Here is a 56850-nt window from a genome sequence, read left to right as displayed (position 1 = left end):
AGGAACCACGATGCTGGCATCCGAGATGATCCGGCGCGGCGCGGTGTATCACGGCCCGAGGACGGCGGTGATGTTCGGCGATCAGCGCATGACGTTCACTGAAGTCGATCTGCTGTCGAACCGGATCGCCAACGTTTTCATCGACACGTTCAGGCTCGAGGTCGGCAGCCGCGTCGGGATGCTGCTGAACAATTCGATCTACACGCTGCCGATCGACTTCGGCTTCGTCAAATCGCGGCTGTCGCGGGTGCCGCTGAATTCCCGTCTGTCGCTGGTCGAACAGCAGCAGATGCTGGAAGGCGCCGGCGTCGACATCCTGATCCACGGTACCGATCTCACCGAGCGGGCGCGCGAGCTGGCGCAAGTAATGCAGGGCCTGAAGCTGATCAGCATCGGCAGTGCGGATGCCGACGATCTGCTGCAGCTCGCTCACGCGCGGCCGGATACGCCCCCGGCGCGGCGCTGTGAGCCCGACGACATTGTCATCACCATCTTCACCTCCGGTACCACTGGCAAGCTCAAGGCGGTCGAGCACACCCAGGCGAGCTGGGCGGCGATGGCCACCAACGTGCTGATCAATATGGAGGTCGGCGAGGGCGACGTGATGCTGCACGCCGCCTCGATGATCCACGCATCGGGCTGTTTCATCGTGCCGTATTGGCTGCGCGGCGGCGTCGCCGCGGTGCTGCCGGGCTTCACGCCGGCGAGCTATCTCGACGCGGTCGAGCGCTGGAAGCCGACCGCGCTCAATCTGGTGCCGACCATGATCGGCATGCTGCTCGATCATCCGGGCATCGAGCAGGCGGACTTCTCCAGTGTGAAGAGCATCATCTACGGTGCCTCGCCGATGCCGCGACCGGTGATGCAGCGCGCGCTGATGCTGTGGGGGCCTCGTTTCGCGCAATACTACGGCCAATCCGAAGCGCCGATCTTCATCACCCATCTGACCAAACAGGATCACGTCGGGCCGAACGCCGAGCAGCGGCTCGGCTCCTGCGGCCGGCCGTCGATTGATTGCGAGGTAAAACTGGTCAACGAAGCGGGCGAGGAGGTCGCGCCCGGCGAGGCCGGCGAGATCGCGCTGCGCACGCCGTTCGCGATGAAGGGCTATTACAACGCGCCAGAACTGAACGCGCAGATGTTCCTGCCGGACGGTTGGTTGCGCACCCGCGACGTCGGACGGTTCGACGAGGACGGCTATCTGTATCTGGTCGACCGTACCTCGGACATGATCGTGTCCGGCGGCTACAATGTCTATCCGCGCGAGGTCGAGGACGCGCTGGCCGCGCATCCGGCGGTCCGCGAAGTGGTGGTGGTCGGTCTGCCGGACGATAAATGGGGTGAGAGCGTCGCGGCTTTCGTCGCATTGCGTGCCGGAGCCAGCGCTGAGGAAGCCGAACTGATCGCCTTCGCGCGCGACAAGGTGGCGAGCTACAAGGTGCCGAAGCAGGTGCGCTTCATCGAAGAGGTGCCGAAGAGTCCGGTCGGCAAGCTGCTCCGCCGCGCGGTGCGCGATCCGTTCTGGCAGGGGCGCGAGCGCAAGATTTGATTGATTAACAAAGTCTGAACACCGAGGCCTGCGGCTTTACCGGATATTATCGGCGGACGTGGTTCGATTCCCGTATCGATGTTCCCGGTCGGAAAGAGCTCCTCCTTGACCGCTCCGGCGATCCATTCGGCCGAGACCGCCGGCGCGCGCAGCTTCGTGCTGCCGCTGCTGGTTGGCACCGGCGTGTTGGTGTATCTGCTGCTGGCCGGTGACAGCCTACTCCAGGATTCCGACAGCTACTGGCAGATCGAAACCGGGCGCTGGATCCTGGCGCACGGCACTGTGCCGACGGTCGACAGCTTCTCGTTCACCAGGGCTGGCGAGCCCTGGCAATCGAGCTCGTGGTTGGCGCAGGTGGTTTTTGCGCTGGCGATGAAGGCCGGCTGGGCTGGACCGGTGATCGTCACCGCGCTTGCGGTCGCGGCGGCGCTGGCGCTGTTCACCGCCTATCTCGAACGCTACGCCTCAGCGCTGGTGACGTCGGCGCTCGCACTCGCCGCGATGGTGCTGATCATGCCGCATGTGCTGGCGCGGCCGCATATGCTGGCGCTACCGGTGATGGTGGCGTGGTTCATTGGCCTGATCGATGCCGCCGACCGGAACGCCGCGCCGCCCTGGGCGCTACTGCTGGTAATGGCGCTGTGGGCCAATCTGCACGGCGGCTTCGTGTTTGGACTGATGCTGATCGGCGCGGTGGGAGTGGAAGCGCTGCGCCAAGCCGAACCGCAACGGCGATTGTCGCTGGCGCTGCGCTGGGCTGCGTTCGGCATCGCCGCCGTCGCCGCCTGCTGCGCTACGCCGTACGGCTGGGGCACGCCGCTGGCGGCCACCAAGATCCTCAGCCTCGGCGAAGTGCTGTCGACGCTCGGCGAGTGGGCACCATCGAATTTCTCGAAGTTCGGCACGTTCGAGGCCAGCCTGCTGGCGCTGCTCGGCATCGCCCTTTCGCGCGGGCTGACGGTGCCGTGGCCGCGGCTGCTCTTGGTGCTCGGTCTGGTGCACATGGCACTGGCGCATGTCCGCAGCATCGAACACTACGCGCTGCTGGTCCCGATGATCCTGGCGCGGCCATGGGCGCTGCAGCTTGGGCTTGGGCGCAAGTCAGCCGAAGCAAAGCCTGATCTCGCCCCCCCGGCCTGGGCCGGGGTCGTCGCCGTGATCGCAATCATCGCCGCCACGATCGCCGCGGCGCCGCGGCTGCATTATCGCTTCGACGAGCCTCAGGTGCCGGAGCGGGCACTGGCCGCCGTGCAGGCACACGGCGCCAAGCGGATTCTCAACGCTTACATCTTCGGCGGCTATCTGATCTCACGCCACGTGCCGGTGTTCATCGACGGCCGCGCCGAGCTCTACGGCGAGGCGCGGGTGATGGATATGATGCGCGCCACCGCGGGGCGGGATCCCGCCGCGCTCGACCGCATGCTGACCGGCTACGGTATCGATGCGACGATGCTGCCGCCGAGCGCTGCCGCCGTTCGCGAGATGGACCAACGCCCGGGCTGGCGCCGCCTCTATGCCGACGATATCGCCGTGGTGCACGTGCGCGATTAGCTCAGTCATTGCCCGCGAAGCAATCCAGTTTCGAGTCCAGAGCTGGATTGCTTCGTCGCTTCGCTCCTCGCAATGACGAGTGGGTAGGTCGAGGCCTTATAGATTACTCTCCGTGATCGCGCTGTACACTAGGGTACGGAGTTCGCGGCGGATCGGATAGACGCTGGAGGGGATGAGCTGGGTCATGAAGATCGTGATCAGCTCTTCGGCCGGATCGATCCAGAACGCGGTCGAGGCCGCGCCGCCCCAATAGAATTCGCCGGCCGAGCCCGGCAACAGCGTCAGCGCCGGGTTCATGTTGACGGCGAAGCCGAGCCCGAAGCCGATGCCGGCATTGGTGGCTTCGGAGAACATCGACAGCGACATCTGGGTGAGGTCGCGGTTGCCGGGCAAATGATTGCTGGTCATCAGCTTCAGCGTCTTCGGCCCGAGCAGGCGGACGCCGTCGAGTTCGCCGCCATTCAGAAGCGCGCGGCAGAAGGTGAGATAATCGGCGGTGGTCGACACCAGCCCGCCGCCGCCGGAGATCAGCGCTGGCGGGCTCAGGAAGCTCGAGGTCTGCGGATCGTCCGACAGCGTCATGCCGCCTTTGCCGTCGGCGGTGTAGCAGGCGGCGAGCCGCTGCGCTTTCGCGGGCGGCACGTAGAAGTCGGTGTCGGTCATGCCGAGCGGATCGAGAATGCGCTGCTTGACGAATTGCTCGAACGGCATGCCGCTGATCTTCTGCACGATGTAGCCGACGATGTCGGTCGACACCGAGTAATTCCACGCCTCTCCGGGCGAGAATTCCAGCGGGATCTGCGCCAGATCGGCGATCCAGGAATCCAGCGTGCCTGCCTTTTCGAACGCGCCGATGCCCTTGTCGCGATAGGCGGCGTCGACATTGGTGCGGTTCTGGAAGCCGTAAGTCAGGCCGGAGGTGTGGCGCAGCAGGTCGACCACCTGCATCGGCCGCGCCGGCGGCTTGGTCAGGAAATAGGGCGGAATGCCGGCCTGGAACACGCCGAGACCCGCCCATTGCGGAATGTACTTCGCCACAGGGTCGTCGAGCTGGACCCGGCCTTCCTCGAACAGCATCATCAGCGCCACCGAGGTGATTGGCTTGGTCATCGAATAGATGCGGAAGATGGTGTCGTCGCGCACCGCGACCTTGCGTTCGACATCGGCGAAGCCGAGCGACGAGTGGTAGACAATCTGGCCGCGACGAAACACCAGCGTTTGGGTGCCGGGCAGCTTGCCGGGATCGAGATAGAGCCGCTGCAGATGATCGTCGATGCGGCGCAGCGCGGTCTCCGACATCCCGGCACTGGTGGCCGAACCGATCGCCGGCGGTGCGGATTGGGCTGGTGCGGTCTGGCTGGGCATCGCTTCGCTCCTGAACTTTCGCGGATCGTCCGGTTGACGGTCCCGGATTCGTGTCGTCTCGCTCGGGCGCCTGTGATATCGGAAAATCGCAAGGTGTTCTATCGGCGTGGCGCGGAGATGTGGTCGTTTCGCCTCTCGCGCATAGCGGACTTCCGCGTCCGCGCTTACCATGGCGGGAAGCATGGTGTACCGTCGCCGCCTCTCCAACGACATCTGAGCGGGACATGCCTCAATTCGACGAGACCGACCTCACCGAGGCGGTCGTCAAGAGCTTCGACGAAACCCCCGATCCGCGCATGAAGCTGCTGATGCGCGAGCTGGTGCGCTCGCTGCACGATTATGTCCGCCGCACCGGCTTGACCTTCGAGGAATGGGAGAAGGCGATCGATTTTCTCACTCGGACCGGGCAGAAATGCACGGCGAGCCGCCAGGAATTCATCCTGCTGTCGGACGTGCTCGGGGTGTCGATGCTGGTCGATGCCGTCAATCACCGCGACCGCGCAGGCGCGACGCAAACCACTGTGCTCGGGCCGTTCTATGTCGGAGAGCACAAGCAGGTGCCGTCCGGCGCCGATATTTCCGAAGGGGTCGACGGCGAGCAGATGTATGTCGAGGCCCGTGTCACCGATCTCGACGGGGCGCCGATTGCGCAGGCGGCGGTCGACGTCTGGCACGCCGACGACGACGGCTTCTACGATTCCCAGAAGCCGGGCTATGCCGATCGCGGGCCGTCGCTGCGGGCACGGTTCACCACCGACGCCGACGGCCGGTTTTCGTTCCACACCATATTGCCGTGCAGCTATCCGATCCCGATCGACGGTCCGGTCGGCGACCTGATCCTGGCGGCGCGGCGCCACCCGATGCGGCCGGCGCATGTCCATTTCCTGATCAGCGCCCCTGGCTTCGAGCCGCTGGTCACCCATGTTTTCATCGAAGGTGATAAATATCTCGAATCCGATGTGGTATTCGGGGTCAAGGACGAGCTGATCTCGAACGTGGAATTGCGCGAGGATTCGGTGTTGCCCGATGGCCGTGCGGCGTCGGGGCCGTGGCATTTGATGACCTACGAATTCCGGCTGAAGCCGGGCCAAGGCGCCGCGCCGCGGCCGATGATGGCGGCCAGCACGGCGTGATCGTGATGGGAGTGGATGGTGACTGGGGACACGCGCAGATTCGGCTCCGGAGGGCCGAACCTCGCGCCGATCGGGCAGGGCACTTGGTATATCGACCGGGGTGACCGCGCGACGGCGATCGCCGCGCTGCGGCGCGGCTTGGATCTCGGCTTGACGCATATCGACACCGCCGAGATGTATGGCGACGCCGAGCCGCTGGTCGCCGAGGCGATCGCCGGCCGCCGCGACGAGGTGTTCCTGGTTTCGAAGGTGCTGCCGAGCAACGCCTCACGCCGGGGCACCATCGCTGCCTGCGAGCGGTCGCTGGCGCGGCTCGGCACCGACCGGCTCGACTGCTATCTGCTGCATTGGCGCGGCCACTATCAGCTCGGCGAGACCGTCGCGGCGTTTGAAGAGCTGGTCGCCGCCGGTAAGATCCTGTCCTGGGGCGTCAGCAATTTCGACACGGGCGATTTGCGCGAACTGCACCGGATCGCCGGCGACGGCAGGATCGCCTGTAATCAGGTGCTGTATCACCTGCATGAACGTGCGATCGAGCACGCGGTGATCCCCTGGTGCGAGGCGCACGGCGTCGCGGTGACCGCCTATTCGCCGTTCGGGCACAACGAGTTTCCGTCGCCGCGCAGCGAAGCCGGGCGGCTGCTGCAACAGATCGCCGATCATCATGGCGCGACGCCCCGCCAGGTCGCGCTCGCGTTCCTGACCCGGCGGCGCTCGGTGTTTGCGATCCCGAAAGCCGGCAACCCGGTTCACGCCGCCGACAATGCGGCGGCGACGGCACTGCGGCTCGGCGACGATGAGATCGCCGCGATCGACCAGGCCTGTCCGCTGGGGCCGGAGCCGGCCAGCCTGCCGATGCTGTGAGATGCGGCGGCGGGGCGAGCCGCCGCATGACCGAGCCGCGATTTCCGCACTTGTGCCGGCGCGGCGAACATCGTTTTGTCGGATTGTTAGTTGATGGGACTGCGTCGTTCGGAGGCGTCCCGTTCGCTCGCATTCCACAGCATTCTTTTTCGAAACGGCTCGGACCTTGACCGTCACTTCGCCAAGCAACGACGCCGTGCGCCGGCTCACCCATCGTCACGCTGATCATCCGCTGCGCGGCATCGCGCTGATCATCGGCTCGACGGTGTTTCTGGCCTGTTCCGATACGCTGGCGAAGTATCTCGGCCGGACTCTGCCGCCGGTCGAGATCGGCTGGATCCGGTTTCTGGTGTTCCTGCTGATCATGATTCCGGTGGCGCTCGCCTCCAAGGAATCGCCGCTGCGCTCGGTGCGTCCGAAATTGCAGGTGCTGCGGGCGCTGGCCCTGGTGGCGTCGTCGGTACTGTTCATCACCGGCCTGCAGTTTCTCCCGATCGCCGAGGCTTCCGCGACCTCGTTCGTGGCGCCTCTGTTCGTCACCGCGCTGTCGATCCCGCTGCTCAGCGAGCACGTCGGCATCCGGCGCTGGGTGGCGACGCTGGTCGGCCTGATCGGTGTGCTGATCGTGATCCGGCCGGGCTCGGCCGCGTTCAATCCGGCGGTCGTGCTGCCGATCCTGTCGGCGCTGGGCTGGGCGCTGACGCTGACTCTCACCCGGATGATCAGCGGCGCCGATCGCGCCATCGTCACGATGTCGTTTTCCGCGCTGGTCGGCTTCATCGCTTTGAGTATGGCGGTGCCGTTCGTGTGGGTGACGCCGAGCTGGCACGACATCGGCATCGGCCTGCTGGTCGGGCTGGCCTCGACGATGGGGCAGTGGGTGGTGGTGCTGGCCTATCGCTATGCCGATGCCTCGGTGCTGGCGCCGTTCACCTACAGCCAACTGGTCTGGGTGACGGTGCTCGGTCTCGGCGTGTTCGGCGAGGTGCCGGACCTGTGGACCTTCGTGGGTGCCGCGGTGATCATCGGCAGCGGCATCTACACGGCGCATCGCGAGCGGCTGCGCCGGAAGCAGGTCGCAATGCCGGCGGAGCCATATCCCAGCCCGTGAGTGGATGCCGCGCGATCGTGATGCGTTCGACTTCTCATTGGTGTTGATGGTTTAATGCACGCATTAGTATTCACTGGATGCTGATTATCAGGCTGGATTTCGACGATCGGTCGTCGCGCGGCCGGTAATTATGTGGCCGCCTTAATCAATGCGAAAAGCCACGGCGTCAGACTGCGAGGCGACAGCAGTTCTGAAAGACGCATGACCCAATATCTCTCCGCACTCGATGCCCACGGTTGGTGGATGGTGGCTCTGGCCGCGGTATTGTGTTTGCTCGGCGCCGTCGCGACCTGTCGTGCGCTACGTCGCATCCGGACTGCCGACAGACGCGGCCACCGGAGCTGGATCGTGGCGACCGGTTGTTCCGTTGCGGCGATCGCCGCAGGCGCCACCGTGATGCTGTTGTTGCTCGCCGCTGCGGAGATGTCGGCGATGCGCACTCTCGCGCTGGCGTTGATGGCGGCTGCTGTCGCAGCAATGGCGGCGCTCGCGTCGATTGCGATGTGGCTGAATTCGATCGCCCGCCGCAGCCATCACCTGACGCTGGCCGAGCGCGACATCATCGTCGATGCGCTGGTGAGTGACGATTCGCTCGGCCTCAATCTGTTCGGTGCCAGCGGCCGGTTGCAGCTCTGGAACGAAGCGTTTCTCGACCTCTACGCGATTCCGCCCGGCCAGTTGGCGGCCGGGCAGAAACTCAAGGACGTTCGCCGCATCCTTCGCGCGGCTGGCAACGAGGTGCTGGAACCAAGTCAGATCGACGAATTGAAGATCGTTGCGATGAGCGGCGGCCCAGCCCGCACCGTTGTCGAGTTGCGTGGCGGCCGGCACATCAGGATGAGCCTGCAGGCGCTGCCCAACGGCGGCTGGCTGTCCAGACACGAGGACGTCAGCGACCGCCAGCAAGCCGAGCAGCGCTTCGCCTATCTGGCGCTGCACGATATCGCCACCGGCCTGCCGAACCGTGCCGCGTTCAACGAGCGCATCGTTGAGAATCTCGGTGTCGCACGCAGCAGCGGCGCCAGCTTCGCGGTGATCAAGCTCGGCATCGACCGCTTCAAGGAAATCAACGACGTATTCGGACAGACCACCGGCGACGCGGTGCTGGCGGAGATGGCCCGCCGCCTTGCCGAGGTCTGCCATTGGGGTTTCCTGGCGCGTCCGGGCGGCGATGAATTCTCGATCGTTACCCCGCCCGATGTCGCGGAGGAGGCGATCCCGGAAGTCTGCCGGCAGGTGCAGCAACTGTGCGATATCGAGTTCGACATCGACGGTCATCGCATCCGCATCGGCGCGACCGCCGGCGTCAGCGTCTATCCGCGCGACGGCGACGACGCCGATCAGCTCGTCGCTCATGCCGACGTCGCGCTCTACCGCGCCAAGACCGAGCAGCGTGGCACGGTGCGCCTGTTCGAGCCGGCGATGGATCTGCAGATCCGCGAGAAGCGCGCGCTCCAGCGCGAACTCGCAGTCGCGCTGGAGCGGCGGCAGTTCGAAATCCACTATCAGCCGCAGGCCGACACCTCCGGCGAGATCGTCGGCTTCGAGGCACTGTTGCGCTGGCGCCATCCGGAGCGCGGCATGGTGTCGCCGGCGCTGTTCGTGCCGCTGGCGGAAGAAACTGGGCAGATCGGTCCGATCGACGAATGGGTGCTGCGCAGCGTCTGCGCCGAGGCGGCTTCATGGGCGAAGCCGCTGGCCATCGCTGTCAACTTCTCGCCACTCGATTTTCGCCGTTTCGACGTGCCGGCGCTGATTCTGCAGATCCTGCTGGAAACCGGGCTGGAGGCGTCGCGCCTCGAGATCGAGATCACCGAAGGCGTGCTGATCGACGATTTCGCCGGGGCGATCGCGATCCTGCGCAAGATCAAGAATCTCGGCGTGCGCATTGCGATGGACGATTTCGGCGCCGGCTATTCGTCTCTGTCGTATCTGCAGTCGTTTCCGTTCGACAAGATCAAGATCGATCAGGCCTTCACCCGTAAGCTCGAGACCAACCCGGAATCGGCAGCGATCGTCGAGGCGATCCTCAGCCTGGCGCGCACGCTGAAACTGCCGGTGATCGCCGAAGGCGTCGAGACCGAGAAGCAGCTCGCCTTCCTGGCACGCGCCGGCTGCGACGAGGTGCAGGGCTATCTGATCGGCAGGCCGCAACCGATTGCGCATTACCGCGACCTGATCGACGGCAAATCCGCGCGTCCGGCGGAGCTGGCGAAGGCTGGTTGATGCTGCGTCGCAGCAGGATTCTCGGAATTTCCGCCAAGTGGTAGAAGATCGTGCTCGCTGCACTGCGCACACGCGCAATTGTGCGAGGACGCCTTGCTACGCTCGCGCCGGTGATTTTATATGCCGTTCCCGCATATGGCGGTGGTCCTCATCCGGGCCGCTCGCGCCGAGGCGACGGCCTTGCGCAGTGGCGCCGATCCCGAACTTACTCACCACCAACCACCCGCGATTAAGCAAGAGGTTCCGATGGTCAACCGCATGCAGTTCTACATCGATGGCGCCTGGGTCGATCCCGTCGTCAAGAAGTCGACGCCGGTCGTCAATCCCGCCACCGAAGAGGCTATGTATGAGGTTGCGCTCGGCTCCAAGGCCGACGTCGACAAGGCCGTTGCCGCCGCCAAGCGCGCGTTCGAGACGTTCTCGGTGACCAGCCGCGAGGAGCGCGTCGCGCTGCTCGAGAAGATCATCGCGGTCTACAAGAGCCGGATGAAGGAGATCGGCGCTGCGGTCTCCGACGAGATGGGCGCACCGCTGCCGATGGCGGAAAAGATGCAGGCTGGCGCAGGCCTCGGTCACATCATGTCGACCCTCGACGTGCTGAAGAATTATCAGTTCGAGGAGCCGATGGGCTCGGCGATGATCGTGCGCGAGCCGATCGGTGTGATCGGCATGATCACGCCGTGGAATTGGCCGCTCAATCAGATCGCCTGCAAGGTCGCGCCGGCGATCGCGGCCGGCTGCACCATGGTGCTGAAGCCGAGCGAATTCACGCCGAGCTCGGCGCTGATCTTCGCCGAGATCCTGCACGAAGCGGGCGTGCCGAAGGGTGTGTTCAACCTCGTCAACGGCCTCGGCCCCGAGGTCGGCGCGGCGATGAGCGAGCATCCGGACATCGACATGATCTCGTTCACCGGCTCGACCCGCGCCGGCATCGACGTCGCCCAGCGCGCCGCCCCGACGGTCAAGCGCGTCAGCCAGGAGCTCGGCGGCAAGTCGCCGAACGTGATCCTGGAAGACGCCGACCTGACCAAGGCGGTGACTGGTGGCGTGATGCACATGTTCAATAATTCCGGCCAGTCGTGCAACGCGCCGAGCCGGATGATCGTGCCGCTGTCGAAGATGAAGGAGGTCGCGACGATCGCCAAGGGCGTCGCCGAGAAGACCAAGGCGGGCGATCCGCGCGCCGAAGGCACCACCATCGGTCCGGTGGTCAACCGCACTCAGTGGGACAAGATCCAGGCGCTGATCAACAAGGGCATCGAAGAGGGCGCCACCCTGGTCGCCGGCGGCCCGGGCTTGCCGGAAGGCGTCAACAAGGGCTTCTACGTTCGCCCGACGGTGTTCGCCGACGTCACCAAGAACATGACCATCGCGCGCGAGGAAATCTTCGGGCCGGTGCTGGTGATAATGGGCGCCAAGGACGAGGACGAGGCGGTCGAGCTCGCCAACGACACGCCCTACGGCCTGGCCGGTTACGTCTCGGCCGGGTCGGTCGACCGCGCCCGCGCGGTCGGTCGCAAGATCCGCGCCGGCAACGTCAACCTGCAGGGCGTGCCGAACGAACGCACCGCGCCGTTCGGCGGCTACAAGCAGTCGGGCAACGGCCGCGAATGGGGCAAGTTCGGCTTCGAAGAATATCTCGAGGTCAAGGCGATCGCTGGCTTCAACGCCGCATAACGTCGGACAAGTCCTTTCCCTAACAACTTCAGCGCCGGAACGGTCGTTCGTTCCGGCGCTTTGTATTTGTACGCCATAGCAAGCTGGACAGGCGCGGTCGCGCCGGTAGTCGACCGAGTAGGCGCTGCGTTACGCGGCAGCTAGAAACGTCGCGTCAGTCGCGTGAATCGGAGGCGCGGGCCGATGCGTTTCTTGGCCGCTCGCAGCAGAGGCTCTTCATGTCCTCGTTGGTCACCAATGAGCATCGAAAGCAGTTTCTCTCGATCGCATTCGGAGGAATCGCTGTCTTTGTCGCGCTCTGCGTCGCGGCAATGATTGCGTGACTCGCCGATCGAGGGTCAATCTGCGTTTTCCCAGGCTTGTTTCCATGTTCGCAATTGCATCGGTTCGGTGAGCGAACCCGGCGTCGCGAACCGATGGATCGATTTGTCGTGTTTCGCTTAATGGCCGATTCAGTTTAGCGGTAACGACCAAAATCGGGTTCTGCCGCCGTTTAGAAATTCCCGCCATGGTCCCGGTCGATCGTGTGAGCGAATTCGGGAACGACGCGGCGGGCTTCGATATGATGATCGATTATCTTCACAGCCGCATCGCCGCCGCACGCCGCGTGATGTCGTCCACTGCTGGATTGATCGGTTCCGATTACACGACCGAAGAGCAGGCGTGGGAAATGCTGGAAGGGCTTTTCAGCCCGTTCGCACATGCCCTGACTGCGACGGCGATCGCGATCACCGCGTGGTACAATTGGTATTCGTACGATTCTCTGGCTTCATTTGCCGCAGTTGCTGTCGTCGGGCCGACATTGTTGCTGCGTCTGTTTCTGGCCCGCCGCTTTCGCATGCGTGGACCGGATGCGCGGGTCTCGAACTGGATTCGCCTGTTCGCGATCATGAGCTTCGTCGCGGCGCTCGGCTGGGGCTCAAGTCTGTCGATCCTGATCTTCACCACCCAAGGGTTGCCCTTGTTCGCGGTCTTTGCGCTGATCTGTGCGCCGGTTCAGGGCGCCAGCGCGCGCGCTTATGCGATGCCATCCGTCGTCATCCTCCATATCAGCATTGTTCTGGGGCTGGTCGGCATCGCGACGACGGCGTTCGGGATCGCTATCGCCATCCCGTTCTGCGCGCTCTATTTATGGTACCAGATCAGCTTCGTCATGGAGCTCGTCGCGCTGCGTCGGAAAATGCTGAAAAACGACTACGATCGGCGTCGATTGCTGACCCAGGTGACCCACTACAATGCGAATCTCGCATCGCTGAACACCCAGCTTTCGGCATTCGCACTCACCGACGGTCTCACCGGCGTCGGTAACCGGCGTGATTTCGACAACAAGCTGGAGCGCTGCCTGAAGTGCCAGGCCAGCGGCGGTGCAGCGCTGGCCCTGCTTCTGATCGATGTCGATCACTTCAAACGGTTCAACGACACTTATGGGCATTTGATCGGCGACCAATGCCTGAAACTGGTGGCGAACACGATCAGAAGCGTCGCCAGCAGGAGTGACGATTTTGTCGCGCGTTATGGCGGGGAAGAATTCGCCGCGATCTTGCCGGTGATGGATGCGGCTACTGCACTGGTGATGGCGGAACGCATCCGGCGCGCGGTCGAAATGATGGATCTCGCCGATCTGCCGAAATTGGACGAGCGGCCGACGGTGAGTATCGGCGTCGGCGTCGCCTTTTCCGGAACGCCGACGCTGCCGCATACGTTGATCGAAGCCGCCGACAATGCTCTGTATTTGGCCAAGCAGAGCGGCCGCAACTGCGTCAAACACGGCGTTGCCACCCGCCCGACGCTGCGCCATATGGCCTAACGTCGCTCCAGCCTGAGCCGCATGCCGATTGACAGAGAAATGCGGCAGTTCGTAACTGGCCGAAACGGGCACAGGACGACAGAATGGCCGATGGATTGCGCAAAGGACTGACTGCTTACGGCGACGCCGGATTCTCGCTGTTTCTCCGCAAGGCCTTCATCAAGGCGATGGGCTATTCCGACGACGCGCTCGACCGTCCGATCGTCGGCATCACCAACACCCACAGCGACTATAACCCCTGCCACGGCAACGCGCCGCAGATCATCGAGGCGGTGAAGCGCGGCGTGATGCTGGCCGGCGCGATGCCGATGGTGTTTCCGACCATCTCGATCGCCGAGAGTTTCGCACATCCAACCTCGATGTATCTGCGCAACCTGATGGCGATGGACACCGAGGAGATGATCCGCGCCCAGCCGATGGACGCGGTGGTGGTGATCGGCGGCTGCGACAAGACGCTGCCGGCGCAGGTGATGGCAGCGGTGTCGGCCGATCTGCCGACGGTGGTGATCCCGGTCGGACCGATGGTGGTGGGGCATCACAAGGGCGAGGTGCTGGGGGCCTGCACCGACTGCCGGCGGTTATGGGGCAAGTATCGCGCCGGTGAGATCGACGATGTCGAGATCGAGGCGGTCAACGGTCGGCTGGCGCCGTCGGTCGGCACCTGCATGGTGATGGGCACGGCCTCGACGATGGCCTGCATGATCGAGGCGATGGGTCTGTCCCTGCCGATGAGCGCGACGATTCCGGCGCCGCATGCCGAGCGGTTTCGCTCCGCCGAGGCCTCCGGCCGCGTCGCCGCCGCGATGGCCAAGGCCAAGGGGCCGCGACCGAGCGAAATCCTGACGCCGGCCGCGTTCCGCAATGCCCAGGTGGTGCTGCAGGCGATCGGAGGTTCGACCAACGGGCTGATCCATCTCACCGCGATCGCCGGCCGCGTGCCGCACCGCATCGATCTCGACTCGTTCGATGCGATCGGTCGCAAGGTGCCGGTGCTGGTCGATCTGAAGCCATCCGGCGCGCACTACATGGAGCATTTTCATCACGCCGGCGGTGTGCCGAAGCTGATGGCGCAGCTCGGGGATTTGATCGAGCTCGACGCCAGCACCGTGACCGGGGCGGCGCTGCGTGAGGTCGTGGCGCAGGCGGAGGATGTGCCGGGGCAGGATGTAATCCGGTCGCGCGACAATCCGATCCGCGGCGAGGGCGGGCTCGCGGTGCTACACGGCAACCTGGCGCCGCGCGGCGCGCTGATCAAACACGCCGCCGCGTCGCCCGGCCTGCTGCAGCACACCGGCCGCGCGGTGGTGTTCGAGACGCTTGAGGACATGGCGCGGCGGATCGACGATCCCGATCTCTACGTTGCCGCGGAAGACGTGCTGGTGCTGCGCAATGCCGGGCCGAAAGGGGCGCCGGGCATGCCCGAAGCCGGCTATCTGCCGATCCCGCTGAAGTTGGCGCGGGCAGGGGTGAAGGACATGGTGCGGATTTCCGACGCGCGGATGAGCGGCACCGCGTTCGGCACCATCGTGCTGCACATCACGCCGGAGAGCGCCGAGGGCGGGCCGCTGGCGCTGGTGCAGACCGGCGACCGCATCGCGCTCGATGTCGCGGCGCGCCGGATCGATCTATTGGTCGACGACGCCGAACTCGAGCGCCGCCGTGCAGCCTTGCCGGCGACCGCCGCGACGCGGCCGGAGCGCGGCTACGCACAACTGTTTCACGATGCGGTGCTGCAGGCGGACGATGGCTGCGACTTCGACTTCCTCACCGCGGCGGGGCGCCGCGCGTAGTCAATCACATCAGGTTGGCTTCGAGATCTTCCAGCATCTGGAGGGTTTCGAGATCGCCATTGTCTTCGAGCAGTTCGCGCAGCGTCGGCAGGTAATTGTGCAGGATGCGCAGGTCGTCGAGTCCCTGCTTGTCGCGCAGCTCAGTGCGCTTCTGGGCGAAGTATGCCCAGAACGGATTCTTCGCAGCATCGACATGGCGTTGCAGCCGCTGCATCACCCGTTCGGAGCGACCCTCCCAGTCGCAGTGTTGGAAGCTGACATAACGATCGAAGGAAGCTGACATTCCGGGCCTCAAAACGTGGGAACCCAGGCTGGAAGCAATCGGTATGCCATGGTCCGCGAGTCGGGTGAGGCTGCGCTGAAGCGCCGCGGGGCTTGGACGTTCGGCGAGGGGAGGGGTACGTAGTATTCCGGAGAGCGGCGGCGGAAGCGCCGATTTTCCCGGTACGATGGCCCAGCGGCAGGTTCCATTTTCTCTTAACCAATTGATCTGGTAAGAGAATCAATCTGGCCATCAGCGCTAACCAAGCGTTAACCATAGCGGCGCATGGTTCCATTTCAGGCCGCTTAAACTGCATTTAACTAAAACCCGCCTTAATCGCGCTCCTCTGTTCTGCCACATCTGTATGCGGTATCTTGGGTCGCCGCAGACCGATGGGGAAAAGTCGGGAAGCGAGCGAAATGACAGTCGGCACGGGACGGCGAAGGTCGTCCAACCAACGTGGGGCCCGCTACATGGGGTTTCGGAAATCGCTCGGCGCGATCGGAATCGCGCTGCCGGTGATCGGTTGCGTCTGGACGGTCTATGCCAACACCGTCGGCGCCAGCATCTATCCGACCGTCGGCTCGTGGCGTGACGATCAGAGCACTCGTTCGTCGATCGAGCGCACCTCGTTCTCCGCCCGGTTCGAACCGCTCGCCGCCGCCGCCGAGGCTGCGCCGCAGCTCATGGCGTCGCTGGCGCTGAAATCCGCTTTCAAACGCCAGGAAGAGAAGGGCGTTCAGGTCGCCTCCGCTGATCCGGCTGACGTTCCGGTCACCGCCAGCGTCGAGGCCTCCGAGCCCGCCAAGACCGGTCATCGCTATTACGCTTTGCTCGATCCTTCCTATTCGTTCGGATTCCAGCCCGACAGGTTCAAACAGCCGGTGCAAAATACGCCGGTGGCCGCCCAGACCGAGGACGACGCCAAGGTTGGCGTCGCGCCGCCGCCGTCTCCGGTGAAGGAAGCGATGAACGTGCCGCTGCCTCCGCAGCGCACCAAGTCGGTCGCCGCCGTCACGCCGCGCAATCCGTCGCGCAATCCCTACAGCCACGAAGCTCTGGTCGCCCGCGCCAAATCGGCGATCCTGATGGCGGCGCAGAACCACAAGTCGAGCTTCTTCGAAAAGCTGTTCGGCAAGGTCGACAGCCCGGCGCTGGCCTACGCTTCGGCCGACACCAGCGACCTCGACGTCGGTCAGGTTCGCGACAGTGCCTTCAATCCCTCGGACGAGGACCGCTACACCGCGGTTTACGACATCAGCGCCAAGGTCGTGTACATGCCGGACGGCTCCAAGCTCGAGGCGCATTCCGGTCTCGGCGCCCGGATGGACGACCCGCGCCACGTCAACGTCAAGATGCAGGGCGCGACCCCGCCGCACATCTACGACCTGAAGATGCGCGAGAAGCTGTTCCACGGCGTTGCCGCGATCCGTCTCAACCCGGTCGGTGGCGAGGACGTGATTTACGGCCGCACCGGTCTGCTCGCCCACACGTACATGCTCGGGCCGCGCGGCGACTCCAACGGCTGTGTGTCGTTCAAGGACTACAACGCCTTCCTGCAGGCGTTCAAACGCGGCCAGGTCAAGCGTCTCGTCGTCGTCGGCAGCATGACCTGATCGAGGCTTTCTAAGCGAACGCGGATGCGGGGCCTTCCGTGTCCCGCGTCGCTGATGCCTCCTCTCCACAATCCGTGAACAGCGCCGGCGGAACCGTTTGGCCGGGCTCGTACTTGGTCGATCAAACGGAGATCGACCATGACCTCACGCCTGTCCGCCGCCGTGTTCGCTTTCACTGTCGCCGCTGGCGGCTCCGCTGTCGCCCAGGAGCAGGGCACGGCCGCGCAACGCGAGGCCTGCACGCCCGATGCGTTCCGCCTATGCGGCCAGTTCATCCCCGACGCCTCCCGGATCGAGAGCTGTCTGCGTGAGGCTGGGCCGCGGCTGAGTCCGGCCTGTTACGTTGTATTCAATCCGCCAAAAACCGAGCAGAGGACGTTGCGCACCGTGCGGCGACAGCCGGGTCCGCGCGAGTTCGAACAGACCGACGATGAAGGGCGGATGGGCGGGAGGTTTGATCGCTGGTGACGCTGGTGCTGCGATGATGCCGAAGCTGTTCCGCGAGGCGATGGACGCGCGATATTTCCTGAGAACGAGGAGGGCGAAACTCGTGTCCGCCTTCCTCGTGAGTTGAAGCTGGCACCGAAGGCCAGGTGTCGTCCCGCTCAGCGGCAGACGCGGGTAGTGCGAACCACGCGGCGACCGTAGGGCCCACGAGTCACCACTTTGCGGACGGTGCAGTGCGGACCGCGTCTGATCACCCGCTTGCGGACCACGTAGCGCTGCGCCGAGACGTCTGTCAGCGGGGCGGCGGTCTGCGACGGTGCCGGAGCTGCGACGGCCGGCGTAGCGAGGGCTCCCAGTCCGAGCAGGGTGGCGCCGGCGACTCCCAGGACGAGTTTCTTCAAATCCAGTTCTCCTCTTCGGCGCGCTTCAGTACGGCCGGTGCGGCATAACGGCCGAAGTTGCATTTCGTTGCAGTCGTGTGCAGCGAAGCCGTATGTGCCCGCCGCATCCGCCCCGGCGAGGGCCGGAGCGGACTTCGAATAGGGGGTGGGGCCTCGCGTCGGTTACTTCAGTCCGCCGGTGACGTGCAGCGTTTCGCCGGTGACGTAGGAGGCACCGTTGGAGGCGAGGAAGGCGACGACGGCCGCGATCTCATCGGCTTCGCCGACGCGGCCGAGCGGGGTGATGGCTTCGATCTGCTTGCGCATGTCGCCTTCGTGGAATCCGGCGGTCTTGACGCCTTCGGTGACCACCATGCCTGGATTGACCGCGTTGACGCGGATCTTGCGCGGCGCAAGTTCCTTGGCGTGAATGGCGCTGATCAAATCAACCGAGGCCTTGGTGGCGCCGTAGACCGACGAGCCCGGCATCGCCAGCGTCGAGGCGCCGGAGGAGATGTTGACGATGCTGCCGCCGTCGTTGAACTGCGCCACGGCGGCCTGCGTCACCAGCAACAGGCCGAGCACGTTGATGTCGAACTGGCGGCGGAAGTGCTCGGGCGTGATCGAGCCGAGCGGGGCGAATTCGTAGACGCCGGCATTGTTGACCAGCACGTCGATCTTGCCGAGCGCCTTCACCGTCTCGGCAACGATCTTCTCGGCGTCGGCCGGCTGGGCGAGGTCGCCGTGCACGGCGACGGCCTTGCCGCCGGCGGATTCGATCTGCTTCACAACCTTGTCGGCACCGTCCTTGCTGGAGGCGTAGTTCACCGCGATTGCGGCACCCTCGGCCGCCAGCTTCAGCGCGATCGCGGCGCCGATGCCCTTCGACGCGCCGGTCACCAGCGCCACCTTGCCTTGCAGAGTCTTGGTCATGATCGTTCAGTCCTGATTGGGAGATTATTGTTCAATAGTTCCGAAATATGGGACTATTGAACGAGGTCAAGGGGTAGCCTATATTTTTTCCATGGTGCAGTTCGTTCATCCCGCGCGCGACGACATCACGCTGGCCGGCGTGCTCGCAGCGCTGGCCGATCCGATGCGGCTGCAGATCGTCAGGTCGCTGCTGCAGGAGGGCGACTGTCTGTCGTGCACGGCGGCGGCGCCGTGTCCCGATATCCCGAAGTCGACGCTGTCGAACCATTTTCGCGTGCTGCGCGATGCCGGCCTGATCCAGACCACGAAGAAGGGCGTCGAACATCGCAACGTGGTGCGCGAGGCCGACATCAACGCGCGGTTTCCGGGGTTGCTGAAGGCGATCTTGAAGCACGCAAACGTGGAGGGGCTGCGCTGATCAGCGCAGCAGTGCTTTCCGCAGCATTCGCCCTCGCAATTCGCTCAGCCTCAACTACTCTGGCCAAGCCGGCTCCAGCATCTCCGACCACGGCGCCCGCGCCAATTTACGTGTGACGTTCTGAGCAGACGCGAGAGGCTGCCGGATCCGTGAATCGTCCGGCAGCCTCTCGCGCTTCAATTCAACCCGCAGCAGCGCTTGTACTTCTTGCCCGAGCCGCAGGGGCAGGGATCGTTGCGGCCGACCTTGCGCGCCGGCCGCGGCGGCCCCCATTCGATGTCGCGTGGGGGAGGCTGGTGACCGAGCCGCCATTTGTTCAGCGCGATGATCCAGCGGGAGATATCGGTCGCCGCCGATGCTCCGAAAGCGTCGCGTTCGGCTTGCGGGAGGTCGGCGCCGGTTGCCGAGATGTCGGCCAGCCGCATCAGTCCGTCGAACGCCTCGCTCGTCGCTGGATCGGCCCTCCGCAACGCCTCCCAGGCCTCCGGGCAGAAGTCCAACGCTGCCGCGAAGCCGTCGACCCAGACTTCCCAGACGACGTCGTTGTCGTCCACGATCGGCAGCAGCGGGCGGTAGCGTTCGGGGTGTTCGGACAAGGTGAGCGCGACGGAATTGTAGTGCTCCATGATGAGCGCAAACACCCGGTTGGCGTGCGCCAGATCCGAGAACGGCGAGGTTTTCTCGCCGCCGGCATCGTAGACGACCGGCAGCCACTCGCCGGGTTTGATCAGCTCGGGACAGACCAGCAGCCCGGCGACGAAGCCGTCGAGCTCTTCCAGCAGCATGGCGTCGGGTCCGAGAGCGGACAGCTCGTCTTCGAGCCGCACGAGGCGGCGCGGCGGTTTTGGAGGCACGGCGCTGGTTCCGGTTCCAGTGAGGGACGGTGTCTCCACCATCTGTAGCCGAGGTGGGAGGAAGCGCAATGCAAGGGGGCGGCCGACGGCTTCGAATCTGAGGGGCCCGGAAATCAGATCGGACAATCGTCGCGGCTTCGATCCGGCGCGCTATTGGTTTGCTTTGGCCGCCAGGCGATGAGCATCTATGGCCTGAGCGTCGCAAGGACCGGGCGCAGGTAGTGAAGCAGCTTGGGTGGGTTCTCCGTCATCGGGAAATGCCCGAGTTCGGGCATCTCGGTCACGGTCGCTCCGTCGATCCAGCCGGCGAGGGCGTGAGCGTCCGCGACGGTGGCGGAGAAGTCGTAATGCCCGATCATCAGGTGCACAGGAATGCGGCGCCCGTCGATGCGGCGGGCGACAGTCTCGCCGTCGAACTCGTCTGAATAGAATGCAAGGTCGCCGTCGTAGATGCCGGGCGCACCCTGCGAATAGATCCACGCCGCGCGACGCCGATCGTCCGCGGGGCTCGACGGACTCATCAGCCCCCGGACATAAGCGGCGGAATGCCAGCCGGCATTGACTTTCGCATGGGTGAGAAACGCATTGCGCCGGCCGCGTGGCCGTAGCGGGGCTTCGAGCGCGACGACCGCCTTCACCAGATCCGGTCGCTGGGCGGCGAGCGCCATGGCGATGCCCGCGCCCATCGAACAGCCGATCAGTCCCACGGGCTGAGCAATGACCTGCTCGATAAAGCTGACGCACCAGTCGAGATAGGTCGCCTGGTCGAGCCGATAGATGCCGCCGTCCCAGCCGATGGGGGGCATCGAGCGGCCATGAGACGGCAGATCGAAGCCGATCAGGCGCCAGTCGCGGCCGAGTTCAGAGTCGCACATCACCCCGTGAAACTGCCGGGTGTCGGCACCTGCCGTATGCAGACACAACAGCGGCGAGCCTTGTCCCGCAGCTTCGGTGTAGATGTCGCCCTGCTCGCCGGTGGCCCTGCGCACCCGGTGATAGCGGCCGGTCAGCCGCGTCAGATCGACGTTGCTGCGCAACGGCTCCGCCGAGGTCAGATTGGCAAACACCGCCTCGAGGAAGGCTCTCGCCTGGGCGATCGCCAGTGCTTCGCCGCTCACCGTGAACTGCGCGTTGCGGAGCTGGATCGACGAGAACGAATGAAAAGTCGGCGGCGGGTGAGGGGCCAGAACCTGCCGCCATGCGCTGTCCGGCCCGGACAGCGTGATATCGACGGGCCCATCGGCCACCGCCACGACCGGCGAGCCGTCGCGGCAGAGAATGGCTACCGCGGCGTTATCGATCCAAAACGCGATCGCCATGTCGAGTCCGCGGCCGAACGACTGCACCTCCGGAGCTGCGACCGCCCGCGTCAGCCGGTCGCGCAACTGGTCGATCAGCGTCATGCGTTGGGACCAATCAGCGCTTCGCCGTCAGATAACGGCCGATCTCGACATGATCGGCGGCCGGACCGAGCGCTTTCATCGCTTCGTCCCACAGTGCGGCGACCTGATCGGCCAGCGGCACGGCGACGCCGATCTGATGCGCAAGCTCGTCGGCGGTGCGGATGTCCTTCGCCATCAGCGCCAGTGAGAACCCCGAGGTGTACTTCTCCGGGATGACGAACTGCTTGAGCTTGTTTTCGGTCGAATTGTTGCGGCCGGTGGAGGCGTTCAGCACGTCGACCAGGACCTCGGGCTCGATGCCGAAACGGCCGCCAATGGCGAGCGCTTCCACCGCCGCGGCCAGACCGGCGGCGGAGACGTAGTTGTTGAGCGCCTTGGCGGCGTGGCCGGAGCCGAGCGGGCCGGTGCGGAAGATCGACTTGCCCATCGCCTTCAGGACCGGCTCGGCGCGATCGATGGTGGCGCCGTCGCCGCCGGCCATGATCGCCAAACTGCCGTCGATGGCACGTTTGACGCCGCCCGAAACGGGGGCATCGATGAAGCCGAAGCCGGCGGCGATCAGTTCCTCGCCGAGCGCGCGCGTGCCGATCGGCGCCGACGAACTCATGTCGATCACCACTGCGCCTGGCGCGAGACGAGCTTTGACGCCTTCGATCGCGCTCCGCACGATCTTGCCGTCACCCAGCAGCGTGATCACGGCGGCGGCGCCGGCGACCGCATCTGTCGCCGTCGAGGCCGCAGTGCCGCCCGCCTCGGCGTAGGCGGAGCGCGCTTCGGCCGAGATGTCGAAGCCGACGACGTGATAGCCGGCGCGTGCCAGACAGGCCGACATCGGACGGCCCATGTTGCCGAGGCCGATCACGGCAATGCGTGCGGGCGGAGTGATGGCGGCTGACTGCGACACTGGCGTTCCTCTCGATGGTGTTTTGTTTTTGAAGATCGTGCTGAGCCGTCGTTGCTGCTCAGGTTTCACCGCGGCGGAGCGCGTCGAGCGCGATGGCGGCGGCGTTGTTGATGTGCTGCACGCAGGCCTGTTCGGCACCATGTTCGTTGCCGTTCTCGATCTCGTCCAGGATGGTGCCGATCTCCTGCAGGCTGTGACCGATCCGGTTGGGCTGCGTCATCGAGGTCATCCGCAGTACCGTCACGCGGTTCAGCAGCATCTTGAGAAAGCGCTCGACGAAGACGTTGCCGCAGCCTTCGAGCAGAGCGGCGTAGAACTCGGTCTTGGCGGCGAGGAGTTCGCTGCGATCATCGTTGCCGGCGACCGCGACCATGCGTTCGTACTGCGCTCGCAGGCGGCCGATAATCGCCGGGTCGCGACGCTTGGCGCATTCGCGGCCGGCGAAACCTTCGAGCAACGCGCGCAGGTCGTAGAGCTGGGCGGCTTCGTCGGCGGTGATGGTGCTGACGATCGGGCCGCGGTGCGGGATCGTGGTGACCAGCCCTTCGGCCTCGAGCTGCCTCAGGGCCTCGCGGATCGAGGTTCGCCCGACGCCGGTCTGCTCGCACAATTCGCGCTCGATTAATCGCTGTCCGGGCTTGAACACGCCGCTGCCGATCGCCGAGCGCAGGCGGTTCTCGACCAGCAGGCGAAGGCTGGTGGCTTCACGCGAGACGTTGAGGTTCGAGTCGGTCTTGGGCATGCAGCGATCTGGCTGATTGTCAGACAATCTGTCAAGCAGCTTGACGGATGGTCTGATTTGTGGCGACCTCGACCCCAATCAAAACAGACCTAATGGTCACCGGGAGGAATAAGCCATGTCGAAGATGTCGCCCCGCGCGGGGCTGAACCGTCGTTCGTTGCTCGCCGGCACTGCGTCGCTGCTCGCCAGTCCAATGATCGGAAGCGCGGCGCGCGCCGAGGCCAAGCCGGTCAACATCGGTGTCATCATGCCGCTGTCCGGTGCCAATGCGCAGTTCGGCATCAACTCCCGCAACGGGATCGAGCTCGTCGCTGACGAGATCAACGCCGCCGGCGGCATCAAGGCGCTCGGCGGTGCCAAGATCAATCTGATCGTTGCGGACGCGACCTCGACTCCGACCACGGCCGGTACGGTGGCGCAGCGGCTGATCTCGCAGAACGAAGTCACCGGGATTCTCGGCGCGTTCGCCTCGTCGCTGACCATCGCCATCTCGGAAGTGACGGAGCGGCGCGACATTCCGCTGCTGACGATGTCGTTCGCCGACCAGATCACCGGGCGCGGCTTCAAGAACATCTTCCAGGTCGTCGCCAAGGCGTCGGCGCTCGGTAAGGCGCAGCTCGACTACACGCTGGCGATCGCGCAGGCCGCCGGCACCAAGATCGACAAGATCGCGATCATGTACGAGGACACCGCCTACGGTACGGCTCAGGCGAATGGGCTGCGTGCTGCTGCCAAGGCCGCCAACGTCGAAGTGGCGATGGACGACGCCTATCCGCTCGGCATCACCGACACCACGCCGCTGATCAACAAGCTGCGCGCCTCCGGCGCCCAGGCGGTGTTCCCGGTGTCCTATCTCAACGACAGCCTGCTGATCATCCGCACCATGCGTCAGCAGCGCATCACCATGCCGGCGATCGGCGGCGCAGCCGGCTATGTCATCCCGGATTTCGAGAAGGGTCTTGGCGAATTTGCCGAAGGCGTGCTGTCGATCGCACCGGCGAACTACGATCTGGCGCCGGATCTCACCGAGCGTTTCCGCAAGCGGTTCGGCTACTTCATGGTGCACGAAGCGCTCGAACACGCAGTGGCGCTCGACGTGCTGGTGCAGGCGATCGAGAAGGCCAAGTCGGCCAAGCCAGAGGATGTCGCCGCCGCGCTGCGCGGTGCCAAGTTCACCGGCGGTTGGACCAAGGCGATGACCGGCGGCGCCGTTCAGTTCGACCCGACCGGTCTCAACGTGCTGTCGGTGCCGGTGATGGTGCAGTGGCGCAACAAGGAGCTGGTGACCGTATGGCCCAAGGACGTGGCCAAGGGCACCGCCGAGTGGAAGAGCTGAGCGAAGCCTGACGTGTCCTTCGTTCAAGCCATCATCGACGGCCTGCTGGTCGGCGGCGTCTATGCCGTGATCTCGATCGGGCTGACCCTCGTCTACGGCGTGATGGGCATCGTGAATTTCGCGCAGGCGGAATTCCTGATGATCGGCATGTTCGTGTCGTGGTTCGCCTGGGCCTATCTCGGGCTCGATCCGGTTCTCGCGGCGCCGCTGTCCTTCGCGGTAGCGTTCGCGATCGGCTGGGTCGTGCAAGGGCAACTGATCTCGCGGGTGCTGAAGGCACCATCGGTCGCGCAGATCTTCCTCACGGTCGGGCTTTTGATCGTGCTGGAGAACGGCGCGCTGCTCACCTTCGGCTCCCAGTTCCGCTCGGTGGTGACGAGCTATCAGACGATGTCGCTGTCGCTCGGCGCGCTGTTCATCAGCGTGCCGTATCTGATCGCGTTTGCGATGTCGCTGGCCTGCGGCGTGGCGCTGTGGTGGTTCATGCGCACGAGCTGGTTCGGCCGGGCGATGCGCGCCACCGCGCAGAACCCGATGGCGGCGCAGTTGATGGGGATCGATACAGGTCTGATGTACAAGATGGCGTTCGCGCTCGGCGTCGGGCTCACGGCCTTCGGCGGGGCGGTGATCCTGCCTTATGTCGCCGTGTTCCCCGGCGTCGGCGGGCAGTTCGTCGTGCTGATGTTCACGGTGGTGGTGCTCGGCGGCCTCGGTAGTGTCGCCGGCGCGGTGGTCGGCGGGCTCGCGGTCGGCGTCATTCAGGCGCTGTCGTCGCTGGTGTTTCCGATTCAGCTCCAGAATCTGGTATTGTTCATCGTCTTCATCCTGGTGCTCGCCGTGCGACCGCAGGGCCTCGTCGGAGCACGCCGATGAAACGTTGGCTTGCTCTCGCTATCCTCATCGCAGTGGCGGCTGTGCTGCCGCTACTGCTCAGCCCGACCGGATACTGGATCCGCGTGCTCACCTTCACGCTGCTGTTCGCCGCGATGGCGCAGGCGTGGAATCTGATCGGCGGCCTCGCCAATCAAACATCGCTCGGCCACGCGGCGTTCTTCGGCATCGGCGCCTACACCTCGACCATCCTGCTGCTGAAATTCGGCATCAGCCCGTGGCTCGGCATGTTTGCGGCCGGCGCGCTCGGCGGTCTCGCGGCGCTGGTGATCGCAATCCCGACGCTGCGGCTGCAGGGGCATTACTTTGCCCTCGCGACGCTGGCATTCGGCGAGGTGATGCGGGTGATCGCGAATGTCTGGGCTCCGCTGACTGGCGGCCCCGGCGGGCTGTCGGTGCCGTTCACGCCGCCGAGCTTCGCCGGCTATTCGTTCAAGCAGCTCTTGCCCCACGCCTATATCGCGCTCGTCGCGCTGATCATCGTCACGGCGATCTTCGAGATCATTCGGCGCGGTGCGATGGGCTATCGGCTACGGGCGATCCGTGAGAACCAAGCCGCGGCCGAAGTGATCGGCATCGACACCACTAAGGTGAAGCTGCAGACTGCGGTGATCTCCGGCGTGCTGATGGGGATGCTCGGCACGCTGTACGCCCAGGTCGCCGTATTCTTCGATCCGGACACCGTGTTCAGCGCTGCGGCGATCTCGATCCGCGTCGCGCTGATCGCGATCCTCGGCGGCGTCGGCACCGCTGCCGGTCCGATCCTCGGCGCGCTGTTCATCATTCCGGTGGAGGAATTGATGAACGACCTGTTCTCCGCGGGTGCCGCAGGCCTGTCCCAACTGATCTTCGGCGCGATCCTGATCGCGGTGATCCTGTGGAGGCCGCGCGGCTTCATCACGGTGTGGGACGCGCTGCGCGACCGCTTCGCCCGCGGGGAGACCCGCTGATGACGATTCTCGATGTGCGCGGCCTGTCCAAGCGGTTCGGTGGTCTGCAGGCGTTGTCGGACGTGACGTTCACTGTGCCACGCGGGCAGATCGTCGGTCTGATCGGCCCCAACGGCGCAGGCAAGACGACGTTCTTCAGCACGCTGGTCGGATTGATCCGCCCGGACAGTGGAAGCATCAAGCTCGGCGACACCAGCTTGGTTGGGATGAAGCCGCACAAGGTGGCGGCGCTCGGCATGACCAAGACGTTCCAGAACGTTGCGCTGTTCGCAGAAAGCTCGGTGCTCGACAACGTGCTGACCGCTGGGCTGCTGCGCTATGACGTCGCGACCGCGCGGGAGCAGGCGCTGATCTGCCTCGATCGGGTCGGGCTGAAGTCGGTGGCGCACAAGCTCGCCGGCGATCTGTCGTTTCCGGAGCGTGCGCGAGTCGAGCTGGCGCGGGCGTTGTGTACCGGTCCGAAAGTGCTGCTGCTCGACGAGGTGATGGCGGCGCTCAATCCGGTCGAGATGCAGGAGATCATGGACTTGATCCGCTCGCTGCGCGACGACGGGTTGACGCTGCTCGTGGTCGAACATCACATGCGCGCCATCATGACGATCTGCGATCGCATCCTGGTGCTGAACTTCGGCAAGCTCTTGGCCGATGGCACCGCCCAGCAGGTCGCCAACGATCCGGTGGTGATCGAGGCCTATCTCGGGCGCTCGGCGGAGGCGCACACATGAATGCCGTCACGCCGCTGCTCGAGATCAAAGGGCTCCATGCCGGCTATAACGAGGTCGATGTCCTGCACGGCATCGATCTTGAGATTCGCGACGGCGAGTTCGTCTGCATTATCGGCGCCAACACCGCCGGCAAGAGCACGATCCTGCGCGCGATCTCCCGTCTGGTGCCGCGTGTCTCAGGCACGCTTCGATTCGCCGGGGCCGATCTGACCGGCCGCGCCGCGCACGAGGTGCCGGCACTTGGCATCGCTCATGTGCCGGAGGGACGCCACGTCTTCCCGGACATGAGCGTCGAAGACAATCTGATGCTGGGCGCGTTCACGGCGCGCACCGCCGGCGATCTGCCGCAGCGGATGCAGCGGATCTTCGAACTGTTCCCGCGGCTGCGCGAGCGCCGCGGTCAGCTCGCCGGCACGCTGTCCGGCGGCGAGCAGCAGATGGTGGCGGTCGGCCGCGCGCTGATGCTGCAGCCCAAGCTGCTGCTGCTCGATGAGCCGAGCCACGGGCTGGCGCCGAAGGTAGTCGAAGAGATGCACGACGCCTTCGTCAAGATCCACAGCGGCGGCACGTCGATCCTGTTGGTCGAGCAGAACGTCGGCCTCGCGCTCGATGTGGCGACGCGGGGTTACGTGCTGGAGACCGGGCGGATTACGCTGCAGGGCTCGTCCGCTGAGCTCGGCCAAAATCCCGCCGTTCGCGCTGCCTATCTCGGCATATGATCGAACGCACCAACCTCAACGAATCGAAGCAATTGCAGAGCGAAAGGACGATACCTGTGAGCTATGACCAGAAGATCACCCTTGGCGGCATGTTCGACATCGGGCTCTCGGCCCGCCGCGAAGTCCTCGGCGCGGAGTACGTCGACAAGTCGATGAAGTCGACCAACGACTTCATGATGGCGTTCCAGCACATCACCACCGAATGGTGCTGGGGCTACGCCTGGAATCGTCCGGGGCTCGATCGCAAGACCCGCAGCATGCTGAATCTGGCGATGCTCACCGCGCTCAACCGCGCCCCGGAGATCAAGCTGCATACCCGCGGCGCGATCACCAACGGCGTCAGCGTCGAGGAGATCAAGGAAGTGCTGCTGCACGCCACGGTGTATTGCGGCATTCCGGCCGGCCTCGACGCCTTCAAGGCGGCGAATGAAGTCCTGAAGGAAATGGGCGAGGTGGAGTAGCGACGACGTCGCTACCCCGCCGGGACAAACTGGTGTGAGACGTTCTTTGCGATGGTGTAGCAGCCGAGGCCTTCGGTGCCGCCTTCGCGGCCATAACCACTGTCCTTGACTCCGCCGAACGGCGTTTCGGCAGTCGATGCCACGAAATGGTTGATGGTGAGATTGCCGGTCTCCACGTCGGTCGACAGCCGTTGCACGTTGTCGGCCGACCGGGTGAAGGCGTAGGCGGCGAGGCCGAAGGGCAGGGCGTTGGCCTTGGCGATCGCCTCGTCGAGGTTGCGCACCGGATTGATCAGCGCCAGCGGACCGAACGGCTCTTCGTTCATGGCGAGTGCGTCGTCGGGAATGTCGGCCAGCACTGTCAGCGGATAGTAGTAACCGCGGTTGCCGAGCCGCTGTCCGCCGGCCATCACGCGGGCGCCGCGTGATTTGGCGTCCGCCACCAACCGCTCCATCGCTTCCACCCGGCGCACATTCGCCAGCGGGCCGAGCTGGGTGGCCGGATCGAGACCGCTACCAATTCTGAGCTGCGCGGCGCGCTCCGCAAAGGTCGCGGCGAAGCGCTCGTACAACGATTCATGGACGAAGAACCGCGTCGGTGCGACGCAGACCTGGCCGGCATTGCGCGACTTCGCGACGGCCGAAGCGGCGGCGGTCGCGACCGGATCGACGTCGTCGCAGACGATGACGGGACCGTGGCCGCCGAGCTCCATGATCGCTGGCTTCATCGCCCGTCCGGCCATCGCGGCGAGGTGCTTACCGACAGGAACCGACCCGGTGAAGGTGATCAGCCGGATGGTCGGATGCGGCACCAGATGATCGGAGATCGCCGCAGGATCGCCGTACACGAGATTAAGGACGCCCGGAGGCAAGCCAGCGTCGTGGAAGGCACGCACTAGCTGCAGGGCGCCCGCCGGCGTTTCTTCGGACGCTTTGAGGATGATCGAGCAGCCCGACGCCAGCGCACCGGCAACCTTGCGTGCCGGTGAGCTCATCGGAAAATTCCAGGGCGAGAACGCGGCAACCGGCCCGATCGGCTGACGATACACCGTGTGCTGCAGGCCGGGACCGGCAGGGATCACGCGGCCATACAGGCGCATCCCTTCGGTGGCGTCCCATTCGATGATGTCGCAGCCGCGCAGGATCTCCAGGCGAGATTGGTCGAGCGGCTTGCCTTGCTCCAGCGTCATCGCGACCGCCATCTGATCGACGCGTTCGCGGATCAGCGCGGCGGCGCGCAAGATGATCTGGGCCCGTGCGTTCGGTGGTGTCTTGCGCCACAGCCCGAAGCCGCGCGCCGCTGCGTCGAGCGCATCGTCGAGGTCGGCGGTCGTCGCGTGCGGCACGGTGCCGAGCACGCTTTCGTCCGCCGGATTGATGATCGGCGCCCCGGGCCTGCGAAGCCAATGTCCGCCGACATAGAGCTCGATCTCTGGATAGGTCATTGCCAAGTCCGCTTGCTGTTTGAAGCGCGAGCGATCCTGCCCGCTTGCGTCGCATCCAATCATATGTTCCTATAACAGAACAAGAGTTCTGTCAGACAGAACGATAAGATAATCGCGACAAGATGGGAGGCGGCATGAAGCTGCAGAGGAGGGGGGCGTGCTGAGAGGCTGCGGCGGCGACAGTCGGGGCTCGCGGGATGCCTGCGCGCCGGCCGATCATGCCGCTCGGCGTCTGGCCGAGCCGCGCGTTTGGTTGCTCACGACCGAGGAGGCCGGCGTTGAAGCAATCTGAATCAATCGCCGAGACCTTCAATCATCTCCCGGAGATGTTGGAGCGCGATCCGTCGCTGGTTCATCGCGGACGGATGCTCGACGTCGACTGCCTGCTCGGCTCGGTCGAGCAGGCGTTCCACGTCGCGATCCGTGCCGGCCGTATCACCGACGTTGCGCCGGCACCGGTGCTGATGCGGCCTTGGACCTTCGCGTATCGGGCGACGCCCGAGGCGTGGAGTGCCTATTGGCAGCCGATGCCGGCCGCGGGATGGCACGATTTGCTCGCACTCACCAAGCGTGGCGCCGCGACCCTCGAAGGTGACATCAAGCCGTTCATGATCCACCTGCAGTATTTTAAGGATCTGCTCGCGCTGCCCCGCACAGGAGGCGCGCGATGACCGGCCACATTGAACCGATGGTCGGCCGCTACGTGCACGTCGAGATCGCCGGCACGACGCACCGGATCTATTTCGAGGAGGCGGGCAGCGGCATTCCGCTTGTCTGTCTGCATACCGCCGGCTCGGATGGCCGTCAGTGGCGCCATCTGCTTGCCGACGAGGAGTTCGCGAAGGACTTCCGCATCATCGCATTCGATCTACCGTGGCACGGTAAGTCGAATCCGCCAGCGGATTGGGACGGCACTGAGTATCAGCTCACGACCGCGCGTTACACCGAGACGATCCGCGCGTTCTGCGCTGCGCTCGATCTCGATCGGCCGGTGGTGATGGGCTGCTCGATCGGTGGCCGTATCGTGCTCAATCTGGCGATCGACCACGCCGCTGAGTTCAGGGCGCTGATCGGTCTCGAAGCGGCGGACTTCCAGGCGCCCTGGTACGATACGGGCTGGTTGAATCGCCCCGATGTTCATGGCGGCGAAGTCTGTGCGGCGCTCGTATCCGGCCTGGTCGCACCGCAGAGTCCGCCCGAGACGCGGATGGAAACGCTGTGGGCCTACAAGCAGGGCGGCCCCGGTGTGTTCAAGGGCGACCTGTATTTCTATCGCGTCGACGGCGATCTGCGCGGGCGAACAAAGGCCATCGATACCAGCGTGTGCCCGCTCTATCTGCTGACCGGCGAATACGATTTTTCCTGCTCGCCGGAAGACACGCTGCGCACGGCCGCAGGGATTCCCGGTACTGCGGTCGTGGTGATGGAGAAGCTCGGCCATTTTCCGATGAGCGAGAACCCGGAGCAATTCCGGCGCTACATCGCGCCGGTTCTTCAAGCCATCAAACAACAAAAAGCCATCTAAGGAGGAACCCATGACGACCCGAACATTCAAGAAAGCGCTGTACCTTTCAGCCGCACTGCTGCTGTCGATCCTGCCTGCGAAGGCCGCAGAAACGATCAAGATCGGCGTGCTGAACGATCAGTCCGGCGTGTTCGCCGACAATGGCGGCACCGGTTCGGTCGCCGCCGCCAAGCTCGCGGCCGAAGACTTCGGCGGCGAATTGCTCGGACAGAAGATCGAGGTGATCTCGGCTGACCACCAGAACAAGCCGGATATCGCCGCGGCGACGGCGCGGCGCTGGTTCGACACCGAGGGGGTCGACGTCATCGCCGATGGCGCAGCATCGTCGGCCGGCTTCGCCATTCTCGAGGTGGCGCGGCAGAAGAACAAGATTTTCGTGATCAGCGGCCCGGGCTCGTCCGACTTCACCGGCAAGGCGTGTTCGCCGGTCAGCTTCCACTTCAACTACGACACCTATGCGCTGTCGAAGATGACCAGCGACGCCGTCACCAAGGCGGGTGGCAATACCTGGTATTTCATCACGGCGGACTACGCGTTCGGTCATGCATTGCAGCGCGACGCGACCAAGTTCATTGAAGCCGCCGGCGGCAAGGTGGTCGGCTCGTCTGCTCATCCGCTGGGCTCGACCGACATGGCGTCGTTCCTGCTGCAGGCGCAAGCCTCGAAGGCCAAGGTGGTGGGGCTTGCGACGTCGGGTGCCGACGTTCAGACCGCGATCAAGCAGGCGGGCGAGTTCGGAATCGTGGAAAGCGGGCAGCAGCTCGCCGGCCTGCTTGTCTTCATCACCGACGTCAACGCGCTCGGCCTCAAGGCGACGCGCGGGCTGCAGGTGACCACCTCGTTCTATTGGGACCTGAATGACGACACCCGCGCCTGGGCGAAGCGCTATTTCGCTGCGACCGGCGGCAAGGTGCCGAGCATGGTGCAGGCCGGCGTCTACAGCGGCGTGCATCACTATCTCGCTGCCGTGAAGGCCGCCGGCACCAAGGATCCGGCGATCGTCGCCAAGAAGATGCACGAGATGAAGGTCAACGACATGTACAATAAGGACGTCGCCGTGCGCCCCGACGGCCGTGTTCTGCACACGATGTATCTGGTGCAGGTCAAGAAGCCCGAGGAATCGAAGTACAAATACGACTACTACAAGGTGCTGACGACGGCGCCGGGCGAGCAGGCGTTCCGTCCGATGAGCGAGGGGAACTGTCCTCTGGTCCAGAACTGACGTTTATCCAGGGCGGGCGTGCCGTCGCGGCGCGCCCGTCTGCTTCGATCCCGGAATGAAAAGGAACTTGCAATGGCTGCGATCGGTTTCATCGGTTTGGGTGTCATGGGCGAGCCGATGTGCCGCAATCTGGCTCGAAAGTCGGGCGCTGCGGTTTACGGCTTCGATCGCGCGGATGCGCCGCTGCAGCGGCTCGCGGAGGTGGGCGTCGAGCGCGCCGCTTCGCTGGCGGATCTTGCCGACAAAGCCGACGTGATCTTCATGGCGCTGCCGAGCGGGAAACACGTTCAGGCCGTCTGCGAAGGCGAGGACGGCCTGCTGCGTCACGTTTCGGCGCGTCACACCATCGTGGATCTCGGCACGTCACCGGTCGAGGCCAGCCGTGAACTGGCGGAGCGCTTCGCCGCCAAGCGGGCGGTGTTCGCCGATGCGCCGATCGCCCGCACGCGACAGGCGGCGGAGGAGGGCACGCTGAGCGTGATGGTGGGGGCCGATGCGGCGACATTCGAGAAGCTGCGGCCGCTGATCGCGACGTTCGCGACCGATATCACCCATTGCGGCGGCGTCGGCGCCGGGCAGGTGGTGAAGATCCTCAACAACATGGTGCTGATGCAGACGGTGGTCGCGCTCGGCGAGGCGCTCGAGACCGCCAAACGCGCCGGCCTTGATGCCAAGCTGGTTTTCGAGACGCTGGCGAAGGGATCGGCCGACAGCTTTGCGCTGCGCAATCACGGCATGAAGGCGATGCTGCCCGACGTTTTCCCGGAGCGGGCGTTTTCGACCGAATACGCCCGCAAGGATATCTCCTACGCGCTCGATCTGGCGCGGTCGGTGTCGATCGAGTTGCCGGGTGCCGAACTCGCCGACCGTATGCTCGGCGAGGCAATTGACGCCGGATATGGCGATCTCTACTGGCCGGTGCTGGCGCGCGTCATCCGGGCGTCGCGAACAGCTTAAGGGAAAAGGCGCGATGAAGCGGACGTCGACCGGACCGACCACCTCGGAGGCCCCAGCTCAGACCGGTGACGGCGTCGCGGCGGTCGAGCGGGCGCTTGCGATCGTGGCCGCGCTGGAGACCTCCGATCAGGCGATGAGCCTGGCCGAACTGGCGGTCCGCACCGGGTTCTACAAGAGCACCATCCTGCGGCTGCTGGGATCGCTGACCGCGACCGGCTACGTCACGCGATTGCCCGACGGCAATTACGATCTCGGACCCGCGGCATTCCGACTCGGCTTGGCCTTCACCCGCAAGAATGCGCTCGCTCATCATGTGGTGCCGGCGCTGCAGGAGCTGGTCGACCGCGGCACCGAGAGTGCATCGTTCCATGTCCGCCAGGATGCCGACCATCGGCTTTGTCTGTTCCGGGTGAATTCACGGCACGCTACGCTCGATCGCGTCGAGGCAGGCCAGAGCTACGCGCTGCTGCGCGGCGCCGCGGGTCACATCATCCTGGCCTATGACGGCCGTGCCGGCGCGCGCTACGCCGCGATCCGCGCCGAAGGGTTCGACGTGTCGCTCGGCGAGCGCGATCCGAGCTGTGCCGCGGTGGCGGCTCCGGTATTCGGGCCGCACGACGTGCTGATCGGTGTGATTTCGCTGTCCGGTCCGCGCGAGCGCTTCGGCAAGACCGAAGTCGCGAACATGAAGCGTGTGCTCGGGCCGGTGGCCGAGAAGCTGACCAAGACATTGGGGGGCGTATGGCCGACGTATCGCGCTTGAGCGCCGCGCGGGCCTTGCGCTGCGCGACGAGGGTGCGCGGCTGATGGCTGCGTCGCAGACCATTCCCGACGTGCTGGTGATCGGAGGCGGCAACGCGGCGCTGTGCGCGGCGCTGATGGCCCGCGAGGCAGGGGCATCGGTGGTGTTGCTCGAGGCTGCGCCGCGGTCGTGGCGCGGCGGCAACTCGATGCATGTGCGCAATCTGCGCTGCATGCACGACGCGCCGCAGGACGTGCTGGTCGACGCCTATCCGGAAGAGGAGTTCTGGCAGGATCTGCGCAAGGTCACCGGCGGACTGACGGACGAGACGCTGGCTCGGCTGGTGATCCGGCACTCGTCGCGCTGTCGGCCGTGGATGCAGGGTCACGGCGTCCGGTTTCAGCCGCCCCTGTCCGGTGCGCTGCACGTCGCGCGGACCAATGCGTTCTTCATGGGGGGCGGCAAGGCGCTGGTGAACGCCTATTACCGCAGCGCCGAGACGCTCGGCGTGACGGTCCGCTACGACACGCCGGTGCAGCGCCTCGATCTGAAGGACGGCCGCTTTGTCGCGGCGATCACCGCCGGTGGCGAGCGGATCGCGGCCAAGAGCTGCGTGCTCGCCTGCGGCGGCTTCGAATCCAATCTGGAATGGCAGCGCGAGGCCTGGGGGCAGAACGACCGCGGGGAGTGGCCGGCGGAGAACTTCCTGATCCGCGGCACGCGCTTCAATCAGGGCGTGCTGCTGAAGTTCATGATCGACGCGGGGGCGGATTCGATCGGCGACCCGACCCAGGCGCATTGCGTCGCGATCGACGCGCGGGCGCCGCTCTACGACGGCGGCATCTGCACTCGCATCGACTGCGTCTCGCTCGGCGTCGTCGTCAATCGGGACGCGAAGCGGTTCTACGACGAGGGCGAAGACTTCTGGCCGAAGCGCTACGCGATCTGGGGCCGGCTGGTGGCGCAGCAGCCCGGCCAGATCGCGTGGTCGGTGATCGACCACAAGGCGATCGGCCGTTTCATGCCGCCGGTGTTCGAAGGCACGCAGGCGGACACGCTGCAGGAGCTCGCCGAGCGGATCGGGCTCGATCCGGCGGCATTCACCGAAACGTTGTCGACATACAACGCCGCCTGCCGCCCCGGCACATTCGACCACACCGCGCTCGACGATTGCCAGACCGAAGGCGTCGCGCCGGCCAAGACTCATTGGGCACGGCCGATCGATACACCGCCGTTCTATGCCTACCCGCTACGCCCCGGCATCACCTTCACCTATCTCGGGATGAAGACCGATGCCACCGCCGCCGTCCGTTTCGCCGGTGTGCCGAGCGACAACCTGTTCGCCGCCGGCGAGATGGTCGCCGGCAATGTGCTCGGCCAGGGCTACACGGCCGGCGTCGGCATGAGCATCGGTACGGCGTTTGGCCGTATTGCCGGCGTCAACGCCGCGCAATCCACCGGTTTTGCGCATCCGACCTTTGACGAGGAGTTTCGCTATGCGGCCGGTCGCTGAACCCGCCTCGCCGCCGCAGGAGACTGGCGCCTGCGAAGCCGTCAGCCTGACCAGCGCGCTCGGCGCCGACGAGGCCGAGATCGCGCGCGTCATGCAGATCTGCAACGCCTGCCGCTACTGCGAAGGATTTTGCGCGGTGTTTCCGGCGATGACGCGGCGGCTCGCCTTCGACCGGGCCGATACGCACTACCTAGCTAATCTGTGCCACAATTGCGGGGCGTGCCTCCACGCCTGCCAATACGCGCCGCCGCACGAATTCGCCGTCAGCGTCCCGCAGGCGATGGCGCGGGTGCGGGTACGTACCTACAAGGACTACGCGTGGCCACGGACGTTCGGCCGTCTGTACGATCGGGCCGGCCTGACGGTCGCGCTGGCGCTGGCCGGCGGACTTTCGCTGTTCCTGGCTCTGGCCGCGATGATGACCGGCGGCCTGACGCACGCCCCGCTCGCCGGCAACTTCTACGCGGTGTTTCCGCACAATCTGCTGGCCGTGCTGTTCAGCGTCGCGTTCTTCTATGCGGTGCTCGCGCTGGGGATCGGCGTGACGCGTTTCTGGCGGGAGGTCTCGCCGGCGCGGGACGACGACACGGCCGAGGCGGCGCGCGCACGGCTGCCTGCCGCAGCGGAGGCTTTGTCCGACGTGGCGCGGATGCGCTATCTCGGCGGCGGCCACGGCGACGGCTGCAACGAGGAGAGCGACCGCTTTACGCTGTGGCGGCGGCGATTCCATCAGCTCACGATGTACGGCTTCCTGGTGTGTTTCGCCGCCACCTGCGTCGCATCGCTGTATCACTATGGATTCGGTCTGCATGCGCCTTACGGCCTGCTCAGTGCGCCGGTGGTGCTGGGGTCGATCGGCGGCCTCGGTCTGATCGTCGGGCCGGCCGGGTTGTTGTGGCTCAACCTGCGCCGCGATCCGCAGCACAGGGAGGCATCGCAGCAGACGCTCGACCGTGGATTCATCGCGCTGCTGCTTCTGGTCAGTGCCACCGGCTTCGCGCTGCTGCTGTTGCGCGACACCCAATGGATGGCGCTGTGGCTCGCCATTCATCTCGGCACCGTGCTCGCGTTGTTTTTGACTCTGCCCTACGGCAAGTTCGCTCACGGCGTGTTTCGCGCGGCCGCGCTGCTGAAGTTCAATATCGAGAAGCGGCTGCCGAACCGTCTTGGCCTCGGCGGCGATTGAACGGCCGACTGGCTGGCGCGGGTGCCCCGGGCGGGGTATCGGATGTCCAAGAGCACGATCGCCGGCAATGAGCGGTCGCATGGAAGGAGGAGCCCATGGTCAACCGGTTCAGCGCGACGGCCGTTCCGTCCAGCGGCACGGACGCGCGCTATGAAGTCTTCGCGCTACGCTACGCGACCATGCGCAATCGACAGCCGCATCAGAATTTCATGTTTCCCGATCCGCATGAGACGGCGAGCGACCTCGATTACTTCATCTGGGTGATCCGCGGCGAGGGAAGGGTGATCCTGGTCGACACCGGATTCGGCGAAGTCGCCGCCAAGGAACGCAGCCGCACGCTCACCATCGACCCGGTCGATGCGCTGCGCCGGTTCGGGATCGACCCGCTGGCGATCGAGGATATCGTCGTCACGCATCTGCACTACGATCACGCCGGCAGCCTCGACAGCTTTCCCAACGCACGCTTCCACGTCCAGGATCGCGAGGTCGCCTACGCCACCGGGCGCTGCATGTGCCATCATGCCCTGCGGCATCCGTTCTCGGTGAACGACGTCACCGCACTGGTGCGGCACGTCTATGGCGGACGCGTCGTGTTTCACGACGGCGACGATGAACTGGCCCCGGGTATCAGCCTTCATCTGATCGGCGGCCATTCCAACGGGCTGCAGGTGGTGCGCGTCGAGACGTCGCGTGGTCCCGTCGTGCTCGCGTCGGACGCTGCGCATTTCTACGACAATTTCCTCAAGGGGAATCCATTCCCGATCGTCAGCAATGTCGGGGATATGTGCGAAGGGTGGCTCAAGCTGAAGCGGCTGGCCGGCGAGATCGACAGAATCGTCCCCGGGCACGATCCGCTGGTGGCGACGCTGTATCCCGCTGTGCCGGGGGATGTCGACGCCTTCATGCTACACGAGCCGCCACGGCCTATCCCATCGAAATAGATCCTCGATCTGCGCCTTGCCGTTCGAGCGCGCGCTCCAAACATCGCCTCGTATTCGACTGAGCGCCTGGCGAGCAGCGCTCGAGGCGCTGTTGTCACTACGGTGATCGCATTCGAGTGACTTGTCGGGGAATGCGGCGCGCCGTGTCGTTGCAGCAACCCGACGCTCACAAGATATCTGCGGCGGACCTTGGTCACCGCCTCACTCCGCTTTCGCATCGTTCAACAAAAAGCCCGGCGTTGCCGCCGGGCTTCGTTGTCTTTGCGAGGATAGCTGAACTTAGAAGTCCATGCCGCCCATGCCGCCGCCCGGAGGCATTGCGGGGCCGGCGTTCTTCTTCGGCAGTTCGGCGATCATCGCTTCGGTGGTGATCAAGAGCGCGGCCACCGAGGCGGCGTTCTGGATCGCGGTGCGGACCACCTTGGTCGGGTCGATGATGCCCTTCTTGACCAGGTCGCCGTATTCGCCCGACTGCGAGTCGAAGCCGAAGTTGTACTGCTCCTTCTCGAGCACCTTGCCGACGATCACCGAGCCGTCTTCGCCGGCGTTGATGGCGATCTGGCGGGCCGGGGCGGAGAGGGCGCGACGCACGATCTCGACGCCGGTCTTCTGGTCGTCGTTCTTGGTCTTGAGGCCCCTGAGCTGCTCGGAGGCGCGCAGCAGCGCGACGCCGCCGCCCGGCACGATGCCTTCCTCGACCGCGGCGCGGGTGGCGTGCATCGCGTCGTCAACGCGATCCTTGCGCTCCTTCACCTCGACCTCGGTCGCGCCGCCGACGCGGATCACCGCGACGCCGCCGGCGAGCTTGGCCAGACGCTCCTGCAGCTTCTCGCGGTCGTAGTCCGAGGTGGTTTCCTCGATCTGCGCCTTGATCTGCGCGACGCGGGCTTCGATGTCGGCCTTCTTGCCGGCGCCGTTGACGATCGTGGTGTTTTCCTTGTCGATCATCACCTTCTTGGCGCGACCCAGCATCTGCAGGGTGACGTTTTCGAGCTTGATGCCGAGGTCTTCCGAAATCGCCTGGCCGCCGGTCAGGATCGCGATGTCCTGCAGCATGGCCTTGCGGCGATCGCCGAAGCCCGGAGCCTTGACGGCCGCGACCTTGAGGCCGCCGCGCAGGCGGTTGACGACGAGGGTCGCCAGCGCTTCGCCTTCGACGTCCTCGGCGACGATTACCAGCGGCTTGCCGGTCTGCACCACGGCTTCGAGCAGCGGCAGCAGTTCGTTCAGCGACGACAGCTTCTTCTCGTTGATCAGGATGTAGGCGTCATCCATTTCAACGCGCATCTTGTCGGCGTTGGTGACGAAGTACGGCGAGATGTAGCCGCGGTCGAACTGCATGCCCTCGACGACGTCGAGTTCGGTTTCCAGCGACTTGGCTTCCTCGACGGTGATGACACCCTCGTTGCCGACCTTCTTCATCGCGTCGGCGAGGAACTTGCCGATCTCGGCATCGCCGTTGGCCGAGATGGTGCCGACCTGGGCGATCTCGTCGTTCGAGGTGACCTTCTTGGAGTTCTTGACGAGGTCGGCGACCACGGCTTCCACCGCCAAGTCGATGCCGCGCTTCAGATCCATCGGGTTCATGCCGGCGGCAACCGCCTTGGCGCCTTCGCGGACGATCGCCTGGGCCAGCACGGTCGCGGTGGTCGTGCCGTCACCCGCGGCGTCGGCCGACTTCGAGGCGACTTCGCGCACCATCTGCGCGCCCATGTTCTCGAACTTGTCGTCGAGCTCGATGTCCTTGGCGACGGTGACGCCGTCCTTGGTGATGCGCGGAGCGCCGAACGACTTGTCGAGGACGACGTTGCGGCCCTTCGGGCCGAGCGTGACCTTCACGGCATTGGCGAGAATGTCCACGCCGCGCAGCATGCGGTCGCGGGCGTCGACGCCGAATTTGACTTCTTTAGCGGACATATGAGGTTTCCCTGAATGTTGGAGTTGGGCCTCATCCTGAGGAGCCGGTCCCGCCGAATGGCAAAGCGGCGTCTCGAAGGATGAGCTGTCTGGAGTTTGCGTGGCTCACCCTTCGAGACGCCGGCTGCGCCGGCTCCTCAGGGTGAGGTCGGTGCGTAGCGTCAGGCCGCCTTCTTCTTGGCGGCGGCGTCGGTGATGACGCCCATGATGTCGCTTTCCTTCATGATCAGCAGCTCTTTGCCGTCGATCTTGACCTCGGTGCCGCTCCACTTGCCGAACAGCACGCGGTCGCCGACCTTCAGGTCGATCGGGATCAGCTTGCCGGCTTCGTCGCGGCCACCCGGGCCGACGGCGACGACTTCGCCCTGCGAGGGCTTTTCCTTGGCCGTGTCAGGAATGATGATACCGCCAGCGGTCTTCTCTTCGGCGTCGATGCGCTTGACCACGACGCGGTCGTGAAGCGGACGGAAGTTCATGCAAGTCCTCCTAAGTTTCTGAATTGTCTCAGAAAATCGAAAATTGGCAGTCGCGGGCGAAGAGTGCCAGCGCGACACCGACGAGATAAGCGAGGGATTTTGGGGAGACAAGGGCTGCGCGCGAAATTTTTAGCACTCGCACGGAACATCTGCCAATCACCGTGAACGAGGATGCGGCAAGGATCAAGCCTTGCTTCGCGCCAGCTTCCGCGAAGGTCTGTTAGCACTTACTTTAAGTCGCTGCCAACGCTGACTTTTTCTGCATTTGCCGTCGATTTTGCACTTGAGATGCCCAGCCCGGTTGCGTCACATTTTCAGTTGCGCGTTGGCCGGCAAGTGGAGACCGGAACCGGCCACCGCGGGGACAACAGACGGAAGGACGGCATTCCCACGCAATCCCGGTCGCCACTGTTGCGGAATGGCTGGTTCGGGAAGGAGGATTTATGGTCGAACGAGGTGCAGTTTCTGAAGACTTCAGGAAGCAGGTGCTCGGCTACGGTCTGACGACGGCCGAGATTCTTTATCGCCGCCCCGACCGGCAATGGCTGCTGCAGAGCTACACTTGGCAGAATTACGATCTGGCGCCCGATTTCCCCGCCCTGAACGACTTTCTCAGCTTCTGGAAGACAAAGCTGGAAGGGCCGCTGTTCGCCGTCACCGTCGCGCACTCCAAGCTGATCAAGCCGGCCGAACTGCGCGCGGTCGACGGCGTCTTCAGACTGCACTAATCCCTTGGTGCCTTTAGTGCCGGTCGGCGGTCAGATCGTCGGCTGGCAAAGGCGAATAAACGGACCATTGCCGCGCGGCGCGGTCGTAGCGGCAAAGCGGCACGTCGAGGTTCGTTTTGGCGATCCAGAGCCGCACCGCTTCGTCGTAATCGATCGTCGGATCGTTCAGCCGCCATCCGGGCGGCGCCCAGCCGGAGTCGCCGTTCAGCGTCGGCAGGCCGAGCTTGGCGGAGATCCACATCGCGTCCCACTGCTTGCCGTCGGATGGCGTGCCGGCATCGACCATGAACGCGCGGCACTGCGGCGGCGCAGCCGGGACTGAAGCCAGCCGCGCGAGCTCGTCGCGGCGCGCCAGGCCGGCGGGCTGCAGGTTGATCTGCTCGATCATGCACAGCGCCGCGACCACGCCGGCGATCAGCTTGCGCCGGGTGCCGGCGGCGCGTGGGGCGCAGTCGAGCCAATATTGCAGCAGTACCACCAGCCCGGCGACCACCCATAGATTGACCAGCAGCTGGATGCGGGCGCCGGCGCGGATCGCCACGGCGCCCGGCACCAGATGATAGGGCAGCCAGAACGCGCTGAACGTCCCGACCCGCAGCGTCACTAGCCACGACAATCCCCACACCGCGACGCAGACGCTCGCGAACAGGAGCTGCCAGGGCATCGGGCGCGCCGGCGCGGCACGGCGCAGCCGCAGCAGCAGGATCACCAGCGCTGCAGTCATGAGCGGCGTGACGGCCAATGCGCGCTCGTGCTGGGCATCGCCGATCAGCCGCTCGACCAGCCAGCCCCACGTCAAATTGCGGAGGCCGACGTTGATCAAGTCGGTCGGAAACGGTGCAAAGCTGACATAGTCGCGGAACGATCGCCCGGCCTGCTGGTGCAGGGCCGGCAGATAGATCGCCAGCACCGGTATTGCCCCGATCGCAAAGCCTGTGATCGCCGCGCCGATCAGCGCTGCGCAGGAACCGGGATGTCGCCGGAGCAGCGCGATCGCCTCGCGGCCACGGAGCACCGCGATGGTGCCGAGCCCGAACAGCAGCGTCAGAGCGAACAGCCAGGCGACGTAGAACGAGGTCGCGAACAGCAGGCCGTAGCCGAGCCCGAAGCCGCCGGCACGCAGCAGCGACCATTTGGTCCAGCGCGGGAAATCCTCGACCGCCCACAGTGCCAGCAGCACCAGGCAGGGGACGTAGTACAGCGCAAAGAAATTCGGGTGCGCCTCCGCGGTCTTGAACATCAGATTGCTGGGGAAGGTCGCCAGCACTGCAGCGCAGATCGCGAACGTTGGCCTGAGCCGCAGGTAGCGGAGCCCAATCATGAAGCTCGCCGTGAAGCAGCACAGCGACAACGCGATGGCGAGAAACTGCGAGGTGAGAAATGGATCGAGTCCGAGTGCGCGGAGTCCCGCATAGGGCAGGGCGTCGAGCAGAAACGCATCGGTGTAACCGAGGACGTTCGGCTGAGGAAAATAGAATGCCGGCGACAGCAGTTCGGTGCGTCCCATCAACGCGGCGAACAGGTGTTCGTGCAGATATGCTATCAGCCGGCCGTCGCCGCCATTGCCGAATACCAGCGCGAACGACGTCAGCAGGCTGGAGCGAAAGGCGACAGCGGCGGCGGCAAGCCAGGCGGCCAGGGCCGCGAGCAGGATGGGTAGCGTCGGCGCGGCCGCGCGGTCGCGCAAGGAATGGGACGGCAAACATGTCTCCAGAGACGATTGCGGTTCTCTCTGGGCGACGAATCTATTCGAACGATGCCGATCGGAGTGTTTCCAGAAGTTCAGATCAAAAGATCGATCGCAGTCAGTTCGCGCATAATTGGCGGATGCGGATGAGCCAGTGGAACTCGATTCGCAAGATACTGCTTCCAAATATTGCCGAAGCTGCCGCCGGATTGGATCTGGGTGTCAGGGGCGATGTTTGCCGGGCGGTGGGATTTGGTGGCTCACGTCATCACCCCGACGACCGCCCCCATCAGGCAGGTGGTAATCGTGCCGGAGACGATCGACCTCAGACCGAGCGCGGCGATTTCTTCGCGGCGCTGCGGGGCCATTGCGGTCAGGCCGCCGAGCATAATGCCGAGGCTGCCGAAATTGGCGAAGCCGCACATTGCGTACAGCATGATCAGCTTCGAGCGCGGGTCGAGCGCACCCTCCGGCAGTTTCGCCAGCTCGACATAGGCGATCAGCTCGTTGAGCACGGTCTTGATCCCCATCAGCGAACCGGCTGTGACCGCCTGGTGCCACGGCAGGCCGAGCAGCCAGCACACCGGGGCCATCAGGTAGCCGAGCATCCGCTGCAGCGTGATGGCCTCGCCGCCGAGATGCGGCAGCAGGCCGAGCGCCGCGTTGGCGAGATACACCAGCGCCACCAGCACGATCAGCATCGCGATGATGTTGAGCAGCAGGTCGAGCCCTGCTGTGGTGCCCTTGACGATGGCGTCCATGCTGCTGACGGCGATCTGGCCGGGATCGGCGAGTTCTCCGCCGGTGGCGCGCGGCTCGGTTTCCGGCACCATGATCAGGCTCACCAGGATCGCGGCCGGCGCGCCGAGCACCGAAGCGATGACAAAATGCGCGGCGGCATCCGGCAGGATCGGCGCGAGCAGCGTGGCATACAGCACCAGCACGGTGCCGGCGATGCCGGCCATGCCGCCGGTCATCACCAGGAAAAGTTCGCTGCGGGTGAGCTGCGCGAGATACGGGCGGATAAATAGCGGTGCTTCGACCATGCCGAGAAACACGTTGGCCGCGGTCGAGAGCCCGACCGCGCCGCCGACGCCGAGCGTGCGCTCGAGCAGCCACGCCATGCCGCGCACCACCGGCGGCAGGATCCGCCAGTAGAACAGCAGCGTGGTAAGGACGCTCATCACCAGCACCACCGGCAGTGCCTGAAACGCGAGGATGAAATCGGCGCCGGGCGCCTTGACGTCGAACGGCGCGGGAGCGCCGCCGAGGTAACCGAACGCGAACGAGGTGCCGGCGCGGCTCGCCGCCGCGATCACCCCAACTGCGTCGTTGATTCCCCCGAAGAGATGGACCGCGCCGGGCAGCTTCAACATTGCGGCTGCGGTGGCCAACGTGACGGCAAGGCCGATCGCGACTTGCCGCACCGAGACACGGTCCCGATGTTCGCCGAACGCCCACGCGATCATCAGCAGCGCGAACACGCCGAATCCGGATTGCAATTGCAGCATGTCGTCCCCCGAGCCGAAGCCGATGGGTAGGCCAGGGCAGGGCGCGCTGGCAAGTCGACTAAAGCGCGGGACGCCAGCGTGCGGCCGTCATCGCGGCGACGTGGCGCCTGGCGACACTACGACCCGAACGGGTTGTGCTAGAAAGGCGCAACACCTCGGATGTCGCAGCCTTTGTGGCCTTGGAGCGCGGATGAGCGAACGGATCGTCGTCACCTACCATGTCGGCGCGCCGCCGGCGGAGATCGCCGCGCGCGCCGAAGCGCTGGCGATCGAGCAGAGTGTCGAGTGCCCGCTGGCGGCGGTGACGGAGCAGCGCATCCGCGATGACATCGTCGGCCGGGTCGAAGCGATCGTGCCGATCGGGGACGCGCGGTTTGCGGTGCGGATCAGTCTGGCGAGTGCGACTGCGCCGGCGGAACCAGGGCAGCTTTTCAACATGCTGTTCGGCAACAGTTCGATTCAGCCCGACGTGATGCTCGCCGATGCCGAGTTGCCGCCGGCCTATCCGGCCGCGTTTGGTGGGCCGAGGCTCGGCATCCCCGGCATCCGCGCCAAGCTCGGTGCGCCGCGGCGGGCGCTCACCGCCTCGGCGCTGAAACCGCAGGGGCTGGCGCCGGAGGCGCTGGCAGCGCTGGCGCATCGGCTGGCGCTCGGCGGCATCGATCTGATCAAGGACGACCACGGCATCGCCGACCAGGCGTTCAGCCCTTTCGCTGCGCGGATCCCGGCGGTGGCCCGCGCGGTGCGTGAGGCTTGCTCCGTTCGCAGCGCCGCCACGCTGTATGCGCCGCACGTTTCCGGCTCGCTCGACGACATGCGGCGGCAGCTCGACATCGTTCGTCGCGAAGAGCTGTCGGCCGTGATGCTGATGCCGATGATCGTCGGGCTCGCCAATTTCCACCTGATCGCCAAGGAGGCCGAGGGGTTGATCGTGCTGGCGCATCCGTCGCTCGCCGGGGCGCAGCGGATCGCGCCCGCTCTGCTGCTCGGCAAGCTGTTCCGGCTGCTTGGCGCCGACGCGACCATCTTCCCGCATCACGGCGGCCGGTTCGCCTATACGTCGGAGACCTGCCGCGCGCTGGCGGATGCCGCGCGGCGCGACTGGTACGATTTGAAGCCTTGCCTGCCGGTGCCGGCCGGCGGCATCGCGATTGATCGCATCAAAGAACTGCTGGCATTCTATGGCTCAGACGTGATGCTGCTGATCGGCGGCAGCCTGCTGGCGGCCGGCGAGCAACTGACCGAGCAGGCGGCGCGATTCAACGCGGAAGTGGCAAGCCATGGGCGATAACAATTCAGCCGCACCTCATTCGAACGCAGCCGAGCGCCCAGGCGTGCGCGCGCAGACCGCACCGGGCCGCTGGGACGGCGTTGCGATGATGCCGTACAAGCAGACCGCCGAGGCGCCGTTTCAGGACGTCTCGCGGCAATTGCTGTTCGCCGATCCGAACCTTGCCTGTGAATGGCGCTACTTCGAAGTGGACGAGGGCGGTTACTCGACGCTGGAGCGTCACGCCCATGTGCATGCGGTGATGATCCATCGCGGCCGCGGGCAGTGCCTGGTCGGTGAGACGATCAGCGACGTCGCGCAGGGCGATCTGGTGTTCATCCCGCCGATGACCTGGCATCAGTTCCGCGCCAACCGCGGCGACTGCCTCGGCTTTCTCTGCGTCGTCAACGTCACGCGTGACCGGCCGCAACTGCCGACGGCGGACGACCTCGCCGAGCTGCGCAGCAACTCGCAGGTGGCGGGGTTCATCCGTATCGGAGGAGAGTAGCTGCGGGTCAGTGCGGCGCGATCTCGACCGTGACGGTGTGGCGCTGCGCCGGCGCCTGGTTCTCCCAGTCCCGCACGTAATCGAATACCGCGGTGGCGCTGCCTTGTTTACGCGCGATGATGCGGAACGACCGGGTGCCGGGGACGCCGACCATCGGCTGGTGGACGACGTCGCCGCCGCCCCGGCTATAGCCGGCGTCGGAAATCTCGATCAGGTTGAGATTGCGGCTGGCCCGAGTGTCGAGATGCCAGCGGTAGCCGGTCGAGGGAGTCTCCTTCAGGCTGAAGCTGGCCTCGCCGCCGACCGTAACGTGCAACGTCTCGGCGGTGTCGTCGGCCCGCGGTGGCGCGACGCCTGCGACCAGCGCAATGCCGGCCAGCAGGCCGAGTAGCCCCAGTTGTCGAACGGTGTTGAACGATGCCCGCATCCTCACCCCCGAAATGAGGTTCCCGTTGCCCATATCCTTATCAATTCATTAACCCGCTGGGTGCAACGATCCACCATATTATGAAGGGGGCTTCCATGCGGATCGGAAGTGCAGTCTCTTACCAGAATGATATTGCGGTTCTGCAATTGCTGTCACGTTCGGCATCCGCGACCGCCAAAGGCACCGGCCAGTCTTTGGGCGGCGCGAGCTTTGGCGGGTTGAATACCTCGGGCTCCGCTTCCAATCTGTCGACCTACACCGCGTCCGGCGTGCTGTCCGGCGCCTCCGGAACGGTGGCGCTGATCAAAGCCATGGCGTCGTCGAGCACGTTCGCGAATGCCGCCAGAGGCGTGGTCGACGATCAGGTCCGCACGCTGGTGCGCGACGGCAAGATCGCGCAACTGCCGTTGCCCAAGGACTTCGATCCGTCGACGCTGAGTAGTGCCGAGCAAAACATCTATCATGTCGTCGAAGGCCTGCAGAGCCTCTACGGCGCCCAGCCGAAGATGCTCGATGACGCGCTCGCCAGCCACGTCAAGAACGTGGTGGACGGCTATCCTGAGATGATCGCGCGGATGAAGGACGGCCTTGCCAACGGCACGCTGCCGGAAAGCGACGGCTGGAAGGACGTGATCGCAAAGTCCGAGGCCGAACTCGAGGCCGCGCAACAGGGCCGGATCAAGATCACCGGGATCGACGATCCCACGCTGGTGAAGACCACCAACGAGTTCAACGTCAGGTTCGACGGTATCGGATGGAGTGGCTCCGGCACCAAGACGACGGCGAACATCCCGGCGCTGCAGCAGCTCACCGGCACCAGCAACGTCGTGGCCGGCGGCGGTCCTTACACCGGCAGCTATGTGATCAGTTGGTGATCGCCGCTCGCAGGCAGCTCAGCCGCGGCCGACGAACGGCATTTTGGTCGCCATCACCGTCATGAAAAGCACGTTGGCGTCGAGCGGCAGGCCGGCCATGTAAGCCACCGCATCGCCGACCGCCTTCGCGTCCATCCGCGGCTCGTGCTTGACCGATCCGTCCGGCTGCAGCACGCCGGGACCCTCGACCATGCGGTCCGTCATCGGGGTGGCGGCGTTGCCGATGTCGATCTGGCCGACCGCGATGTCGTAGGCGCGGCCGTCGAGATTGCTGGCCTTGGTCAGCCCGCTGATGGCGTGCTTGGTCGCAGTGTAGGCCGACGAAAACGGCCGGGGCGCGTGTGCCGAGATCGAGCCGTTATTGATGATGCGACCGCCGCGCGGGGTCTGATCCTTCATGATCCGGAACGCGTGCTGGGTGCACAGGAACGGTGCGGTGAGGTTGGTCGTCACCACCGCCTGCCATTGCGCCAGCGGCAGATCCTCGAACGGCACCGGCGGCGCGCCGATCCCGGCGTTGTTGAACAGCACATCGAGCCGGCCATAGCGCTTCACGGTGGTGTCGAACAGGGCGGCGATCGAGGTGGGATCGGCCATGTCGGCCTGCACCGGCAGGCTGTGGCCGATGCCTTCGCCGAGCTTCTGGGTCTCCTGCAGCAGCTCCAGCCGCCGGCCCGCGAGCACCACGGTGAAGCCGGTCTGCATCAGCGCCAGCGCGGCGGCGCGGCCGACGCCGGTGCCGGCACCGGTGACAATTGCGATCTTGGTGGCGGACATCGGCGTCTCCCCGAAGTGTTCTATCGTTGCGATGAGGCGCGTACCGTAAAGCCAGTCCGCGGCCGCAACAAGCCGACGCGGTCAGCGTTCGGCGACCGCTTCGGTGCCGGCGCGTTCGCCGCTCGCCTGCGGCACCGCTTTCGAAGCGGGGCGCTGACGTCGGCTGCGATAGGTCTCGACGGCGTGCCAGGCCCGGTCGGATTGCAGCGCCACCTTGCCCAGCAGGGTGCGGCCGCCGACGAACGAGGCCAGCGTCACCTGCTGATTGGCGAAGCGATATTTGTAGTCCTCGTCGCCGCACAGAAAATCGATGCTGGTGGCGCCGTGATCGATCGACCATCGGATGTAGTCGAACAACAGGATGTATCCGGGCGAACAGCGCTCGAAGGCGGAGTCGTAAGTTGTGACATAGGCCATCATGGTGTCGTGCTGCACCAGGTTGATGGTCATCGCCACGATGATGCCGTCGCGCTCGAGCACGAAGACGTGGAGCAGGTTCTTGTCGGCGAGCACCTTCGCCAGCGCCGGCAGCATCGGCGAGCCTTCGTCGAACAGTGGCGCAATCAGCCCGTTGCGCGCGCACCATGCACGCTTCAGCTCGGCGCAGCGCTGCAGCGCCGGCCCGAGCTGCTCGCCGGGCTCGAGCCGGCGGAATTCCACCTTGGCGCCTTCGGACAGGCTCTTCAGCGCGCGGCGGTAGTTGCGGCGGGCGTTGCCCGATTGCGAGTCGAACCAGGCCTGGCCGTTATCCCACGGGCCGACGACGCGTAGGCTGGTGGCCTGCCGGTGATGCCGACGCAGCGCGAGGCCGCCGCCCGTCGTGCGACGTGTCAGCGTGATCGCGGCTGCTGTTGGCAAAAGATGGGGCAGATACGCGGTGTCGAAGCCGCCTTGCGCGTTGACGTAATCCCACATCCGCACGGCCAGCGCCGGGTCGACGCCGGGCCGCAGCAGCACGTCGCAATAATCGGAATAATCCTTTGCGGCCCATTCGAGCACGCGGATGCCGTGGAGCCGGCAGGTCGCGAGCGGCATCACCGCATCAAGCGTGTCCCCGGACCAGGCTAGCACGATCACCAGTCCGCGCCGATGCGGGTCCGGTACAGCGTCCCACCACGCTGCGACCCATGCGTGGCTTTGGAACACCAGAGCGCCGGTTTGCTCCCATAGTGTTTCCCAGGCGCCGCCGACTTCCTGCAGGCGTTCGGTGGTCCGCACAATCTCAAGGCGTGTGTCCTGGGCCCCCGTCGCGCCGGGCTTGCTCGTCATCTCTCGTCCTTCGTCTCTCGGCCCACACGCAAGCAAGCGTGCCGTATGGATGACGGGCAACCTAGCATCGAGGTGCCGTCGTGTGAGTTACGCCGCAGGGGGAACAGCAGACACAGTTAACCTGACCGTGACGAGGGGGAGGCTGTTCTGCCGACGGACCGTCGATCAATTTGGAACTCATTGTAGCTCAGAAACGCGCGAGCCTACTGCGGCATCCTGTCCGCTCTGTCGTTTGCAATGCCTCTCACTCCGGCGAGATGGCCGAGCCGGTAGCGTGAGGCGCGATCAGCGGGCGGATCATATAGTTGGCGTCTGTGCCGTAGCTCTGAAGTTTGCGTGCGAGGCTGGGGGTGTTGTTGGGCGCGAAGCGGTAGTGGCCCCAGAATGGCACCGTTCCGCCGACCGCGACGAGTGAGACGTTGTCCGCGACAGCCGCGGCGTGATCGAACAATATCGCTAGCGCGGCGCCCGCCGCGCCGCCGCCGCGCGCCTGCGGCAGCAGCGCGATGTCGTGCAGGTAATAGGTCGATGCCGGCCGAGGCACGCTGCCGAGCAGCGCATTCAGCGCAGGCGGCTGCATCAGGTGCCAGGGATGACTGATGAGATAGCCGGCGGGGCCGTCCGCGTTCTCGAGCACGAGGCAACCGTCCGGATACAGCGCCAACCGCTCGGTGAACACCGCAGCGTCTTCAGGATAGGCCGCGTGCACCACCGCGGCGATGGCGTTGACGGCGGGGAGGTCGGCGGCCGTCATCGGGCGCCAGAAGGAGGCTGTGGCAGTCATGGGGCTAAAAATGGGACTACAATGCCGTCGCGACAGTCATTCCGTGATGTGTCCTGCGCGCGCCGGAATGTCGGATTCAGACTCACGCCTGCTCCTTGTAGGGCGGGCGCGGGATGTTCTTGTGGGCGGCTCGCAGCGCGGCGGACCAGCGCGAGCGGAGGTCGTGGAAGTAGGGTTCGCCGGCCTCGATGCGGTGGTTGAGGTCGGCTTCGCAGACGTCGGTCCGCACCACCAGCACGTCGATCGGCAGGCCGACGCCGAGATTGGAGCGCATCGTCGAATCCATCGAGATCAGGCTGGTCTTCAGCGCCTCGTATAGCTCGACGTCGAAGGTGATGGCGCGGTCCAGCACCGGCTTGCCGTATTTGTGCTCGCCGATCTGCAAATATGGCGTGTCGATGGTGCATTCGATGAAATTGCCGGCCGGATAGATCATGAACAGCCGCATTCGCTCGCCCTTGATCTGGCCGCCGAACAGGAACGACACCTCGTAGTTGATCTCTTCGGCCTTCAGCGCCTGCGCCTCGGTGGCGTTGACGTGGCGGATGACGCGGCCGATCAGTTGCGCCGCCTGAAACATGCTGGAGGCGCCGATCAGGGTCTCGCGCTCGCCGGTCTCGGCGTTCTCCAGCCCCTCGGTCAGGGTCGACAGCACTGACTGGCTGATCGACAGATTGCCGGCGCTGGCCACCGCCAGGATGCGATCGCCCGGCTTGCTGAAGACGTGCAGCTTGCGGAAGGTCGAGATGTTGTCGAGGCCGGCATTGGTCCGGGTGTCGGCGACCATCACCAGGCCTTCGCGCACCAGAACTCCACAGCAATAGGTCATCTCGTCCTCGAACGCACAGGTCTGAAAGGAAATACGACGGCGCGGAGCGCCGATCGGCCGCGGGACACTAGCCCATCCGTGCCGGCCGTCCAGCCCCCGAAAAGGTGCGGCTACTGCGACTGAAACTGCCGGCCGGCCTGATCGACCTTGACCGACACCGTCAGGGTCTCGACGCCGCCGCCGTAGCGAGTGCCGCGCACCGGCGCGGCGCCGAGATAGTCGAGCCCGATTGCGACGCGGGCGTGGGCGTCGGTGGTGCAGATGCCGTTGGCCGGATCGAACCCGACCCAGCCGAGGCCCGGCACATAGGCTTCGGCCCAGGCGTGGCCGGCGGGCTGCTGCGCCATGCCGTCGGCGCGCAGGAAATGGCCGGAGACGAACCGCGCCGGGACGCCGCCGGCGCGGGCGCAGGTGATGAACACATGCGCGTAATCCTGGCACACGCCGCGGCGCAGGGTGAAGGCTTCTGCCGCGGTGGTTCCGGAATGAGTGGGGTCGTCGTCGAACGTGATGTGCTGGTTGATCGCCGACATCAGCGCGTGCAGGAACGCGATCGTGTCGCCGCTGCCATCTCCGCGCAGCTCGCGGGCCAGCGCCTGCATCGGCGGCGTCAGTTCGGTGAGGTCGGTCGGGCGCAGGAACAGTTGCGGGGGAAACCGCTCGTCGGAGCCTCTCAGCACGCCGCCGGTGTCGGAGGTCTCGATCAGCCCTTCGGCGGTGATGGTGAGATCTTCGGTGGCACCGACCGTGAGCACATGGGTGACGTTGCCGAACGCGTCGTAATGCATGTCCAGGCGGGTGTCGGAGGAGACGTCGATCTGCCAGTCGGCGACGTATTGGCCGTCGTGGCTGCCGGGCGTCATCCGCAGCACCTGGATCACGCCGGTGGCGGGCGGCTCGTAGCGATAGTTGGTGGTGTGCGTGATGCGCAGGCGCATGGCGTCGGCAGTCCGGTTGCGGCGGGCGGGCGGTGGCGCGCGCCTATGCTCGATCAGATAAGATACTGCTTGGCGACGATTTCGCCGAGCCGGCTGTTGTCGGCGATGAATTCTTGAATGAATTCGTGGACGCCGCGCTGGAAGATGTCGTCCATGTTGGAATGCTCGAGCCGGTTACGGATCGCGCGGGCGTGGCGTTGCGCCGGACCCTGGCGGCCGTAGGCGACGCCGATCTGGTCGAGATTGCGCACCAGATTGCCGTAGCACGACGCCAGCGAGCGCGGCAGGCTGTCGTTGAGGATCAGCAGATCGGCGATCAGCCAGGGTTTGAGCGTCTCGCGATACACCCAGTGATAGGCGGTGAGCGCCGACACCGAGCGCAGGATCGACGACCACTGATAGTAATCGAGCGGACCGCCGACGTGCTCTTCTTCCGGCAGCAGCAGATGATATTTGACGTCGAGAATCCGCGCAGTGTTGTCGGCGCGCTCCAGATGCACGCCGAGCCGCGAGAACCAATAGGCGTCGTTGCGGAGCATGGTGCGATAGGCCGAGCCGTCGAACCGTAGCGAGGTCTCCTGCACGAAGCGCAGGAACTGGGTCAGTTGTTCGCGGGTCTTCGCGCCCTTGCTCCAGCTTTCCTGCAGTTCGATCCAGGCCGAATTGATGGTGTCCCACATCACGCCGGTCAGCGCGGTGCGGACCGAGCGCGCGTTCAGTCGCGCCGCCTCGATGCAGTTCCGGATCGACGACGGATTGGAGGTCGACATCGACAGGAATTCGACGACGTTGACCTCGTTGGCCTCGTCGTACTGCTCGTAGAAATTGGCGCTGACGCCGGCGGTGAGCAGTGCCGAGTCCCATTCGTTGCCTTGGCCCGAATAGGTGTTCGGCAGCGCGGTCACGCGCAGCGTGGCCTCGATGGTCCGCGCCAGATATTCGGCGCGCTCGACGTAGCGGGACAGCCAGAACAGGTTTTCAGCAGTGCGGGACAGCATGGCGGCTTCTTCTCCCTCCCCCCTTGCGGGGGAGGGGCGGGGTGGGGGGAGACACGAGGTGAGGCTTCCGTTGTGGATCCCCACCCCCGACCCCTCCCCGCAAGGGGGAGGGGAGCCGGCTGCAATTGCAGCCGCATTGATCGTGAACGACGAATCTACTCATCCAGCACCCAGGTGTCCTTGGTGCCGCCGCCCTGGCTGGAATTCACCACCAGCGAGCCTTCCTGCAGCGCGACGCGGGTCAGGCCGCCGGGGACGACGGTGATGCGCTCGCTGCCGGTGAGGACGAACGGGCGCAAGTCGACGTGGCGCGGCGCCAGTCCGGCCTCGGTGCAGGTCGGGCAGGTCGACAGCGCCAGCGTCGGCTGGGCGATGAAGCCTTCCGGCTCGCGCTTCAGCTTCTCGCGGAAGGCCTCGATCGTTGCCTTGGTGGCGGTGGGGCCGATCAGCATGCCGTAGCCGCCGGAGCCGTGAACTTCCTTGACCACCAGATCGGACAGATGGTCGAGCACGTAGGCAAGGTCGCTCGGCTCGCGGCAGCGCCAGGTCGGGACGTTCTTCAGGATCGGTTCTTCGTCCAGGTAGAATTTCACGATGTCCGGCATGTAGCTGTACACCGCCTTGTCGTCGGCGATGCCGGTGCCGACAGCGTTGGCCAGCGTGACGTTGCCGGCCCGATAGGCCGACATCAACCCGGGCACACCGAGCACCGAATCCGGGCGGAAGGTCAAAGGATCGATGAAGTCGTCGTCGACCCGGCGATAGATTACATCGACCCGCTTCAGTCCTTCGGTGGTGCGCATGAATACCTCGTCGTTCTTGACGACGAGGTCGCGGCCTTCGACCAGTTCGATGCCGAGCTTGTCGGCGAGGAACGAGTGTTCGTAATAGGCGGAGTTGAACACGCCCGGCGTCATCAGCGCGACGGTCGGCTCCGACGATGAATGCGACGGGGCGACCGAGCGCAGCGCGGTGAGCAGTTCGTCCGGATAGCGTTCGACCGGCGCGATGCGGTGCCGCGCGAACAGATCCGGAAACAGCCGCATCATGATTTCGCGGTTCTCCAGCATGTAGGACACGCCAGACGGGGTCCGGGCGTTGTCCTCCAGCACGTAGAAATGTTCGTCGTCGACCCGGACGATGTCGATGCCGGCGATGTGGACATAGACGTCGTGCGGAACCGCCTGACCGTTCATCTCCGGACGGAACACCGGGTTCTGGAAGATCAGATCGTCGGGAATGATGCCGGCACGCAGGATGTCGCGGCCGTGATAGATGTCGCGCAGGAACATGTTGAGCGCGCGCACCCGTTGCTTCAACCCGAGTTCCATCCGCGCCCATTCCCGCGCCGATAGAATTCGGGGGATGACGTCGAACGGGATCAGTCGCTCCTGCGCCTCGGCGTCGCCATACACCGCGAAGGTGATGCCGATCCTGCGGAACAGCAGTTCCGCTTCCTGGCGCCGATGGGTGAGGGCTTCGGGCGGTGTTTCGCCGAGCCAGCGGGACAATTCCTGATAGGCCGCGCGTACATCGCCGCCGGGGCCGTTCATTTCATCGAACGCAACTGCCATGAACCAGTCTGATTCCCAAAGATGCTGCGTGAGAGTGCAGCATGGAACACAGCAGTAGCAAGGGGCGGGCCAGCAGGATATGGAAGGAGTGGACGGTTTTTGACCGCGGGCTCACAATGTTGCCCGCAATTCGGGCGGCTTGCTGCCCAAATGAGTGGCAGACGTCTACGGAGACGGCAATAGCGGTAATTGCCGGGCACTGCGCAGCGGGGAAACGGAAGCATTCATGAGCGAGATCGTTACGGCGGGTATTCTTGTGATCGGCGACGAGATCCTGTCGGGCCGGACCAAGGACAAGAACATCGGCTTCATCGCCGAATACCTGACCAACATCGCGATCGATTTGCGCGAGGTCCGAGTGGTGGCCGACGACGAGGCGGCGATCGTCGAGGCGCTGGATGCGCTGCGCAATCGCTACACCTACGTCTTCACCACAGGCGGCATCGGGCCGACCCACGACGACATTACCGCGGACTGTGTCGCCAAGGCGTTCGGTGTCGGGATTGATTATCATCCCGAGGTGGTGGCGCGGTTCCGCGAACGCTTCTCTGAAGCCGAGCTGAACGAAGCGCGGTTGAGGATGACGCGAATTCCGGATGGCGCCGAGCTGATCCAGAGCGCGACCATCATCGCGCCCGGATTCAAGATCGGCAACGTGATCGTGATGGCCGGCGTGCCGTCGATCATGCAGGCGATGATGGACATCGTCGCGCCGACGCTGAAGTCAGGCGTCAAGATGCTGTCGGAGACGGTGAAGGCGAACGCGCGCGAGGGCGACATCGGCGGGCCGTTGCGCGAGATCGCCGCCGCGCATCCGGACGCGATGATCGGCAGCTATCCGTTCCTCGACGAGGAGCGCAAGCCGAACACCAATCTGGTGGTGCGCTCGCGCGATCCGGAGAAGCTGCAGCAGGCGATCGCGGCGGTGAAGCAGATGCTGGCGGATCTGCAGGTCGCGAAATAGCCCAAGACAGTCGTTCCCGTCATTGCGAGGAGCGGAGCGACGAAGCAATGCAGCAAACGCAAGCGCCGTGGCTCTGGATTGCTTCGCGGAGCCTGTGTCCGGACGGCGCTAAGTTGCCGATCCGGCTGCTCGCAATGACGAGGTTGTCGGAGTGGATAGATGACGCAAAGCGAACCGAGTGAACAGCAGCGGGCGGGCCGACCGTTCCCGGTGTCGTGGGATCAGTTTCACCGCGACTGCCGGGCGCTGAGCTGGCGGCTCAACGAGCTCGGACCGTTCCACGCGGTGATCGCCATCACCCGTGGCGGTCTGGTGCCGGCGGCGATCGTCGCCCGCGAACTCGGTCTGCGGGTGATCGATACGGTTTGCATCGCCAGCTACGAGCACGACAAGCAGGGCGAGCTGCAGGTGCTCAAGGGCGTCTCCGATCAGACCGCTACGCTCGGCGGCGGCACCGGCAAGGGCCTGTTGATCATCGACGACCTGGTCGACACCGGCAAGACCGGGCGAATGGTGCGGTCGATGCTGCCCGACGCACATTTCGCCGCGGTCTATGCCAAACCGAAGGGCCGTCCCTTGGTCGATACCTTCATCACCGAAGTGTCGCAGGACACCTGGATCTTCTTTCCCTGGGACACCGGGCTTTCGTTCCAGCCGCCGCTGAAGGATGGGGCGGCGTAGGGAGCTTGCGGTCGATTTGCGGGATCCAATGAGAGAACGAGACGGTTGATCAGAAAGGCGCTGCGGCGCGTCGCAGCGTAACCTCTCCCCGCGCGCGGGGAGAGGTCGGATTGCGCAGCAATCCGGGTGAGGGGGCATCTCTACTTGCCTGAGATATTCGGGTGGCTCGCTGCGATCGCCCGTGATCCGATTGCAGGCGCTCGGCCGCGTGGCGACGCCCCCTCATCCCACCCTTCTCCCCGCGCGCGGGGAGAAGGAACGCGTCGTGCGCGGGGATGGTTCTGGCCATGACGTTGATGAGGTCAGCATGACGCTGCAGAACCGCGTCACCCCGTTCGGCGACATTGTCGCGGTGCCGAGCCGTGGGATGTTCACCGGCAATCGCGGCATCATTCATGATCCGGCGACCAGGACGCTGCTCAATAGGCGCTGGTCGAGTCAGGCTTGGATCACCTGCACCTGCGAGTTCCGCGGTCGCCGCCGCGACGTCATGGCGACACGGAGCTGGACCGAGCTGTTCTTTCTCGACGAGGCGACCGCGCTCGCGGCCGGGCACCGGCCTTGCTACTACTGCCGCCGCACCGACGCGAACGCCTTCGCCGCCGCATGGGCGCGCGGCAACGGGCTCGCGGGCGTCAGCGCCAAACAGATCGACGTCACACTGCATCGCGAGCGGCTCGACGGTCGCACCAAGCGACTGCATCCGCTGCCGTGCGCGGTGGAGGCGTTGCCGGACGGGGCGATGGTGGCGGCGAGCGACTGCGCACGGCCGCATGCATCCGCCAACGCGCCGGCAGGGCAGATGTCGGCGTGCTATCTGATCGTGCGAGATCGTGTGCTGCTCTGGTCGTTCGACGGCTATCAGCTGGCCTATCACCTGCCGGCTGACGCGCTGCTAATCACGCCGCCGTCGACGTTGCGTGTATTGGCTGCCGGCTATCGTCCCGCGCTGCATCCGAGCGCGTCGACCAACTAGTCGTCCGTGAACAATT

At 65.2% G+C, this 56850-nt stretch carries 54 protein-coding genes; 33 read left to right on the top strand and 21 right to left on the bottom strand.

Annotated elements, in window-relative coordinates; all coding sequences use genetic code 11:
- Positions 1-10: 10 nt before the first annotated feature.
- Both M9H71_RS03745 and M9H71_RS03740 read left to right on the top strand, forming a co-directional pair.
- On the top strand, positions 11-1549 hold the full coding sequence (locus M9H71_RS03745) for a class I adenylate-forming enzyme family protein (protein ID WP_455403754.1): 1539 nt from the start codon (positions 11-13) through the stop codon (positions 1547-1549).
- A 105-nt stretch (positions 1550-1654) separates the two neighbouring features.
- A complete protein-coding gene (locus M9H71_RS03740; protein ID WP_455403753.1) occupies positions 1655-3100 on the top strand; it encodes a hypothetical protein in 1446 nt (481 codons plus the stop codon).
- A gap of 96 nt (positions 3101-3196) precedes the next feature.
- Here the strand turns inward: M9H71_RS03740 and M9H71_RS03735 are convergent, their stop codons facing one another.
- On the bottom strand, positions 3197-4465 hold the full coding sequence (locus tag M9H71_RS03735; protein WP_455403752.1) for a serine hydrolase domain-containing protein: 1269 nt from the start codon (positions 4463-4465) through the stop codon (positions 3197-3199).
- A 224-nt stretch (positions 4466-4689) separates the two neighbouring features.
- Between M9H71_RS03735 and M9H71_RS03730 the strand changes: the two genes are divergently transcribed.
- The 7 genes from M9H71_RS03730 (at position 4690) to M9H71_RS03700 (ending at position 15073) form a co-directional block, all read left to right on the top strand.
- Positions 4690-5598, top strand: coding sequence for an intradiol ring-cleavage dioxygenase (locus tag M9H71_RS03730; RefSeq protein ID WP_455403751.1), 909 nt, complete (start codon positions 4690-4692; stop codon positions 5596-5598).
- 18 nt (positions 5599-5616) lie between these two features.
- Positions 5617-6462: an aldo/keto reductase gene (locus M9H71_RS03725; RefSeq protein ID WP_455403750.1), complete on the top strand. Its 846-nt coding sequence runs from the start codon at positions 5617-5619 to the stop codon at positions 6460-6462.
- Positions 6463-6628: 166 nt separating this feature from the next.
- The gene (locus tag M9H71_RS03720; RefSeq protein ID WP_455403749.1) at positions 6629-7573 is read left to right on the top strand and encodes a DMT family transporter; all 945 of its coding nucleotides are present in this window, start codon (positions 6629-6631) and stop codon (positions 7571-7573) included.
- Positions 7574-7774: 201 nt separating this feature from the next.
- Positions 7775-9799: a putative bifunctional diguanylate cyclase/phosphodiesterase gene (locus M9H71_RS03715; RefSeq protein WP_455403748.1), complete on the top strand. Its 2025-nt coding sequence runs from the start codon at positions 7775-7777 to the stop codon at positions 9797-9799.
- 246 nt (positions 9800-10045) lie between these two features.
- Positions 10046-11476, top strand: a complete 1431-nt coding sequence (locus M9H71_RS03710; protein ID WP_455403747.1) for an aldehyde dehydrogenase family protein — start codon at positions 10046-10048, stop codon at positions 11474-11476.
- A 508-nt stretch (positions 11477-11984) separates the two neighbouring features.
- Complete coding sequence (locus tag M9H71_RS03705; protein ID WP_455403746.1) at positions 11985-13283, top strand: diguanylate cyclase; 1299 nt, start codon at positions 11985-11987, stop codon at positions 13281-13283.
- Positions 13284-13366: 83 nt separating this feature from the next.
- A complete protein-coding gene (locus M9H71_RS03700; protein ID WP_455403745.1) occupies positions 13367-15073 on the top strand; it encodes an IlvD/Edd family dehydratase in 1707 nt (568 codons plus the stop codon).
- Between the two features lie 4 nt (positions 15074-15077).
- On the opposite strand, the gene cowN is transcribed toward M9H71_RS03700, so the two are convergent.
- Complete coding sequence (gene cowN, locus M9H71_RS03695) at positions 15078-15356, bottom strand: N(2)-fixation sustaining protein CowN (RefSeq protein WP_455403744.1); 279 nt, start codon at positions 15354-15356, stop codon at positions 15078-15080.
- Positions 15357-15754: 398 nt separating this feature from the next.
- On the opposite strand from cowN, the gene M9H71_RS03690 reads away from it, so the two are divergent.
- On the top strand, positions 15755-16951 hold the full coding sequence (locus M9H71_RS03690; protein ID WP_455403743.1) for a DUF2778 domain-containing protein: 1197 nt from the start codon (positions 15755-15757) through the stop codon (positions 16949-16951).
- 138 nt (positions 16952-17089) lie between these two features.
- Positions 17090-17419 carry a hypothetical protein gene (locus M9H71_RS03685; RefSeq protein WP_455403742.1) on the top strand — a complete coding sequence of 110 codons (330 nt, stop codon included), beginning with the start codon at positions 17090-17092 and terminating at the stop codon, positions 17417-17419.
- A gap of 137 nt (positions 17420-17556) precedes the next feature.
- On the opposite strand, the gene M9H71_RS03680 is transcribed toward M9H71_RS03685, so the two are convergent.
- Both M9H71_RS03680 and M9H71_RS03675 read right to left on the bottom strand, forming a co-directional pair.
- Complete coding sequence (locus M9H71_RS03680) at positions 17557-17799, bottom strand: hypothetical protein (RefSeq protein ID WP_455403741.1); 243 nt, start codon at positions 17797-17799, stop codon at positions 17557-17559.
- Positions 17800-17961: 162 nt separating this feature from the next.
- A complete protein-coding gene (locus M9H71_RS03675) occupies positions 17962-18711 on the bottom strand; it encodes an SDR family NAD(P)-dependent oxidoreductase (RefSeq protein ID WP_455403740.1) in 750 nt (249 codons plus the stop codon).
- Between the two features lie 91 nt (positions 18712-18802).
- Between M9H71_RS03675 and M9H71_RS03670 the strand changes: the two genes are divergently transcribed.
- Complete coding sequence (locus M9H71_RS03670) at positions 18803-19129, top strand: ArsR/SmtB family transcription factor (protein WP_455403739.1); 327 nt, start codon at positions 18803-18805, stop codon at positions 19127-19129.
- A 176-nt stretch (positions 19130-19305) separates the two neighbouring features.
- Here the strand turns inward: M9H71_RS03670 and M9H71_RS03665 are convergent, their stop codons facing one another.
- From M9H71_RS03665 to M9H71_RS03650, 4 genes are all read right to left on the bottom strand, one after another.
- Positions 19306-20025 (bottom strand): UPF0149 family protein, encoded by a 720-nt coding sequence (locus M9H71_RS03665; RefSeq protein ID WP_455403738.1) that lies wholly within the window; start codon positions 20023-20025, stop codon positions 19306-19308.
- Positions 20026-20168: 143 nt separating this feature from the next.
- On the bottom strand, positions 20169-21302 hold the full coding sequence (locus tag M9H71_RS03660; RefSeq protein WP_455403737.1) for an alpha/beta fold hydrolase: 1134 nt from the start codon (positions 21300-21302) through the stop codon (positions 20169-20171).
- A gap of 97 nt (positions 21303-21399) precedes the next feature.
- Positions 21400-22290, bottom strand: coding sequence for an NAD(P)-dependent oxidoreductase (locus M9H71_RS03655; RefSeq protein WP_455403736.1), 891 nt, complete (start codon positions 22288-22290; stop codon positions 21400-21402).
- A gap of 58 nt (positions 22291-22348) precedes the next feature.
- Entirely contained in the window at positions 22349-23032 is a 684-nt protein-coding gene (locus M9H71_RS03650; protein WP_455403735.1) for a GntR family transcriptional regulator, read from the bottom strand.
- 115 nt (positions 23033-23147) lie between these two features.
- On the opposite strand from M9H71_RS03650, the gene M9H71_RS03645 reads away from it, so the two are divergent.
- The 6 genes from M9H71_RS03645 (at position 23148) to M9H71_RS03620 (ending at position 28114) form a co-directional block, all read left to right on the top strand.
- Positions 23148-24368, top strand: coding sequence for an ABC transporter substrate-binding protein (locus tag M9H71_RS03645; protein ID WP_455403734.1), 1221 nt, complete (start codon positions 23148-23150; stop codon positions 24366-24368).
- A 12-nt stretch (positions 24369-24380) separates the two neighbouring features.
- Positions 24381-25241 (top strand): branched-chain amino acid ABC transporter permease, encoded by an 861-nt coding sequence (locus tag M9H71_RS03640; RefSeq protein ID WP_455403733.1) that lies wholly within the window; start codon positions 24381-24383, stop codon positions 25239-25241.
- Complete coding sequence (locus M9H71_RS03635; RefSeq protein ID WP_455403732.1) at positions 25238-26209, top strand: branched-chain amino acid ABC transporter permease; 972 nt, start codon at positions 25238-25240, stop codon at positions 26207-26209. Before M9H71_RS03640 ends, M9H71_RS03635 begins: the two co-directional genes overlap by 4 nt.
- Positions 26209-26934, top strand: a complete 726-nt coding sequence (locus tag M9H71_RS03630) for an ABC transporter ATP-binding protein (protein ID WP_415218649.1) — start codon at positions 26209-26211, stop codon at positions 26932-26934. The genes M9H71_RS03635 and M9H71_RS03630 overlap by 1 nt, the downstream gene beginning before the upstream one ends.
- A complete protein-coding gene (locus M9H71_RS03625; RefSeq protein WP_164607239.1) occupies positions 26931-27653 on the top strand; it encodes an ABC transporter ATP-binding protein in 723 nt (240 codons plus the stop codon). Before M9H71_RS03630 ends, M9H71_RS03625 begins: the two co-directional genes overlap by 4 nt.
- A gap of 89 nt (positions 27654-27742) precedes the next feature.
- Positions 27743-28114, top strand: coding sequence for a carboxymuconolactone decarboxylase family protein (locus tag M9H71_RS03620; protein ID WP_164607272.1), 372 nt, complete (start codon positions 27743-27745; stop codon positions 28112-28114).
- An 11-nt stretch (positions 28115-28125) separates the two neighbouring features.
- Here the strand turns inward: M9H71_RS03620 and M9H71_RS03615 are convergent, their stop codons facing one another.
- Positions 28126-29559, bottom strand: a complete 1434-nt coding sequence (locus M9H71_RS03615; RefSeq protein ID WP_455403731.1) for an NAD-dependent succinate-semialdehyde dehydrogenase — start codon at positions 29557-29559, stop codon at positions 28126-28128.
- A gap of 278 nt (positions 29560-29837) precedes the next feature.
- Here M9H71_RS03615 and M9H71_RS03610 point away from each other — a divergent pair, with 278 nt between their 5' ends.
- From M9H71_RS03610 to M9H71_RS03575, 8 genes are all read left to right on the top strand, one after another.
- A complete protein-coding gene (locus M9H71_RS03610; protein ID WP_455403730.1) occupies positions 29838-30230 on the top strand; it encodes a hypothetical protein in 393 nt (130 codons plus the stop codon).
- Positions 30227-31084 carry an alpha/beta fold hydrolase gene (locus M9H71_RS03605; RefSeq protein WP_230762021.1) on the top strand — a complete coding sequence of 286 codons (858 nt, stop codon included), beginning with the start codon at positions 30227-30229 and terminating at the stop codon, positions 31082-31084. The genes M9H71_RS03610 and M9H71_RS03605 overlap by 4 nt, the downstream gene beginning before the upstream one ends.
- Positions 31085-31094: 10 nt before the next feature.
- Positions 31095-32306 (top strand): ABC transporter substrate-binding protein, encoded by a 1212-nt coding sequence (locus M9H71_RS03600; protein ID WP_230762020.1) that lies wholly within the window; start codon positions 31095-31097, stop codon positions 32304-32306.
- 39 nt (positions 32307-32345) lie between these two features.
- On the top strand, positions 32346-33263 hold the full coding sequence (locus tag M9H71_RS03595) for an NAD(P)-dependent oxidoreductase (protein WP_455403959.1): 918 nt from the start codon (positions 32346-32348) through the stop codon (positions 33261-33263).
- A gap of 13 nt (positions 33264-33276) precedes the next feature.
- A complete protein-coding gene (locus M9H71_RS03590) occupies positions 33277-34026 on the top strand; it encodes an IclR family transcriptional regulator (RefSeq protein ID WP_164607252.1) in 750 nt (249 codons plus the stop codon).
- Positions 34027-34069: 43 nt separating this feature from the next.
- Positions 34070-35518 carry an FAD-dependent tricarballylate dehydrogenase TcuA gene (gene tcuA / locus M9H71_RS03585; RefSeq protein WP_455403729.1) on the top strand — a complete coding sequence of 483 codons (1449 nt, stop codon included), beginning with the start codon at positions 34070-34072 and terminating at the stop codon, positions 35516-35518.
- Positions 35502-36704, top strand: coding sequence for a tricarballylate utilization 4Fe-4S protein TcuB (gene tcuB / locus M9H71_RS03580; RefSeq protein WP_455403728.1), 1203 nt, complete (start codon positions 35502-35504; stop codon positions 36702-36704). Before tcuA ends, tcuB begins: the two co-directional genes overlap by 17 nt.
- 95 nt (positions 36705-36799) lie before the next feature.
- Positions 36800-37645 (top strand): N-acyl homoserine lactonase family protein, encoded by an 846-nt coding sequence (locus M9H71_RS03575; RefSeq protein ID WP_455403727.1) that lies wholly within the window; start codon positions 36800-36802, stop codon positions 37643-37645.
- A gap of 279 nt (positions 37646-37924) precedes the next feature.
- Here M9H71_RS03575 and groL read toward each other — a convergent pair whose 3' ends face one another.
- Entirely contained in the window at positions 37925-39562 is a 1638-nt protein-coding gene (groL, locus tag M9H71_RS03570; RefSeq protein WP_455403726.1) for a chaperonin GroEL, read from the bottom strand.
- Positions 39563-39723: 161 nt separating this feature from the next.
- Entirely contained in the window at positions 39724-40038 is a 315-nt protein-coding gene (groES, locus tag M9H71_RS03565) for a co-chaperone GroES (protein ID WP_455403725.1), read from the bottom strand.
- A gap of 443 nt (positions 40039-40481) precedes the next feature.
- Here groES and M9H71_RS03560 point away from each other — a divergent pair, with 443 nt between their 5' ends.
- Positions 40482-40766 (top strand): usg protein, encoded by a 285-nt coding sequence (locus tag M9H71_RS03560; protein WP_455403724.1) that lies wholly within the window; start codon positions 40482-40484, stop codon positions 40764-40766.
- Between the two features lie 13 nt (positions 40767-40779).
- Here M9H71_RS03560 and M9H71_RS03555 read toward each other — a convergent pair whose 3' ends face one another.
- Positions 40780-42468, bottom strand: coding sequence for a hypothetical protein (locus M9H71_RS03555; protein WP_455403723.1), 1689 nt, complete (start codon positions 42466-42468; stop codon positions 40780-40782).
- Positions 42469-42713: 245 nt separating this feature from the next.
- Positions 42714-43964, bottom strand: coding sequence for a NupC/NupG family nucleoside CNT transporter (locus M9H71_RS03550; protein WP_455403722.1), 1251 nt, complete (start codon positions 43962-43964; stop codon positions 42714-42716).
- A gap of 190 nt (positions 43965-44154) precedes the next feature.
- Between M9H71_RS03550 and M9H71_RS03545 the strand changes: the two genes are divergently transcribed.
- A complete protein-coding gene (locus tag M9H71_RS03545) occupies positions 44155-45255 on the top strand; it encodes a RuBisCO large subunit C-terminal-like domain-containing protein (protein WP_455403721.1) in 1101 nt (366 codons plus the stop codon).
- Complete coding sequence (locus M9H71_RS03540; RefSeq protein WP_455403720.1) at positions 45245-45742, top strand: cupin domain-containing protein; 498 nt, start codon at positions 45245-45247, stop codon at positions 45740-45742. The genes M9H71_RS03545 and M9H71_RS03540 overlap by 11 nt, the downstream gene beginning before the upstream one ends.
- Positions 45743-45749: 7 nt before the next feature.
- On the opposite strand, the gene M9H71_RS03535 is transcribed toward M9H71_RS03540, so the two are convergent.
- Entirely contained in the window at positions 45750-46169 is a 420-nt protein-coding gene (locus tag M9H71_RS03535; RefSeq protein WP_455403719.1) for a protease inhibitor I42 family protein, read from the bottom strand.
- 146 nt (positions 46170-46315) lie between these two features.
- Between M9H71_RS03535 and M9H71_RS03530 the strand changes: the two genes are divergently transcribed.
- A complete protein-coding gene (locus tag M9H71_RS03530; protein WP_455403718.1) occupies positions 46316-47044 on the top strand; it encodes a hypothetical protein in 729 nt (242 codons plus the stop codon).
- 18 nt (positions 47045-47062) lie between these two features.
- On the opposite strand, the gene M9H71_RS03525 is transcribed toward M9H71_RS03530, so the two are convergent.
- The 7 genes from M9H71_RS03525 to M9H71_RS03495 all read right to left on the bottom strand — a co-directional run bounded on the left by M9H71_RS03525 (position 47063) and on the right by M9H71_RS03495 (position 54213).
- Positions 47063-47821, bottom strand: coding sequence for an SDR family oxidoreductase (locus tag M9H71_RS03525; RefSeq protein WP_455403717.1), 759 nt, complete (start codon positions 47819-47821; stop codon positions 47063-47065).
- Between the two features lie 81 nt (positions 47822-47902).
- A complete protein-coding gene (locus tag M9H71_RS03520) occupies positions 47903-49090 on the bottom strand; it encodes a GNAT family N-acetyltransferase (RefSeq protein WP_455403716.1) in 1188 nt (395 codons plus the stop codon).
- 244 nt (positions 49091-49334) lie between these two features.
- The gene (locus M9H71_RS03515) at positions 49335-49874 is read right to left on the bottom strand and encodes a GNAT family N-acetyltransferase (protein ID WP_455403715.1); all 540 of its coding nucleotides are present in this window, start codon (positions 49872-49874) and stop codon (positions 49335-49337) included.
- Positions 49875-49956: 82 nt separating this feature from the next.
- Positions 49957-50703: a peptidase gene (locus tag M9H71_RS03510; RefSeq protein WP_455403714.1), complete on the bottom strand. Its 747-nt coding sequence runs from the start codon at positions 50701-50703 to the stop codon at positions 49957-49959.
- A 110-nt stretch (positions 50704-50813) separates the two neighbouring features.
- Positions 50814-51641 carry a transglutaminase family protein gene (locus M9H71_RS03505; RefSeq protein ID WP_455403713.1) on the bottom strand — a complete coding sequence of 276 codons (828 nt, stop codon included), beginning with the start codon at positions 51639-51641 and terminating at the stop codon, positions 50814-50816.
- Positions 51642-51694: 53 nt separating this feature from the next.
- Positions 51695-52639: an alpha-E domain-containing protein gene (locus M9H71_RS03500; protein ID WP_455403712.1), complete on the bottom strand. Its 945-nt coding sequence runs from the start codon at positions 52637-52639 to the stop codon at positions 51695-51697.
- A 155-nt stretch (positions 52640-52794) separates the two neighbouring features.
- Positions 52795-54213: a circularly permuted type 2 ATP-grasp protein gene (locus M9H71_RS03495; protein ID WP_455403711.1), complete on the bottom strand. Its 1419-nt coding sequence runs from the start codon at positions 54211-54213 to the stop codon at positions 52795-52797.
- Between the two features lie 226 nt (positions 54214-54439).
- On the opposite strand from M9H71_RS03495, the gene M9H71_RS03490 reads away from it, so the two are divergent.
- The 3 genes from M9H71_RS03490 (at position 54440) to M9H71_RS03480 (ending at position 56834) form a co-directional block, all read left to right on the top strand.
- Positions 54440-55177: a competence/damage-inducible protein A gene (locus M9H71_RS03490; protein ID WP_455403710.1), complete on the top strand. Its 738-nt coding sequence runs from the start codon at positions 54440-54442 to the stop codon at positions 55175-55177.
- Positions 55178-55336: 159 nt separating this feature from the next.
- Positions 55337-55858 carry a xanthine phosphoribosyltransferase gene (gpt, locus tag M9H71_RS03485; RefSeq protein ID WP_455403709.1) on the top strand — a complete coding sequence of 174 codons (522 nt, stop codon included), beginning with the start codon at positions 55337-55339 and terminating at the stop codon, positions 55856-55858.
- A gap of 307 nt (positions 55859-56165) precedes the next feature.
- Positions 56166-56834, top strand: a complete 669-nt coding sequence (locus M9H71_RS03480; protein ID WP_455403958.1) for a hypothetical protein — start codon at positions 56166-56168, stop codon at positions 56832-56834.
- The last annotated feature ends 16 nt before the right edge of the window (positions 56835-56850 follow it).

The sequence above is a fragment of the Rhodopseudomonas parapalustris genome (assembly GCF_053772255.1).
Note: the sequence above shows the minus strand (reverse complement) of the source record. Positions and strands in the feature narration are given on the sequence as shown.

Coding starts and splice junctions, on each gene's coding strand:
- M9H71_RS03635 (WP_455403732.1), top strand. CDS start 25,238: ATGAAACGTTGGCTTGCTCTCGCTATCCTCATCGCAGTGGCGGCTGTG.
- M9H71_RS03735 (WP_455403752.1), bottom strand. CDS start 4,465: ATGCCCAGCCAGACCGCACCAGCCCAATCCGCACCGCCGGCGATCGGT.
- M9H71_RS03600 (WP_230762020.1), top strand. CDS start 31,095: ATGACGACCCGAACATTCAAGAAAGCGCTGTACCTTTCAGCCGCACTG.
- M9H71_RS03500 (WP_455403712.1), bottom strand. CDS start 52,639: ATGCTGTCCCGCACTGCTGAAAACCTGTTCTGGCTGTCCCGCTACGTC.
- M9H71_RS03615 (WP_455403731.1), bottom strand. CDS start 29,559: ATGACCTATCCAGAGATCGAGCTCTATGTCGGCGGACATTGGCTTCGC.
- M9H71_RS03525 (WP_455403717.1), bottom strand. CDS start 47,821: ATGTCCGCCACCAAGATCGCAATTGTCACCGGTGCCGGCACCGGCGTC.
- M9H71_RS03620 (WP_164607272.1), top strand. CDS start 27,743: ATGTTCGACATCGGGCTCTCGGCCCGCCGCGAAGTCCTCGGCGCGGAG.
- M9H71_RS03515 (WP_455403715.1), bottom strand. CDS start 49,874: ATGACTGCCACAGCCTCCTTCTGGCGCCCGATGACGGCCGCCGACCTC.
- M9H71_RS03545 (WP_455403721.1), top strand. CDS start 44,155: ATGAGCGAACGGATCGTCGTCACCTACCATGTCGGCGCGCCGCCGGCG.
- tcuB (WP_455403728.1), top strand. CDS start 35,502: ATGCGGCCGGTCGCTGAACCCGCCTCGCCGCCGCAGGAGACTGGCGCC.
- M9H71_RS03550 (WP_455403722.1), bottom strand. CDS start 43,964: ATGCTGCAATTGCAATCCGGATTCGGCGTGTTCGCGCTGCTGATGATC.
- M9H71_RS03630 (WP_415218649.1), top strand. CDS start 26,209: ATGACGATTCTCGATGTGCGCGGCCTGTCCAAGCGGTTCGGTGGTCTG.
- M9H71_RS03645 (WP_455403734.1), top strand. CDS start 23,148: ATGTCGAAGATGTCGCCCCGCGCGGGGCTGAACCGTCGTTCGTTGCTC.
- M9H71_RS03670 (WP_455403739.1), top strand. CDS start 18,803: ATGGTGCAGTTCGTTCATCCCGCGCGCGACGACATCACGCTGGCCGGC.
- M9H71_RS03605 (WP_230762021.1), top strand. CDS start 30,227: ATGACCGGCCACATTGAACCGATGGTCGGCCGCTACGTGCACGTCGAG.
- M9H71_RS03535 (WP_455403719.1), bottom strand. CDS start 46,169: ATGCGGGCATCGTTCAACACCGTTCGACAACTGGGGCTACTCGGCCTG.
- M9H71_RS03575 (WP_455403727.1), top strand. CDS start 36,800: ATGGTCAACCGGTTCAGCGCGACGGCCGTTCCGTCCAGCGGCACGGAC.
- M9H71_RS03650 (WP_455403735.1), bottom strand. CDS start 23,032: ATGCCCAAGACCGACTCGAACCTCAACGTCTCGCGTGAAGCCACCAGC.
- gpt (WP_455403709.1), top strand. CDS start 55,337: ATGACGCAAAGCGAACCGAGTGAACAGCAGCGGGCGGGCCGACCGTTC.
- M9H71_RS03665 (WP_455403738.1), bottom strand. CDS start 20,025: ATGGTGGAGACACCGTCCCTCACTGGAACCGGAACCAGCGCCGTGCCT.
- M9H71_RS03690 (WP_455403743.1), top strand. CDS start 15,755: ATGACAGTCGGCACGGGACGGCGAAGGTCGTCCAACCAACGTGGGGCC.
- M9H71_RS03540 (WP_455403720.1), top strand. CDS start 45,245: ATGGGCGATAACAATTCAGCCGCACCTCATTCGAACGCAGCCGAGCGC.
- M9H71_RS03715 (WP_455403748.1), top strand. CDS start 7,775: ATGACCCAATATCTCTCCGCACTCGATGCCCACGGTTGGTGGATGGTG.
- M9H71_RS03520 (WP_455403716.1), bottom strand. CDS start 49,090: ATGACGAGCAAGCCCGGCGCGACGGGGGCCCAGGACACACGCCTTGAG.
- groES (WP_455403725.1), bottom strand. CDS start 40,038: ATGAACTTCCGTCCGCTTCACGACCGCGTCGTGGTCAAGCGCATCGAC.
- M9H71_RS03625 (WP_164607239.1), top strand. CDS start 26,931: ATGAATGCCGTCACGCCGCTGCTCGAGATCAAAGGGCTCCATGCCGGC.
- M9H71_RS03490 (WP_455403710.1), top strand. CDS start 54,440: ATGAGCGAGATCGTTACGGCGGGTATTCTTGTGATCGGCGACGAGATC.
- M9H71_RS03710 (WP_455403747.1), top strand. CDS start 10,046: ATGGTCAACCGCATGCAGTTCTACATCGATGGCGCCTGGGTCGATCCC.
- M9H71_RS03590 (WP_164607252.1), top strand. CDS start 33,277: ATGAAGCGGACGTCGACCGGACCGACCACCTCGGAGGCCCCAGCTCAG.
- M9H71_RS03560 (WP_455403724.1), top strand. CDS start 40,482: ATGGTCGAACGAGGTGCAGTTTCTGAAGACTTCAGGAAGCAGGTGCTC.
- M9H71_RS03675 (WP_455403740.1), bottom strand. CDS start 18,711: ATGACCAAGACTCTGCAAGGCAAGGTGGCGCTGGTGACCGGCGCGTCG.
- M9H71_RS03745 (WP_455403754.1), top strand. CDS start 11: ATGCTGGCATCCGAGATGATCCGGCGCGGCGCGGTGTATCACGGCCCG.
- M9H71_RS03660 (WP_455403737.1), bottom strand. CDS start 21,302: ATGGCGATCGCGTTTTGGATCGATAACGCCGCGGTAGCCATTCTCTGC.
- M9H71_RS03700 (WP_455403745.1), top strand. CDS start 13,367: ATGGCCGATGGATTGCGCAAAGGACTGACTGCTTACGGCGACGCCGGA.
- M9H71_RS03480 (WP_455403958.1), top strand. CDS start 56,166: ATGACGCTGCAGAACCGCGTCACCCCGTTCGGCGACATTGTCGCGGTG.
- M9H71_RS03730 (WP_455403751.1), top strand. CDS start 4,690: ATGCCTCAATTCGACGAGACCGACCTCACCGAGGCGGTCGTCAAGAGC.
- cowN (WP_455403744.1), bottom strand. CDS start 15,356: ATGTCAGCTTCCTTCGATCGTTATGTCAGCTTCCAACACTGCGACTGG.
- M9H71_RS03705 (WP_455403746.1), top strand. CDS start 11,985: ATGGTCCCGGTCGATCGTGTGAGCGAATTCGGGAACGACGCGGCGGGC.
- M9H71_RS03495 (WP_455403711.1), bottom strand. CDS start 54,213: ATGGCAGTTGCGTTCGATGAAATGAACGGCCCCGGCGGCGATGTACGC.
- M9H71_RS03510 (WP_455403714.1), bottom strand. CDS start 50,703: ATGACCTATTGCTGTGGAGTTCTGGTGCGCGAAGGCCTGGTGATGGTC.
- M9H71_RS03685 (WP_455403742.1), top strand. CDS start 17,090: ATGACCTCACGCCTGTCCGCCGCCGTGTTCGCTTTCACTGTCGCCGCT.
- groL (WP_455403726.1), bottom strand. CDS start 39,562: ATGTCCGCTAAAGAAGTCAAATTCGGCGTCGACGCCCGCGACCGCATG.
- M9H71_RS03505 (WP_455403713.1), bottom strand. CDS start 51,641: ATGCGCCTGCGCATCACGCACACCACCAACTATCGCTACGAGCCGCCC.
- tcuA (WP_455403729.1), top strand. CDS start 34,070: ATGGCTGCGTCGCAGACCATTCCCGACGTGCTGGTGATCGGAGGCGGC.